Here is a 55,888-nt window from a genome sequence, read left to right as displayed (position 1 = left end):
GACCCGCCGTCCGGACCTGCAGATCCGCTTCCTGCGCGGCAACGTCAATACCCGACTGGCCAAGCTGGATGCCGGCGAGTACGACGCAATCATTCTGGCGGCCGCCGGCTTGATTCGCCTGGGCTTCGAAGATCGCATCAGCTCTTCGATCAGTGTCGACGACAGCCTGCCGGCAGGTGGCCAAGGCGCAGTCGGTATCGAATGCCGCAGCGTCGATACCGAGATTCATGCCTTGCTCGCACCTCTGCACCATCAGGACACCGCCACTCGGGTCACTGCCGAACGTGCGCTGAACAAACACCTGAATGGCGGCTGCCAAGTGCCGATCGCCTGCTATGCCGTGCTTGAAGGCGAGCAGATCTGGTTGCGCGGCCTGGTCGGGGATCCGAACGGTGGCCTGTTGCTGTGCGCCGAGGCCCGAGGCCCGCAAAGCGCGGCAGAGACCCTGGGTGTGCAAGTGGCTGAAGACCTGCTGGCCCAAGGGGCCGATGCGATTCTGCAAGCGGTCTACGGTGAGGCCGGCAAAGAGTGAAAGGCTGGCGCCTGCTGCTGACTCGGCCGACGGAGGAGTCGGCGGCGCTGGCCACGGTCCTGGCTGAGGTCGGCATTTTCAGCAGCAGTCTGCCGTTGCTGGAAATCGAGGCGCTACCGGTTTGCGGAGCTCAGCGCGCGATGATGCTCGAGCTGGATCGCTACTGCGCGGTGATCGTGGTCAGCAAGCCTGCGGCCCGGCTGGGTGTGGATCTGCTCGACCAGTACTGGCCGCAACCACCGATCCAGCGCTGGTTCAGCGTGGGCGCGGCCACCGCACAAATTCTCGACGATTACGGTCTTGATGTGAGCAACCCCCTGGTGGGTGATGACAGCGAGGCCTTGCTTGAGCTGCCGCAGTTGCGCGAGGCTATCGCGCGGCCCGACGCGCGGGTTTTGATCATGCGCGGCGAAGGCGGGCGCGAGCTGCTGGCGGAGCGTTTGCGCGAACAAGGTGCTAGTGTCGATTATCTGGAGCTCTACCGTCGCTACCTGCCGCAGTATGCGTCGGCGCAGCTGCCTGCGCGGATTGCCACGGAACGCTTGAACGGCCTGGTGGTCAGCAGTGGGCAGGGCTTTGAGCACCTGCAGCAATTGGCAGGCACGGCCTGGCCCGAGTTGGCGCGGTTGCCGTTATTTGTTCCAAGTCCTCGGGTCGCCGAGATGGCGCGTGCTGCCGGCGCCCAAACAGTTGTGGATTGTCGTGGCGCCAGTGCCGCGGCTTTGCTGACGGCGTTACGGGAGCAACCCGTGCCCGTTCTCTAACGCAAAGGATGGATACGTGAGCGAAACAACCTTGCCTAAAGATGAACTCCAGCCAGCGTCCGAAGCGCCGGCTGAACCTGCGACCACCACCGCGCAACGCCGGGGCAATGGGTTGGTGATTCTGGCCTTGTTGCTGGGGGCGGCGGGTGTCGCTGCTGGCGGTTGGGGGATTTGGCAGGTTCGCAGCCTGCAAGCCAATAACCAGCAACAGCTGGGGCAGTTACAAGCGCTTGGCGACCTGGCGCAGACCCTCAAACTCAACGAGCAACGTCTGACGGCGCGACTGGAGCAATTGCCGGCCGCCGATGAGCTGGAAGACCGGCGGCGACTGCTGACGCAGTTGCAAGGTGATCAGCAACGCTTGAACCAGCGACTCGAAACCGTGCTGGGAGCCAGCCGCAAGGACTGGCGCCTGGCCGAAGCCGAGCACTTGCTGCGTCTGGCCAGTCTGCGTTTATCGGCGCTGCAGGACATCAGCAGCGCCCATGCCCTGGTGCAAGGCGCCGATGAGATCCTCCGCGAACAGAATGACCCTGCATCCTTCGCCGCCCGCGAGCAGTTGGCAAAAAGCCTGGCGGCGCTGCGCAGTACCGAGCAGCCGGACCGTACCGGGCTGTTCCTGCAACTGGGTGCCTTGCGCGATCAGGTGGTCGAACTCAGCGCACTGGCGCCTGAGTATCAGGACCGCGGCGATTCGCTGCTGGGCCTGACGGCCGATGGCGACGGCGCCAGTCGCTGGGCGCAGTGGTGGGATGAAATCTCGCGCTATATCCGCATCGACTTCAATGCCGACAAAAATGTCCGACCGCTCCTGGCGGGGCAAAGCCTGACCCAGGTCCGGCTGGCGCTCAGCCTGGCGCTCGAACAGGCGCAGTGGGCTGCGCTCAATGGTCAGGCGGCGGTTTATACCCAGGCCCTGGCCGAGGCTCGGGATGTTCTCAAAAGCAACTTCAATCAGGACAACCCGCAAAGTAAATTGATGCTTGAGCGGGTGGGCGAACTGAGCAAGCAACCGGTTACGGTGATCACTCCTGACCTGGCGACGACCTTGAGCGCGGTCCAGGTTTATCTGGAACGTCGCAATCCGAGTGTCGAGGAGTCGGTGAATACCTCCGCCAAACCTGCCGCGAACACTGCGCAGGAGACCAACCCATGAAACGCATCTATGTGATCCTGTTCGTGGTCATTGCTGCTGCAGCCTTGCTGGGGCTGGCCATCGCCGAGCACGCGGGCTATGTCCTGATCGCCTACAAGAGCTTTCGTTATGAGTCGAGCCTGTGGGCGACCCTGGCGCTGCTGGTGCTCATCTGGCTGGTGGTCCTGGGCGTGAAGCTGCTGAGCGAGTTGCTGACGACGTCCGGTGGCGTGGTCAATCCATGGTCGCGACGCAACCGCAGTCGCCGCGTGCAAGTGGCGATCGAGCACGGCCAGATGGACCTCGCCGAAGGTCGCTGGGCCAGCGCTCAGCGGCATTTGCACCGGGCTGCCGAAGCCGAGCGCCAACCGTTGCTGTATTACCTCGGCGCTGCGCGGGCGGCGAACGAGCAGGGACTGTATGAAGAATGCGACAACCTGCTTGAGCGAGCCCTTGAGCGCCAGCCTCAGGCCGAGTTGGCGATCGCCTTGAGTCACGCACAGTTGCAGATCGACCGCGGTGATACCGACGGCGCACTCGTTACGCTGGAAACCATGCATGAGCGTCATCGGCATAGTGTTCAGGTCCTGCGTCAGTTGCAGCGTCTGCATCAGCAGCGGGGCGATTGGTCGGCGCTGATCCGTCTGCTGCCGGAACTGCGCAAGGACAAGGTTCTGCCGCCCGCCGAGCTGATTGAGCTGGAGCGCAGAGCCTGGGGTGAAAACCTCACACTGGCGGCTCGACGGGAGGAGGACGACACGGCGGGTTTGCAGTCGCTCAATCGCGCCTGGCAGCAACTCAGTTCCGCTCAGCGCCAGGAACCGCAATTGGTGCTGGCCTATGCCGAACAACTGCGGCAACTGGGGGCCGAAGTCGAGGCCGAAGAGGTCCTGCGCGGTGCCCTCAAACGCCAATACGACAGTCATTTGGTCCGGCTTTACGGGCTGCTTCGTGGCAGTGATCCCGCGCGGCAATTGCACATCGCCGAGGGCTGGTTGAAAGATCACCCGGCGGATCCCAGCCTGCTGCTGACCCTGGGACGTCTGTGTCTGCAAAGCAGCCTGTGGGGCAAGGCGCGGGATTATCTGGAGAGCAGCTTGCGGCTGCAGCGTAATCCGGAAGCTTGCGCCGAGCTCGCGCGCCTGCTGGCGCAATTGGGCGATACCGAGCGCAGCAATCAGCTGTTTCAGGAAGGCCTGGGGCTGTTGGACGAGCGCTTGCTGGCCTCGCCTCTGCCCGTACCGGCGCGCGTGTAAGGCGCGCTGTGGATGGCTGGTTCTCCCGCCAGGGTGGGCCGGCCATTTCAGAGCTGTCAGACGTTTTCCACGCATTATCTGGCGCCAGGCTGCATCCTACGTCGGACTACATTTGTTCTCCTGTTTTCTGTCGGGATTTCCCTACAATCTGCAGGAAGTGTCCGCTAAGGCCCGCCTTGAAAGGGTTGCGGTCTTTCCTCTACCGTAACTGCCTGTCTCTTTTGTTACGGATTAGCCATGTTTTTGGCCCGCTCTCGTTCCTTGTTCCTCATGGCGTTCACCGCAGGTGCCCTGGCCCTGGGCGCCTCGTTATACCTGGAATATGCGGTCGGGCTCGAACCTTGCTCGCTGTGTACGGTGCAGCGGTTCTTTCTGGTTCTGCTCACGGCGATTTGCCTGATTGCAGCCGTGCATGGGCCAAGCCGCACGGGTTGTTACCTGTATTGGCTATTGAGCTTACTCAGCAGTCTTGGCGGAATGCTCACCGCGTGGCGGCATGTGCTGTTGCAAAATTCCCCTCAGGAGCGCTGGCAGGGGTGTTCGCCCGGCCTCGAGTACCTGCTGGGCAACATGTCCTGGTCCGGTGCGTTGAAACGGGTCTTCCAGGGGACTGCCGAATGCACCCGAATCTCCTGGACGCTGTTTGATATGAGCATCCCCGAGTGGAGCCTGCTGTTCTTCGTCGGGATGATCTGCCTGGGCATTTTTCAGCTGCTGCAGTTCCTGCGTTTCACCCGCTGTAGAGCGGTCAGGGGGTGATTGTGGTCCCGCCCCACCGTTCGAGATTAAACGCTTGTATGAACTTTATCTCCTGCGTACCTTGAAGCCGTTGTCGCGCGGGCATAATCTGGCCCGCACGTGTTATTGGAATTATGTTGCTCAGTGGCGCCCTGCTTGGCCGAATCTTGATCGTTCAAGTCTTGCGGCGGGTGTAGGACGGCACTACCCATAAGGGAAGAGAGACCATGCTCGAAAGTTGTCAGAATGCTCAGGAACGCTGGGGTGGAGTGCATCTGCTGATCGATCGCTGGTTGCAGGAGCGTCACGAACTGGTTCGGGCCTATGATGCTCTCGGCGCCAAGCCAGAAGCGCTGGGCGAGAACCGAAAGCCATTGCAGGAATTCTGCGGAGTCCTGGTCGATTACGTTTCGGCCGGACATTTCGAGATCTATGAACAGCTGACCGGCGAAGCCAAGGCATTTGGCGACACCCGCGGGCTGGAATTAGCCGAGACGATCTACCCGCGCATCGATGTGATTACCGAGAAGCTGCTGGCGTTCAACGATCTCTGTGATGCCGGAAAGTGCGTCGCGGAAAAATTCCAGGAGTTGGGTGGTCTGTTGCACGAACGCTTCGAACTGGAAGATTGCCTGATCGAAGTGCTGCACACGGCTCACAAGGAAGAGGCTCCGGCTCAGGCCTGAGTATTCGCTTCGGCGAAAAAGATCATCAAAAAACGGTGCGCCATGCGCGCCGTTTTTCGTTTGGGCTTTTATTCAGCCTGCGACACCGAGTAACTCAATTTCGAACACCAGTGGAGTGTAGGGTGCAATCAAGTCCCCTGCACCGTCGGCGCCGTACGCCTGGGCCGATGGAATGACCAGGCGCCACTTCGCCCCAGTGGGCATTTGCGGCAATGCGCTGCGCCATCCATTGATCACGCTGTCGAGGCGAAACCACTGCGCCTGATTGTTCTGATCGAACACTGTGCCGTCGGGCAGGCGACCGATATAGCGAACCTGGACATTGCCGTTCGGGCCTGCCTTTGGACCGTTGCCAGGAGTCAGTTCGGTCAGCAGGACTCCCTCCGCTAATTCACGAACCCCTGGTCTGGCTTTTTCTGCTGAAAGAAAACGGCTCTCTGCTTCGAGGGCGATCTCACTTTGCGGCCGGGCGGATTTCTCTGCGGCCCGTTTCTCATGCTCGGAAAGAATCTGTTCGATCCGTTCATCTTTGAGTGCCAGTGGCTTGCCTTGATAGGCCTGTTGCAAACCGTCCAGCAACGCTTGAATTTGCAGATCGGGAATCTCCTCGCGCAAGCGTTCGCCGAGGCTGGCGCCCAGGCTGTAAGCGAGCTCGCGGGAGTCATTTTCCGTGGGTTTTTCAGCGGCTTGAACCAGGGAAAAAAACAGGCATAACGATAAAAAAAGATAACGCGACATGGGCACGCTCCAGCCTGAGATGCGAGGGATTATGCCAGTGCTGACGCGTTGACGGCTTGGCTGCTTTCAACGCCACGAAGAACATTTGCAATTCACTGCAACGTAGCGCTTTCGATACTGTCAACATGCCCTAGCGGCGGTAGCAGCAGAGGTCTAGTATGAGCCGCAATAACGTAAGCTAGGAGGTAAACCATGTCGGCCAATAAGAAGCCTGTAAATACTCCGTTGCATTTACTCCAACAGCTCTCGGGCAGCCTGCTCGAGCATTTGGAAAACGCCTGCTCCCAAGCTTTGGCTGATGCTGAAAAACTGCTGGCCAAACTGGAAAAACAACGCGGAAAAGCGCAAGAAAAACTGCACAAATCACGCACCAAACTGCAAAACGCTGCGTCGGCCGGAAAGGCCAAGGCACAAGCCAAGGCCAAGGGTGCAGTGAAGGAGCTTGAAGAGCTGCTGGATGCGCTCAAGGATCGTCAATCCGAAACCCGCACCTACATTCTTCAACTCAAGCGCGATGCCCAGGAAAGCCTGAAACTGGCGCAAGGTGTTGGTCGAGTGAAAGAGGCTGTCGGCAAGGCGCTGTCCCTGCGCTCCGCCAAGCCAGCCGCTGCCCCAGCGAAGAAACCAGCGGCCAGGATGGTTGCTGCCAAAGCGCCGGCCAAGGCTCCGGCAAAAGCCGCGGCCAAACCAGCTGCGAAGGCTCCGGTTAAAGCGCCAGGCAAGCCCGCTGCGAAACCTGCGGTGAAAAAATCAGTCGCTGCCAGCGCTGCCAAACCCGCCGCTAAATCAACTGCTGCCAAACCTGCCGCGGCAAAACCGGCGGCCAAGCCTGCTGCTAAAACTGCTGCAGCCAAACCTGCGACCAAACCCGCTGCCGCGAAAGCGACCGCAGCCAAGCCCGCAGCTAAACCAGCCGCCAGGACTGCTGCCGCGAAACCCGCGACGGCCAAGCCAGCAGCCAAACCTGCCGCGGCTAAAACCGCTGCTGCAAAACCGGCCGCCAAGGCTGGCGCGGCGAAACCAGTCGCAGCTAAAGCGCCTGCCAAAGCTGCAGCAAAACCGGCAGCAAAACCAGCCGTGAAAAAGCCGGCCGCCGCTAAACCGGTAATGGTTCCTGTTGCGGCCAGGCCTGTGACTCCAGCGCCAGGAGCATCGCCGGCAACGTCTGCGAGCACTCCTGCAGCGTCGCCTGTAGCAACGCCAGCAGCCTCTGCGAGCAGCATCACCCCAACCAGCGCTTCCTAAGCCCCGGTTACCGCGACGCGTAGTTTATTCAGCGCGTCGCGGTTCAGGGTGGCGGCTTGCGCCGCCAGTCCTTCCAGCCAGGCTGGTAAATCTTTCGCGTCCTCTTCTGGCCAATTTCGCGCCGTCGTCTCCAGCCGCAACAACAACTGCCGCTCCGCTTCGAGCTCCAGCGCCTTGACCTGTTCGCGCAGAACAGTCAGTTGCGCATCCTCAAGGGCCGCCCTGCGCCATTGCTTGCGCAGTTGCCGCAGGGGTTGCACGACATCGTCATGCCAGGGGTCAGCCAGCTGATGCAGTTGCTGCAGGCGCTGGGCATTGCAGGCCACGCCACGCTGGCCAAGCCAGACCGCACACAACAGCAGGCAGACATTGGCCCCGGCACTCTGCAGTTCCAGGCAGGCCCTTTCGACGCCGGGTCGAGCGTAGGTCGTCAGGGTAGAGCTCCACAGGTCAGAGGACATATTCCTACTCGCGCCAGTTGCGAGCGAAGCTGGTAGACTCCGCCGCCATTATGATCCGACTTCAAAGCCTAACATTACAGCGTGGCCCGCAACGTCTGCTAGAAGACGCCGAGCTGACCTTGCACGCCGGTCACAAAGCCGGCCTGATCGGTGCCAACGGCGCCGGTAAATCCAGCCTGTTCGCCTTGCTCCAGGGGGAATTGACCCCTGACTCGGGTGACTGCTTCCTGCCGGCGGACTGGCGTATCGCCCATATGCGCCAGGAGGTCGATACCCTTGATCGGGTAGCGGTCGACTATGTGCTCGATGGCGACCTGCGCCTGCGTCAGGTACAGCAAGAGCTGGCCGACGCCGAAGCGGCCCATGACGGTGCCGCTCAGGCGCGCCTGCATGCCGAACTCGATAGCGCCGACGGTTACACCGCCGACGCCCGAGCGCGCAAGCTGCTGGCGGGGCTGGGCTTCACCAACGAGCAAATGGATCGCCAGGTTGGCGATTTCTCCGGTGGCTGGCGGATGCGCCTGAACCTGGCGCAGGCACTGATGTGCCCGTCGGACTTGCTGCTGCTCGATGAGCCGACCAACCACTTGGACCTCGACGCCATTCTGTGGCTCGAAGACTGGCTCAAGAATTACCCCGGCACCTTGCTGCTGATCTCCCACGACCGGGACTTCCTCGACGCCGTGGTCGACCATGTGGCCCACGTCGATCAGCGCAAGATCACTCTCTATCGTGGTGGTTACAGCGCTTTCGAACGTGCTCGCGCCGAACGTCTGGCCCAGCAACAGCAAGCCTACGAGAAGCAGCAGGCGCAGCGGGCGCACATGGAAAGCTACATCGCGCGTTTCAAGGCCCAGGCCACCAAGGCCCGTCAGGCCCAGAGCCGGATCAAGGCCCTGGAGCGCATGGAAGAGTTGTCTGCCGCCCACGTCGACTCGCCCTTCGATTTCGTGTTTCGCGAGTCGGTGAAAATCTCCAGCCCGCTGCTCGATCTCTCCGACGCCCGTTTGGGTTACGGCGAGAAGACCGTGCTGGAAAAGGTCAAGTTGCAACTGGCTCCGGGTGCCCGGATCGGCCTGCTCGGTCCGAACGGCGCAGGCAAGTCGACACTGATCAAGAACCTCTCCGGTGAACTGGAGCCCTTGGCCGGTCGCCTGGTGCGCGGCGAGAACCTGGTGGTCGGCTACTTTGCCCAGCATCAGCTGGACTCCCTCGATTCCAAGGCCAGCCCGTTGCTGCATATGCAGCGTCTGGCGCCGACCGAACGTGAGCAGACCCTGCGCGACTTCCTCGGTGGTTTCGACTTCCGCGGTGCGCGCATCGATGAGCCGGTGCTGAATTTCTCCGGTGGCGAGAAGGCCCGCCTGGCGCTGGCATTGATTGCCTGGGGCAGGCCGAACCTGCTGCTGCTCGACGAACCGACCAACCACCTCGACCTGGAAATGCGTCTGGCGCTGACCATGGCTTTGCAGGAATTCACCGGTGCGGTGCTGGTGGTCTCCCACGATCGGCACTTGCTCAAGAGCACCACCGATGAATTCCTGCTGGTTGCCGACGGCAAGGTTCAGGAGTTCGACGGCGATCTGGAAGACTACGCCCGCTGGCTGGTTGACTATCGACTGCGCAACGCGCCGGTCAACAACACGCCGGTCAATCCCGACAAAACCGACAAGAAGGCCCAGCGCCAGGCCGCCGCTGCATTGCGTCAGCAGCTGGCGCCGCATAAGCGTGAAGCCGACAAGCTCGAAGTCGAACTGGGCAAGCTCCACGAAAAACTCGCGAAGATCGAAACCAGCCTCGGCGACAGTGCGATTTACGAAGCTGCCCGCAAGGATGAACTGCGCGATCTGCTGGCCGAACAGGCCCGGCTGAAAGTTCGTGAAGCCGAGCTGGAAGAAACCTGGATGGAAGCCCTGGAGCAGCTCGAGAGCCTGCAGTCGGAGCTGGAGGCGCTCTCTTGATGGAGGCGCTGAAGCTGCATTGGTCTGCCGTATGGGTTGAGCCGCTGCTGTTTGTCGGGCAAATTCTGCTGATCCTGCTGGCCGGTTATCTGGCCCAGCGTTTCGTGGCCAGAGGCCTGACCCGCCTGGGCCAGCGTTATCCGTTTCCGCCGCAATTGCTGATGCCGCTGCGCGGAGGCTTGCGCTGGCTGATCATGGGCAGCGCGCTGATCTTTGTATTGGAGCGCCTGGGCGTCTCGGCGACCGTGCTTTGGACCGCGTTGTCCGGCTTTGTCGCGGTGGCGGCGGTGGCGTTCTTCGCCATGTGGAGTGTGCTGTCCAACTTGCTCTGCGCGATTCTGATCTTCACCGTCGGGCCGTTCCGCCTGGGCGATGTGGTCGAGTTGGTGGACACCACCGACAAGCCGGGCGTCAAAGGTCGGGTGGTGGCGATCAATCTGCTCTACACCACATTGGTCGAATCCGCTGAGGCCGGCAACGGCAGCGCCATGGTGCAAGTGCCCAACAGTCTGTTCTTCCAGCGCTCGGTCCGCCGCTGGCGCGGCAGTGATGTATTTGCGCTGAGCACCAGCGAAAAACTGCCGGGCAGCTGATAACGCTGGTCGGCAGGGCGCAGGCTCGGCAAAAAAACGGTAGTCATTCGCCAAAAGGCGCATTAGCTTAGACATCTGTAACGAGTCTGAGTGGGGTGTGCGATGGTGCTTGAAACATGGTTGGCGTTTTTTGCCGCCTGCTGGGTGATCAGCCTTTCTCCTGGCGCCGGCGCCATTGCGTCGATGTCCTGCGGTTTGCAGTACGGTTTCTGGCGCGGCTATTGGAACGCCCTGGGCCTGCAACTGGGTCTGGCGATGCAGATTGCGATTGTCGCCGCAGGTGTCGGGGCCATTCTCGCCGCTTCCTCCACAGCCTTCTATGCGATCAAGTGGTTCGGCGTGGCCTACCTGGTCTATCTGGCGGTCAAGCAATGGCGCGCGCTGCCCAGCAACCTGAATGACGACGCGGCCATTCGCCAGATCGGCAAGCCGCTGGCGCTGGTGTTTCGCGGGTTCCTGGTGAATGTCAGCAACCCCAAGGCGCTGGTGTTCATGCTCGCGGTATTGCCACAGTTCATCGACCCGCACGCGCCACTGGTGGCTCAGTATCTGATCCTCGGCGTAACCATGATCATCGTCGATCTGATCGTGATGGCGGGCTACACCGGACTGGCGTCAAAGGTCTTGCGCCTGTTGCGCACACCAAAACAGCAGCGCCGCATGAACCGCACCTTTGCCGGTTTATTCATTGGCGCGGCCGGGTTACTGGCGACCATACGCCGCGCAGCGGTTTAAAGCCCTCAACCTCCCAAGGCGACCTCACTCGGTCGCCTTTTTCGTTCCGCTATTCAGGTTTTGCCGCTGGGTCGGGTGCGAGTCAGATAATTTGTACTTGCCGAATAAATCGCCTCCAAACCTCGGGTGGATGGGCATTGCGCGACTATTTCCGCGTTTCGTTGCCTGGTCTGAATGAATAACAACGCTTGAGCGAAACTCATTCGAAGTGAACAATGTGTTACTTCTTATTTCCAATTGAGATTCGTTCATGACTGCCTCGTCCCGTTTCCTGGCCTGGTTAGTGCTGCCGTTTTTTGTCCTATGCAGTTTCAATCTGCTGGCCGACACCGTGGAAGGCGCACCCCAGGCGCTGCATTTGCTCGACTACATAGGCGCGGATTACCCGGCCACGGTCGAGGCGGGTAAGGTCATTGATTCCTCCGAGTACCGCGAGCAGCTGGAGTTTCTCGGTGTTCTGCAGGGCTTGATCGGCGGTTTGCCGGCCAAGCCTGAACGGACTGAGCTGGAACAGGGTGTCAGCAGCCTGCGCGCCGCCATTACGGCTCGCCAGGACGGTGCGACGGTCGCCCGCCAGGCGCGACAGTTGGGGGCGAAGCTGGCGGTGGCCTATGAGGTCAGCCAGGCGCCGATCATTACTCCGGACCCGATTCGCGGCGCGCCGCTCTACGCTCAGCACTGCTCGGTCTGCCACGGTGACAGCGGCGCTGGCGACGGCCCTGCAGGCGTCGGTCTGGCGCCGCCACCGGCCAACCTGCGCGATGCCACGCGCCTGGACCGCTTGAGCCTCTACGCGCTCTACAACACCCTTGGGCTGGGCGTTGAAGGCACGGACATGCCGTCTTTCGCCGATCAACTGGACGACCGTCAGCGCTGGGACCTGGCGACCTACATTGCCGGTTTCAGCGCCGATCCAGTCGCGACGAAAAGCGAGAAGAGCTTTAACCTCGCCGACCTGGCTCGCCAGACGCCGGGTGAAGTGCTGGCCGCCGAAGGTCCTGAGGCTGCGGCCACCTTCCGGGCTCAACGGGCTCAGCCGCCTCAGGTCAAGCGCGGCCCGGCTCAGTTGCTCGACTACACCGCGTCGACCCTGGACAAGAGCCTGGCGGCCTATCGGGCGGGCGATCACGAACAGGCGTATGACCTGTCGGTAGCGGCATATCTGGAAGGTTTCGAGCTGGTCGAGAGCTCCCTGGATAACGTCGACGCCAATGTACGCAAGGACACCGAAAAATCCCTGATGGCTTACCGTCAGTCATTGCAGGACGGCTTGCCGGTGGCCCAGGTCGAGCAGCGCCTGGACTCAGCGAAAGCCAAGCTGCAGCAATCTGCCGGCTTGTTGGGCAGCGATGGTTTGAGCTGGTCCCTGAGCTATATCTCCGGTCTGCTGATTCTGCTGCGCGAGGGCCTGGAAGCGATTCTGGTATTGGCGGCGATCCTGGCGTTTTTGCGTAACACCGGTCAGCAATCGGCAGTGCGCAGCGTCAACGTCGGCTGGGGTCTGGCGCTGGTGGCCGGTCTGGCGACCTGGGCGCTGGCGGCCTACGTGATCGATGTCAGCGGTGCCCAGCGTGAATTGCTGGAAGGTTGCACGGCGTTGTTCGCCAGTGTCATGGTGCTCTGGCTCGGCGTGTGGATGCACGACCGTCGTCATGCGGCGGCTTGGCAGAATTACATCAAGAGCAGCCTGGTTGGTGGCGGCGGGCGTTTCGGCTTTGCGATCCTGGCGTTCTTCTCGGTTTATCGCGAGTTGTTCGAAGTGATCCTGTTCTACGAAACCCTCTGGCTGCAGTCGGGACCGGCGGGTCATAACGCCGTATTGGCGGGTGGTGCAACGGCGCTGGTACTGTTAATCGGCCTGGCCTGGGTGATTCTGCGTGGCTCGGCGAAATTGCCGCTGGCACTGTTCTTCGGGATCAACGCCGCGCTGTTGTGCGCGCTGTCGGTGGTATTTGCCGGGCATGGGGTCAAAGCCTTGCAGGAAGCCGGGATCTTCGGCACCCGGCCGGTGGCGTTCTTTGACTTCGACTGGCTGGGGATCCACGCTGATGCCTATTCGCTGAGTGCTCAGGCCGTGGCGATACTGGCGATTATCGTGCTTTACAGCCGTAGTCGCATGGCGGAGAAGCGGCGGGTGCGGGCTTCTTGATCGAATAACGATTGGTGTGAAGCCAAAAAGATCGCAGGCTGCGCCAGCTACGGATTTGAGTCCGGTGTACGCGGTCGGCGTAGGAGCTGCCGCAGGCTGCGATCTTTTGATTTTTTGAGGACGACAAAACATGCGTGTCTGGATCGATGCCGATGCCTGCCCCAAGGCGGCGAAGGAGCAGGTGATCAAGTTTGCCTTGAAGCGCCAGTTCGAAGTGCTGTTGGTGGCAGGGCAGAGCCAGGTCAAACCGAGCTACGCCTGTGTAAAGCTGATCGTGGTGCCCAGCGGCCCGGATGCGGCCGATGATTATCTGGTGGAACACGCGCTGCCCGGGGAACTGGTGATTTGCAGTGATGTGCCATTGGCCGATCGTTTGATCAAGAAGGGTGTCGCCGCCCTCGATCCGCGCGGCAAGGAATTCGACCCGCAGAACATGGGTGATCGGTTGGCGGTGCGCAACCTGTTCACCGACCTGCGCGATCAGGGCCAGATGGGCGGCGGCCCACCGCCCCATGGCGAGCGGGAGAAGCAGGCGTTCGCCAATTCGCTGGACCGGATCCTTACCCGGTTGATGCGCAACGCCTGAAAAGATCGCAGCCTGCGGCAGCTCCTACAAAAGCTCCGCGCTCATCCTGAATGAACGCAAATCCTGTAGGAGCTGCCGCAGGCTGCGATCTTTTGATCTTGCTTACACATCATTCTCGTGAGTCAACTCCAGCACCCGATCAACCAGTTTGTTAATCCCCGAAGCCGCTTCGCTGATGGATTGCGCCAGCATGTAAGCCGGGGTGCTGACCAGTTTGCGTGCCTTGTCTTCGATGATGTCGCTCACGGCACACTCTTCATGGGTGGCGCCCATTTTAGTCATGGCTGCGGCGGTCTCGGCATCGTTGCCGATGGTGCAAGTCACGCCAGGGCCATAGATCTTCGCGGCCAAGGCTGGCGAGATGCAGATCAGCCCGACCGGTTTGCCGGCTTCGGCAAAGGCTTCCGTCAGAGCCAGGACTTCTGGCTGGACGCTGCAGCCCGCGCCTTCGATGGCAAAGTTGGAGAGGTTTTTCGCCGAGCCGAAACCGCCGGGCACGATCAGTGCGTCGAAGTCTTCGACATCGGCTTCGCGAATATCCTTTACCTCACCACGGGCAATGCGCGCCGATTCGATCAGCACGTTGCGCGATTCGGGCATTTCTTCCCCGGTCAGGTGATTGATGACATGCAATTGGGCAATATTGGGTGCAAAGCACTGCACCTGCGCACCGCGCTGATCCAGGCGCAGCAGGGTGATCACGCTTTCGTGAATCTCGGCGCCGTCATAGACGCCACAGCCGGAAAGTATCACTGCAACTTTTTTGCTCATGGTTTTTTCTCCAGGTTCATGGCGTTAAATGTCCACTAATTTGTCACTCGTTGCCATAGGGTTATCTCGCGACTACACCTAATCTTCGGTTGACGATTCTGATCCGGTTGCGTCATGAACTTCATTCTTTATGCAGTGCCGTTTTTCTTTGTGCTGATAGCCGTCGAGCTGTTGGCCGACCGCTGGCGTGGGGTGAGTAATTATCGCTTAGCGGACGCGATCAACAGCCTCAGTACTGGTGTGTTGTCGACCACCACCGGACTTTTGACCAAAGGCGTCGGGCTGATCACCTACGCCTTTGCCTTGCAGCATCTGGCGCTGTTCGAACTGTCGGCCAAGAGCGCCTGGGTCTGGGTGTTCGCCTTCGTCTTCTATGACTTCTGCTACTACTGGCTGCATCGCCTGGGCCATGAGCGCAACATCCTCTGGGCGGCGCACTCGGTGCATCACCAGAGTGAGGACTACAACCTGTCCACGGCGTTGCGTCAGACCAGTACCGGCTTCCTGCTGAGCTGGATCTTCTACCTGCCCATGGCGGTGTTCGGCGTACCGTTGCTGGTGTTCGTCAGTGTCGCAGCGCTGAATCTGCTCTATCAATTCTGGGTGCATACCCGGCACATTCCCAAGCTCGGCTGGTTCGAATGGTTCTTCGTCACACCGTCCAATCATCGGGCCCACCATGCGCAGAACGCCCTCTACATGGATCGCAACTACGGCGGGGTGTTCATTATCTGGGATCGATTGTTCGGTTCGTTCCAGGAAGAGGACGACAACGAGCCGGTGATTTTCGGCGTGACCACGCCGCTGGCGAGCTGGAACCCGCTGTGGGCCAACGTGCAGTTCTACGCGCAATTGCTGAGCGATGCGCGGCGCACCGAAAGCACGTGGGACAAGCTGCGGATCTGGTTCATGCCTACCGGCTGGCGACCGGCGGACGTGGCGGCCAGGTACCCGCTGAGCAAGCCGGATCTGAGTCAGTTCCGCAAGTTCGAGGTGGCGCTGGACGGCCGCCAGCAGTGGTACATTGCAGTGCAGTTCACGGTCTATATCGCGCTGGGCAGTTACCTGATGAACCTGGCTGACAGTTTGCCAACGGCCGCCCTGGTGTTGGGCTGGAGCGCGGTGGCGTGTGGTCTGTTTGTGCTGGGCGTGGCCCTGGAGAATCGCCCGTGGGCGTTGAAACTGGAGGTGTTGCGCCTGGCACTGAACGTGCCGCTGGTATGGCTGGCGCCGCTCCTGGGGCTATGGCCGGCCAGCGCGGTGGGCTGGGTCGGCCTGCTCAGTTACAGCCTGCTCAGTGGTATCGGTCTCTACTGCTGCCGAAACCGACTCACTCGATTGGCGTCGTAGGTTTTCTGGATTTGCTGTATTCGGCCTGTTCGGCCTGCTCCGCCTCGTAGATCTTTTTCGCCAGGCGGGCATTCTTCAAGCGCCGGCGCAGCCACAGGCAGAAGCCCACCACCAACAGCGCGCCCAGCACCCATAGCTCGTACTTCTTGACGCTGCCAAGCATCCCTTCGAGTACCGCGCCAAAATGGTAGGCAGCGGCGGCCAGGGCGGTGGCCCAGATGGCGGCGCCAATCCCGTTGAGCAGCAGATAACGCCCCGGTGGATAACCGGACAGGCCGATCGCTACCGGCATTACCGTGCGCAAGCCATACACGAAGCGAAAGCTCAGCACCCAGATATCCGGGTGCCTGCGGATATGCTCCAGCGCCCGATCGCCCATCAGTTGCCAGCGCGGTTTGCGCGCCAGCAATTTGCGGCCGTGTTTACGCCCCAGGAAGTACCACAGCTGATCGCCGGCATAGCTGCCGAAGAACGCCACGACCACCACCAGGTTGATATCCATGTATCCGCGGAACGCGAGGAAGCCTGCGAGCACCAGAATGGTTTCGCCTTCGAAAAACGTGCCGAGAAAAAGGGCGAAGTAGCCGAAATCCTGAAGAAGTTGTTGGAGCATTGTCTGGATGCTGGCGAAATGAACGCGCAGCCTAACCCTTAAGGCACATTCAGGAAAGTATCCAAATGTGTCTCGACGTGAACAAATCCTACAGGGACAATGGCTGCGACTACTGGTCACAGGGGTAAGCACGACTGTCATTCGTTCGTCATAATGACCGCTTATAACTGTCACACTCGCCCGCCAGTGCGGGCTCAGGAGTCTGCCGTGAGCTTTACCCCCGCCAACCGTTTGTTCCCTGCAACCCGCCTGCGTCGCAACCGTCGTGATGATTTCTCGCGTCGTCTGGTTCGTGAAAACGTCCTGACTGTCGACGACCTGATTCTCCCGGTTTTTGTGCTGGACGGTGAAAACCGTCGCGAGGCAGTGGCTTCGATGCCGGGCGTCGAACGTCTGACCATCGACCTGTTGCTCGAAGAAGCGGCGAAGTGGGTCGAGCTGGGGATTCCTGCGCTGGCGCTGTTCCCGGTAACCCCGCCTGAACTCAAATCCCTCGACGCCGCGCAAGCCTGGAACCCGGACGGCATCGCCCAGCGCGCGACCCGTGCGCTGCGCGATCGCTTCCCTGAACTGGGGGTGATCACCGACGTGGCGCTGGATCCGTTCACCACTCACGGCCAGGACGGTATCCTCGACGAAGAAGGCTATGTGCAGAACGACATCACTGTCGATGCGCTGGTCAAGCAAGCGCTGTCCCACGCCGCAGCCGGTGCTCAGGTGGTGGCCCCGTCGGACATGATGGACGGCCGGATCCAGGCGATCCGCGAAGCCCTCGAGCTGGCCGATCACGTCAACGTGCGGATCATGGCCTATTCGGCGAAGTACGCCAGCGCCTATTACGGCCCATTCCGCGACGCCGTTGGTTCTGCGCTCAACCTGGGCAAGGCCAACAAGGCGTCCTATCAAATGGACCCGGCCAACAGCAACGAAGCCCTGCATGAAGTGGCCGCCGACTTGTCAGAAGGCGCGGATATGGTCATGGTCAAGCCTGGCATGCCGTATCTGGATATCCTTTATCGGGTCAAAGCAGAATTTAAAGTGCCGACCTTTGTCTATCAGGTCAGCGGTGAATACGCCATGCACATGGCGGCGATCCAGAATGGCTGGCTGAGCGAAGGGGTTATTCTTGAATCCCTGACCGCTTTCAAACGTGCGGGTGCTGATGGCATCCTGACCTACTTTGCCGTTCGTGCTGCTCAATTGTTACGAGAGCAAAAATAGCCCTCCCAGGAACACGTGATGAATACCGAAGGACTCCTTGAAGTTGCAGTAACAGACGCTCAACCGGTGGTCGAGCAAGTCGTCGAAACCCCGCCGGAGCCGGAAACCCCGCCACCGGCCGTGGCCGTGGTCGAGCCGCAGCCCGCGGCGCCGGCGATTGTGATTCCAAGCCTGGATGACAGTAGCCTGTACATCCATCGCGAGCTGTCGCAACTGCAATTCAACATCCGCGTGCTGGAACAGGCGCTGGATGAGTCCTATCCGTTGCTGGAACGGCTGAAGTTTCTGCTGATTTTCTCCAGCAACCTGGATGAGTTCTTCGAAATTCGCGTCGCCGGTCTGAAGAAACAGATCACCTTCGCCCGTGAACAGGCCGGTGCCGATGGCTTGCAGCCGCATCAGGCGCTGGCGCGCATCAGCGAACTGGTACACGGTCATGTCGACCGCCAGTACGCGATCCTCAACGACATTCTGTTGCCGGAGCTGGAGAAGCATCAGGTCCGCTTCATTCGTCGGCGCCACTGGACCACCAAACTCAAGACCTGGGTGCGCCGTTATTTCCGCGACGAGATCGCGCCGATCATCACGCCGATTGGTCTGGACCCGACGCACCCGTTCCCGCTGCTGGTAAACAAGAGCCTGAACTTCATCGTCGAGCTCGAAGGCATCGACGCCTTCGGTCGCGATTCCGGTCTGGCGATCATTCCAGCGCCGCGTCTGCTGCCACGGGTGATCAAGGTTCCGGAAGAGGTCTGCGGTGCCGGCGACAACTACGTGTTCCTCTCGTCGATGATCCACGCCCACGCCGATGACCTGTTCCAGGGCATGAAGGTCAAGGGTTGCTACCAGTTCCGGCTGACCCGAAATGCCGATCTGTCGGTCGATACCGAAGATGTGGAAGACCTGGCGCGCGCCCTGCGTGGCGAGCTGTTCTCCCGTCGCTACGGTGACGCGGTGCGGCTGGAAGTGGCTGACACCTGCCCGAAACACCTGTCCGACTACCTGCTCAAGCAATTCAACCTGCATGAGACCGAGTTGTATCAGGTCAACGGCCCGGTCAACCTGACGCGCCTGTTCAGCATCACCAGCCTGGACAGCCATCCAGAGCTGCAATACACCCCGTTCACCCCGCAGATTCCCAAGCTGTTGCAGAACAGCGAGAACATTTTCAGTGTGATCAGCAAGCAGGACATCCTGCTGCTCCACCCGTTCGAGTCCTTCACGCCGGTGGTCGACCTGCTGCGTCAGGCGGCCAAGGATCCCCATGTGTTGGCGGTCCGTCAGACCCTGTATCGCAGCGGCGCGAACTCGGAAATCGTCGATGCGCTGGTCGATGCGGCGCGTAACGGCAAAGAGGTCACCGCGGTGATCGAATTGCGTGCGCGTTTCGACGAAGAGTCCAACCTGCAGCTGGCCAGTCGTCTGCAGGCGGCCGGTGCGGTGGTGATCTATGGCGTGGTCGGCTTCAAGACCCACGCCAAGATGATGCTGATTCTGCGTCGCGAAGCCGGGGAGATCGTCCGTTACGCCCACTTGGGTACCGGCAACTACCACGCCGCCAACGCCCGTCTGTACACCGATTACAGCCTGCTGACTTCCGATGACGCGCTGTGTGAAGACGTTGGCAAGTTGTTCAGCCAGTTGATCGGCATGGGCAAGATCTTGCGCATGAAGAAGTTGATGCACGCGCCGTTCACCCTGAAGAAGGGCATGCTCGACATGATTGCCCGGGAAACCCAGTTCGCCCTCGATGGCAAACCGGCGCACATCATCGCCAAGTTCAACTCGCTGACCGATCCGAAGATCATCCGCGCGCTGTACAAGGCCAGTCAGTCCGGGGTGCGTATCGATCTGGTGATACGTGGCATGTGCTGCCTGCGACCGGGAATCGCCGGGGTCTCGCACAATATCCATGTGCGCTCGATCATCGGGCGCTTCCTGGAGCACACGCGGGTGTTCTACTTCCTCAACGGTGGCGAAGAGCAGATGTTCCTGTCCAGCGCCGACTGGATGGAACGCAACCTCGACAAGCGCGTCGAGACTTGCTTCCCGGTCGAGGGCAAGAAGTTGATTATGCGGGTCAAGAAAGAGCTGGAGCTCTATCTCACCGATAACACTCACAGCTGGAGCCTGCAGTCGGACGGTCGCTACATTCGTAACACGCCGACCGGCAACCAGAACCCGCGCAGTGCCCAGGCAACGCTGCTGGAGCGTTTGGGCAGTCCGATTCTGAGCGTTCGCTGAGGCGGGACGCCGTCCCCCGGACAACCCTTCTCAAGGGGTGTTCGGGAAACACATCTTTCAAATGCTGAGGGCTGTCCGGGGAACACATCTTTCAAATACTGACCGGATCCCCTGTAGGAGCTGCCGAGTGAAACGAGGCTGCGATCTTTTGATCTTGGCGTCCATTCAGGCAACGAGTTGTCTGTGGGAAAGATCAAAAGATCGCAGCCTGCGGCAGCTTCTACACGGGGTATTTTGCAGCGTGTTTGTTAGCGAACGTTGAGTACGAAACCGACTCGGGTCAGCCACTCCGCTTCCAGCGCGAAGTCGGCCTGGGTCAGCTGGTTCTCGTCCAGCCAGTTTTTCGGAAACAGCACATCCAGGCTGCCGCCATCGGCGCGCAGTACGACTTGCGGCATCTCCTGGGTGCCGCGGATGTGATGGAACAGAATCGCAAAGCGCAGCAATACGCACAGTCGAATCAGCTTGATGCCTTCATCGCCGAACTCGGCGAACTTGTCCCTGGGAATATTGCGTCGGTGGCCACGCACCAGCAGTGCCAGCATGAGCTGGTCTTCGCGGGAGAAACCGGCCAGGTCGGAGTGCTCGATCAGGTAGGCGCCGTGCTTGTGGTAGTGATAGTGGGCGATGTCCAGCCCGACTTCATGGACCTTGGCTGCCCAGCCCAAAAGCTCGCGCCAGACGCCATCATCCAGATCCCAATCGCTCGCCACCTGATCGAAGGCATGCAGCGCCTTGCGCTCGACCCGCACCGCTTGTTCCAGATCAACGTGGTAACGCTCCATCAGCGAGCTGAGGGTACGCTCACGGACGTCTTCATGGTGATGACGGCCCAACAGGTCATACAGCACGCCTTCGCGCAGAGCGCCTTCACAATGGTCCATGCGTTGCAGTTCGAGGGCGTCGAAGATCGCTTCGAGAATCGCCAGGCCGGCCGGGAAGATGGCCCGGCGGTCGGGCTTGATGCCCTCGAAGTCGATTTTTTCGGCATCGCCGAGCTTGAACAGCTTGCGTTTGAGCCAGGCCAGGCCTTCGGCGTTGACCTCGCCGGCACCATGACCGCCGGCTTTCAACGCCAGGCCTATGGCGCGGATGGTCCCCGAGGAGCCGATGGCTTCATCCCAGGTCAGGCGGTGCAGGGCGTGTTCGATGCTCATGATCTCCAGCCGCGCCGCGGTGTAGGCCTGGGCATAACGGGCCGGGGTGATCTTGCCGTCCTTGAAATAGCGCTGGGTATAGCTGACGCAGCCCATTTGCAGGCTTTCTCGCAGCAGCGGCTCAAAGCGCTGGCCGATGATGAATTCGGTGCTGCCGCCGCCGATGTCGGCCACCAGGCGCTTGCCCGGGGTGTCGGCGAGGGTGTGGGAGACGCCGAGGTAGATCAGGCGCGCTTCTTCGCGGCCGGAGATGACTTCTACCGGGTGGCCGAGGATCTCTTCGGCGCGGCGGATGAATTCGCCACGGTTGCGCGCCTCGCGCAGGGCATTGGTACCGACGATACGGACCGCGCCGGGGGGCATACCGTTGATCAGTTGGGCGAAACGCTTCAGGCAATCGAGCCCGCGCTGCATGGACTCTTCGCTGAGTTGACGCTCTTCGTCGATCCCGGCGGCCAGCTGAACCTTCTCGCCGAGTCGCTCCAGAATACGGATTTCACCGTTCTGGGCCTTGGCCACGACCATGTGGAAGCTGTTGGAGCCCAGGTCGATGGCGGCGATCAGGGACAGATTCTTGGCTTGGAATTGCGGCATGGTTAAGGGGTCTCGGTCGATAACCTTGTCATCCTGCCACGATCAAACGCTGACGCCAACGCGCAGGAGCTGCCGAAGGCTACGATCTTTGATTGATCATTCTCTCCGGTGAGCGTGGAAAGTGATCAAAAGCTCTGGCCGAACTGATTCATGTGGCGAGGGGGCTTGCCCCCGTTGGAGCGCGAAGCGGTCCTGAAACTGAGGGCTGAGGTTCACAGACAGACCTCATCCGCCGGTTTTACGCCTGCTGCGCAGTCGAACGGGGGCAAGCCCCCTCGCCACAAAGGTTCCTAGGCAACCCAGGAATCGCTCAACCTGTCGCTTCAGTCGTCCCGATAAAATTCGCCAGCTCCACCGTCTGCGGCCTGGCGAACAACAGTTTCGGGTCGCCGACCTCATGCACCTTGCCTTGGTGCATAAACACCAGCTTGTCGCCCACCTCGCGGGCAAAGCGCATTTCGTGGGTGACCATGATCAAGGTCATGCCATCTTTGGCCAGTTGCCGGACCACGCTGAGCACTTCGTTGACCAGTTCCGGGTCGAGGGCCGAGGTGATTTCGTCGCAGAGCAAGACTTTCGGTGACATGGCCAGCGCCCGGGCAATGGCCACGCGCTGCTGCTGGCCGCCAGACAAGCGGTCGGGGAAGGCATCGAACTTCTCCCCGAGGCCGACCCGCTCAAGCATCTCTCGCGCCAGCTCGGCAGCCTTGGCCTTTGGCACTTTTTGCACCACCTGTGGCGCGAGCATGACGTTTTCGCCGACGGTCAGGTGCGGGAACAGGTTGAACTGTTGAAACACCATCCCGACCTTCTGCCGCAAGCTGCGCAAATCGGCGCGAGCGGCGTCCAGGTATTCGCCATCGACTTCGATCACCCCGTCGTTGATCGATTCCAGGCCGTTCAAGGTCCGCAGCAGGGTGCTTTTGCCCGAGCCGCTGCGGCCGATGATCGCCACCACCTGGCCTTCCTCGACGCTGAGGTCGATACCTTTGAGCACATGGTGTTCGCCGTAATATTTATGCAGGGCGGAAATTCTAAGCAGGGGCATGCAGTCTCCTTTCCAGATAGCGCGCACTGAGGGACAGGGGGTAACAGAGCAGGAAGTAACCGAGCGCCACCAGGCCGTAGACCATGAAGGGCTCGAAGGTCGCGTTGGCGAGCATGCCGCCGGTCTTGGTCAGTTCGGTGAAGCCGATGATCGAGGTCACCGCAGTGCCTTTCACTACTTGCACCGAGAAACCCACGGTGGGTGCCACGGCAATGCGCAGCGCTTGCGGCAGGATCACGTAGCGCAGTTGTTCCAGGGGATTGAGCGCCAGGCTCGACGAGGCTTCCCACTGGCCATGGGGAATCGATTCGACGCAGCCGCGCCAGATCTCCGCCAGGTAGGCGCTGGTGAACAGCGTCAGGGCAAGCGCCGCCGCTAGCCAGGGCGAAATGTCGATGCCCAGCAGCGCAACGCCGAAGAACACCAGAAACAGCTGCATCAACAGCGGAGTGCCCTGGAACAGTTCGATGTAGGTGCGGGCGAAAGCCCGGGAGAAAGCGTTGTCAGAGATTCGCAGGGTCATGACCAATAAACCGATCAGTGCGCCACCGATGAACGCCACCAGCGACAGCGCCAGGGTCCATTGCAGACCCGTGAGCAAGTTGCGCACGACGTCCAGGAAGGTGAAATCGCTCATTGGCTGTTCCTCGCGCTGCTTCTTGCTATATACCGCCGACCGATCCAGTTCAGCAGCTGGCGGATCATCAGGGCCATGCACAGGTAAACCAACGTGGTCAGGGCGTAGGTTTCGAAGGCGCGAAAGTTGCGCGATTGAATGAAGTTGGCGGCGAAACTCAGTTCCTCGGTGGCGATCTGCGCGCACACCGCCGAGCCGAGCATGACGATGATGATCTGGCTGCTCAACGCCGGCCAGACCTTGCCCAGCGCCGGTAGCAGCACCACATGGCGGAAGGCTTCGAAGCGGCTCATCGCCAAAGCGGCAGCCGCTTCCAGCTGTCCGCGCGCAATCGCCTGGATGCCTGCTCGAATGATTTCCGTGGAATAGGCGCCCAGGTTGATCACCATCGCCAGCACCGCGGCCTGCCACTCGGAAATCTGCACGCCGAGTGACGGCAGACCGAAGAAAATGAAAAACAGCTGCACCAGAAACGGCGTGTTGCGGATCAGCTCGACATACACCCCGAAAATGGCGGCGAATGGCTTGATCTGCCACGCCCGAACCACCGCCCCGATGATTCCCAGGCTGATCCCGAGCACTGCGCCGACGGCTGTCAGCTCAAGGGTGAATAGGGCTCCGCGCAGCAGCAGCCCGGTGTTTTCCAGCACCGGTAAAAAATCGAACTGATAAGCCATGGCTAACCTCCGAGGCCGCGATCAGAGATCAGTCGGCAGCGGCTGCTTGAGCCACCGTTGCGAATTTTTTTCCAGGCTGCCGTCGGTCTTGGCCGTGGCCAGAATCTGATTCACTTTTTCCAGGAGTGCCGGCTCGTTCTTGTTCACGCCGACGTAGACCGGCGAGTCCTTGAGTTTCACCTTCAGCGCGGGAATGCGCTTGGGGTTGCGTTCGCTGATGGTGACCATGACCACGTTGCCGCTGGCGATCAGGTCCACTTGGCCTGCGAGGTAGGCGGCGATGGTCGAGTTGTTGTCTTCGAAGCGCTTGATGGTCACGCCTTGGGGGGCCACGGCGGTCAGCTCGATGTCTTCGATGGCGCCACGGGTGACGCTGATGGTTTTGCCTTTGAGGTCGTCCAGGCTGTTGATGGCCGCATCGGGCGGACCGAACACCGCGAGATAGAAGGGTGCGTAGGCGTGGGAGAAGTCGATGACTTTTTGCCGTTCAGGGTTTTTGCCGAGGCTGGAGATCACCAGATCGACCTTGCCGGTGGTCAGGAACGGAATGCGGTTGGTGCTGTTGACCGGGGTCAGCTCGAGTTTGACCTTGAGTTGCTCGGCCAGCAGTGCCGCGGTGTCGATGTCCAGGCCGCGGGGCTTCATGTCCGGCCCGACCGAGCCAAAGGGTGGGAAGTCCTGTGGCACTGCGACCTTGAGGATCCCGCGCTTGACCACCTCTTCCAGGCCGTCGGCGTGAGCGGGGGCCTGGCTCAGCATCAGGCTGGCCAACAAGGCAGTGAGCAGGGCGCTGCAACGCTTGGTCATGGGAACTCTCCGAATCCAGGGAAGTAATTTCTGAGTTCGGACTTTGCACAGCCCATGCCAGTTGCCTCGAAATGCGCTGGCGAGCAGGGTTTGTCTGGGGTTTGGTGGTCTTACTGGTCTGAACAGTTGAAGGGCTTTTTGCTCCGTTAAAGCGCATCGTCCGACAGGCTTGACCCCGCTTGGGGCGTGACTTGCAGTCAAGCGCCAATAGCTTTACAACTAGCCGGTCACTGGCCTGATTCTCAAAAAAAACCCATGAATTCGATCTCCCGCGCCGTACCCGAAGTGGCTCTGCAAGCCATTCGAAAACTGATCGCCGAACAAGGCTTCGGCCCGGGAGATGTGCTGCCTTCGCAGCGGGACCTGGCGTTGCAACTGGGGGTCAGTCGGGCGTCGTTGCGTGAGGCTTTGTCGTCCTTGAGTGCGCTGGGGGTGATCAGTGTGCAGCCGGGCAAGGGCGTGTTCGTGCAGTCGCCGATCGACCTGTCACGCAGCGAATCGGCTGGGTCCTGGCCTTTCGCGGCCCAGGCCTCACCAGTGGATATCTTCCAGTTGCGTTATGCCCTGGAAGGTTTTGCCGCGGGCCTGGCGGCGGTGACGCTGACGGCGGATGAACTGGATGCGCTGGAGGACAATGTCGAGGCGATGCGTAAAAAACTGCGGGACGAAGATTTCGATGCCGCAGCAAGGCTGGACTTCGAGTTTCACCGCATACTCCTGCTGGCCAGTGGTAATCAAGCGATGCTGAGCATCCTCAGTACCCGCGCCGAGCTGTTTCTGGAGAGTCAGAAACTACCGTTCATCCGGCCCGAGCGGGCCATGGAGACCTGGCAGGAACACCGCAAGATCCTCCGGGCCTTGACGCGTCGGGCGTCCGGCGCTGCGCAGAAGTCCATGCAGGAGCATGTACGTAACGCCGCCCTGCGCACCGGGATTGTCATCGCGACTCCCGCAACGTCCTGAGTTGAGCTATACCCAAATTCATGCGTCGCCATAGCGAGAGTCAATCACCTGCGGCTTCCTGAATGGGGGAAGGGCAGCTATGATGGGCCACGTTTTTTATTGCTTACTACCCCGGAGACATCCATGAGCAGCGATCTTATCAAGCACGTCACCGACGCTACCTTCGAGGCAGAAGTACTTCAGGCCGCTGGCCCTGTGCTCGTTGACTATTGGGCTGAATGGTGCGGCCCTTGCAAAATGATCGCCCCGGTTCTGGACGAAATCGCTGGCACTTACGCCGGCAAACTGACCATTGCCAAGCTGAACATCGACGAAAACCAGGAAACCCCGGCTAAACACGGCGTGCGTGGCATCCCGACGCTGATGCTGTTCAAGAACGGCAACGTCGAAGCCACCAAGGTCGGTGCGCTGTCGAAGTCGCAACTGGCTGCCTTCCTCGACGCCAACATCTAAGCGCGTTGTCGAGAGTCATGAAAAAAGCCCCGCACATTGCGGGGCTTTTTCATGAGAGAGGGCTAGACGCTCTGAAACTCAGGTGGTACATTCGGCCCCGCACTGGTTTCTCCTTTGCCCCCTGCAAGCCGTCGCCGACGCTCTCCTTTTCGATTAGTACGCGATCCTGTCGCCTTCTCTGCGGCGCGGCCTCATTAAGCCAAAAGCTTAATTTCCCCCCCCTCCATAAATGATTACGTCATTCCTATATGAATCTGACTGAACTCAAGCAAAAGCCGATTACCGAACTGCTCGAATTGGCCGAACAGATGGGCATAGAAAATATGGCCCGTTCGCGCAAGCAGGACGTGATTTTCTCCCTGCTCAAAAAGCACGCTAAAAGCGGTGAGGAAATCTCCGGTGATGGCGTGCTGGAGATTCTCCAGGACGGCTTCGGCTTCCTCCGCTCTGCTGACGCTTCCTATCTTGCCGGCCCAGACGATATCTATGTCTCGCCAAGCCAGATCCGTCGCTTCAACTTGCGCACCGGTGACACCATCGTTGGCAAGATCCGCCCTCCGAAGGAAGGCGAGCGCTATTTCGCCCTGCTGAAGGTCGACACGATCAACTACGATCGTCCCGAGAACGCGAAAAACAAGATTCTCTTCGAGAACCTGACCCCGCTGTTCCCGACCGTACGGATGAAGATGGAAGCCGGCAACGGTTCCACTGAAGACCTCACCGGCCGTGTGATCGACCTGTGTGCGCCGATTGGTAAAGGTCAGCGTGGCCTGATCGTCGCTCCGCCGAAAGCCGGTAAAACGATCATGCTGCAAAACATCGCAGCGAACATCGCTCGTAACAATCCTGAAGTTCATTTGATCGTCCTGCTGATCGACGAACGTCCGGAAGAAGTAACCGAAATGCAGCGTACCGTGCGCGGCGAAGTGGTTGCCTCGACGTTCGATGAGCCGCCAACCCGCCACGTGCAGGTTGCCGAAATGGTGATCGAGAAGGCCAAGCGCCTGGTCGAACACAAGAAGGACGTGGTGATCCTGCTCGACTCCATCACTCGTCTGGCTCGTGCCTACAACACCGTGATCCCGAGCTCCGGCAAGGTCCTCACCGGTGGTGTCGATGCCCACGCCCTGGAGAAACCGAAACGTTTCTTCGGTGCTGCCCGGAACATCGAAGAAGGCGGCTCGCTGACCATCATCGCTACCGCGCTGGTTGAAACCGGCTCGAAGATGGACGAAGTAATCTACGAAGAATTCAAAGGCACCGGCAACATGGAACTGCCTCTGGATCGCAAGATCGCTGAAAAACGCGTGTTCCCGGCGATCAACATCAACCGTTCCGGCACCCGCCGCGAAGAGTTGCTGACCGCTGACGACGAGTTGCAGCGCATGTGGATCCTGCGCAAGCTGCTGCACCCGATGGACGAAGTCGCGGCCATCGAGTTCCTGGTCGACAAGCTGAAACAGACCAAGACCAACGATGAGTTCTTCCTGTCGATGAAACGCAAGTAAATCGCAGTAAGTCAGCAAAAGCCGGGGAAACCCGGCTTTTTGCTATCTGATTTTTGATGAACTGGCAGTTCAGTGTTCTGAACAGAAGGGTTCGGCGCTAAACTGCCGGCCCCCGAACGCCACGGCCAAAACGAGGCTCACGCATGCAGTATCGCGACTTGCGCGACTTTATCAGCGGCCTGGAACAGCGCGGCGAACTCAAGCGCATCCAGGTTCCGGTGTCCCCAGTGCTGGAAATGACCGAGGTCTGCGATCGCACCTTGCGCGCCAAAGGCCCGGCCCTGCTCTTTGAAAAACCCACGGGCTATGACATTCCGGTGCTCGGCAACCTGTTCGGTACACCTCACAGAGTTGCCTTGGGCATGGGCGCCGAAGCGGTCAGCGAGCTACGGGAAATCGGCAAACTGCTGGCCTTCCTGAAAGAGCCGGAGCCGCCGAAAGGCTTGAAGGATGCCTGGTCGAAGCTGCCGATCTTCCGCAAGATCATCGCCATGGCGCCGAAGGTCGTTAAAGATGCGATCTGCCAGGAAGTGGTCATCGAAGGTGACGACGTCGATCTGGCCATGTTGCCGGTGCAGACTTGCTGGCCTGGCGATGTCGGCCCGCTGATCACCTGGGGCCTGACGGTCACCAAAGGTCCGAACAAGGACCGGCAGAACCTCGGCATCTATCGCCAGCAGGTCATCGGTCGCAACAAAGTCATCATGCGCTGGTTGAGTCATCGTGGCGGCGCGCTGGACTACCGTGAGTGGTGCGAGAAGCACCCGGGCCAGCCGTTCCCGGTTTCCGTGGCGCTGGGTGCGGATCCGGCGACCATCCTCGGAGCGGTTACGCCGGTGCCGGACAGCCTCTCCGAGTACGCCTTCGCCGGCTTGCTGCGCGGCAACCGCACCGAGCTGGTGAAATGCCGTGGCAACGACTTGCAAGTCCCGGCGACCGCCGAGATCATCCTTGAAGGCGTGATCCATCCGGGCGAGATGGCCGACGAAGGTCCCTATGGTGACCACACCGGCTACTACAACGAAGTCGACAGCTTTCCGGTGTTCACCGTCGAGCGCATCACCCATCGAATCAAGCCGATCTACCACAGCACCTACACCGGTCGTCCACCGGATGAACCGGCGATTCTCGGCGTGGCGTTGAACGAAGTGTTCGTGCCGATCCTGCAGAAGCAGTTCCCCGAGATCACCGACTTCTACCTGCCGCCGGAAGGGTGCTCGTACCGCATGGCCATTGTCACCATGAAGAAGCAGTATCCCGGTCATGCGAAGCGGGTAATGCTCGGTGTCTGGTCGTTTTTGCGACAGTTCATGTACACCAAGTTCGTTATCGTCACTGATGACGATATCAACGCCCGCGACTGGAACGACGTGATCTGGGCCATCACCACGCGCATGGACCCCAAGCGCGACACAGTGATGATCGATAATACGCCGATCGACTACCTCGACTTCGCCTCGCCGGTTTCCGGCCTGGGCTCGAAGATGGGGCTCGATGCCACGCATAAATGGCCTGGTGAAACCACCCGCGAGTGGGGCCGGGTTATCGTCAAGGATGAAGCGGTCACCCGCCGGGTCGATGCCATCTGGAATCAGTTAGGAATAGATTGATGCGTGTAACCTTGCAGCCGTCCGGAGCAGTGCTTGAGATATTGCCCGGTGAGCGGATCCTTGATGCGGCACGACGCCTGGGCTATGAATGTCCGCAGAGCTGCCGCAATGGCAATTGCCATGTGTGTGGCGCGCTGCTGGTTGAAGGGCGGGTGGAGCAGGCCGGTGATGTTCGTGATCACGGCGAGTTCTACACTTGCATAGCAGAGCCGCTGGAAGACTGCATCGTGCTGTGGGATGGCGTGCTTGCGCTGGGAGAATTGCCGGTGCGCAGTTTCTCGTGTCAGGTCACTCAATGCATTGAAGTCGGCGGCGATACCTGGCGGGTACGCCTACGGGCGCCAGCCGGCAAGCCGCCGCGCTATCACGCTGGTCAGTACTTGATGATCGAGCGTGAGAATGGCGAGAAATCCGCATTCTCCCTGGCCTCCGCGCCGCATTCGGGGCGTGAACTGGAAATCCATGTGTTGGCGCGCGAAAGCAGTGCGTTGAGCCTGATCGAGCAACTGCAGCGCAATACCATGGTGCGGATCGAGATGCCGTTCGGTGATACGCACCTGGCTGAACTGCCGGACGGCCCATTGGTGCTGATCGGCGCAGGCACCGGTATGGGCCAGATCCACAGCCTGATCGAACATTGCCGGTCCAAGGGCTTCAAACACCCGGTGCATCTGTACTGGGGCGTGCGGCGGCCGGAAGATTTCTATGAAATCGAGCACTGGGATGAGTGGCTGAAGTTGCCCAATCTGTTCCTGCACAAAGTTGTCAGCGATCTGTGCGGCTGGGAAGGGCGTTGCGGCATGTTGCATGAGGCGGTCTGTGAAGACATCGCCGACCTGAAGTCGGTGCATGTGTATGCCAGCGGTTCGCCGGCGATGGTCTACGGCACCCTGGACGCCTTGGTCAACGCTGGAATGGATGCTCATCAGATGCGGGCTGATGTATTTGCTTACGCGCCGCGATCTTGATCCGCGATTTTGATTCGAGATTCTGATCTCGTTCAGTCGTCAGTTTCCATATAACCCCCTATATAGCCTTTCGATATTTATCCAATCGGATAAATATCGTTAAGGTATATGCAGGAGTGCGCAAAATTTATTGGCACCTAACTTGCTCTGAAACTTATGTGTCTCGGGATTACAGCGGCGCGTTCTATTAAGTAACTCTTTTAATACGCGAGGAGCTGAACGCTATTCGCCATGACAGCCATCGAACCTGCTTTTTTGCATCCTCCATACCCGCCGCGGCTCGACCTGGGACCGCAGCTCACTCACGAGCAGTTAATGAGTTCGATGCAGGCCACTATGGGCCGGCACAAGGGAGGTCCGGTCTGGTTATTTGCCTACGGCTCATTGATCTGGCGTCCTGAATGCTCGGCGGTCGAACGGGTACGCGGGCGAGTGCATGGTTATCATCGTGGCTTATACCTGTGGTCTCACGAACACCGCGGCACCCCGGAAATGCCAGGACTGGTATTCGGTCTGGATCGTGGCGGTTCTTGCAGCGGCTTCGCCTATCGCTTGCCGGAAGATCAGCTGGAAGCGTCGCTCTACGCCCTTTGGCAGCGCGAGATGCCGTTCCCGTCCTATCGCCCACACTGGCTCAACTGCCGTCTCGAAGATGGAAGCCGGGTTCAGGCCCTGGGCTTTGTTCTGGAGCGGCACCTGCCCAGCTATGCCGGCAATTTGCCGGATCATGTGCTGAGCCAGGTGTTCGAAAGCGCTTGCGGACGTTACGGCACCACTCGCGATTATGTCGAGCAGACCGCCAGCGCCCTGCGTAGCCACGCTATGCCCGACCGGAATCTGGAGGCGCGGCTCAAGCGCTGCCAATCAAGCTTGGATCAGGCGATCGCTTCGCGACTCTGACTGGCGACTTGCTTGTGCCCCAGGGTCGGCGCCAGGAAGACCATGGCCAACAGGCAGGCACTCACCAGCAACACGAAGCCGCCATCCCAGCCGAAATGGTCCACGGTGTAGCCCATCGCTGCACTGGCGGCGACCGACCCACCCAGGTAACCGAACAGACCCGTGAAGCCGGCAGCGGTGCCAGCGGCTTTCTTCGGTGCCAGTTCCAGCGCCTGCAGACCGATCAGCATTACCGGGCCGTAGATCAGGAAGCCGATGGAGAGCAGTGCGATCATGTCAACCATTGGATTGCCCGCCGGGTTGAGCCAGTAAACCAGGGTCGCCACGGTCACCAGCGCCATGAACACCATGCCGGTCAGGCCGCGGTTGCCACGGAAGATCTTGTCCGACATCCAGCCGCACAGCAGCGTGCCGGGGATCCCTGCCCACTCGTAGAAGAAATAGGCCCAGGAAGTTTTATCCACGGTGAAGCCTTTGGCTTCCTTGAGGTAGGTCGGTGCCCAGTCCAGCACGCCGTAGCGCAGCAGGTAGACAAAGACGTTGGCCATGGCGATGTACCAGAGCATTTTGTTGCGCAGCACGTACTTGACGAAGATTTCCTTGGCGCTGAATTCATCTTCGTGGCTCGCATCGTAGCCTTCCGGGTAATCGTTCTTGTACTTCTCGATCGGCGGCAGGCCGACCGATTGCGGGGTGTCGCGCATCGCAACAAAAGCGAACACCGCCACCAGCAAGGCCACGGCTGCCGGCACATAAAACGCCGCATGCCAGTCGTTGAACAAGCCCATACCAAGCAGGAACAGCGGGCCGATCAGGCCACCGCCGACGTTGTGCGCAACGTTCCATACCGATACCACGCCGCCGCGTTCCTTCTGCGACCACCAGTGCACCATAGTTCGGCCGCTCGGTGGCCAGCCCATGCCCTGAGCCCAGCCATTGATGAACAACAGAATGAACATCATGGTCACGCTGGACGTCGCCCAAGGCGCGAAGCCGAAAACAAACATCACCCCGGCCGATACCAGCAAACCGAATGGCAGAAAGTAGCGCGGGTTGGAACGGTCGGACACCAGGCCCATGAGGAACTTGGACAAACCGTAGGCGATGGCAATCGCCGACATCGCCAGCCCCAGCTGACCACGGCTGTAGCCTTCGTCGATCAGGTACGGCATGGCCAGGGAGAAGTTCTTGCGCAGCAGGTAGTAACCCGCATAGCCGATGAAAATCCCGGCGAAGATCTGCCAGCGCAAGCGGCGGTAGGTGCTGTCTATTTTTTCTTCAGGCAATGGAGCCTGATGTGCGGCAGGACGAAAGAAAGCAAACATTCAAAGGCTCCAGATTTCTTGTTTTGACTGCGGATGCGAATGTTACAGTTTCGTTACCGAAAATAGCATCGCTTTACATGGGCGAAACAGCGGAAATCAGAGGGATTGCATGTTCTTTTACGAACATGTCGCTTAGATATAAGTGGAGGGCGTTGTGGGAAGAGTTACCACTCATTCGTTATGTGGGTGGGTAAACGCAACGTGGGGCTTGGCAGTGGGAAATCTCCTTCAAGCAAATGAGAAGCCATGGCATTTGCTGGGTCCCCGCACTGTTTTAACCTTTAGCACTCTTGCCAGGCTTGGCATCGGAGTCGAGAAGGGTGGTGTTATGCAGTGGTGGCTTGGGTTTGTTTTAGGATTTTTCATTCTTGTTGATAGCGCGGCAGCGCAGGTCACTCTGATTCCAGAGCACACTCCCAAGCCGGATTATCCCAGTGAGTTGTTCAGGAAAGGCGTCACGGGTGACGTCCGGATTGCGTTCACCGCCCATGCCGATGGCTCCGTCAGTGAGGTGAGGGCGCTGGAGAACTCTCATCCGCAACTGGCCGGGGCCGCCCTGGCCGCCGTGAGCCAGTGGCGCTTCAGACCGTGGACGGTCGATAGCGACAACCCCGCCGTAGTGGAGGTTGTCGCACCGATGGTTTTTCGACTCGACCTGGATTTACCCATTCACTTCAATAAATCGGTCAATAAGTGGAGATGCCGAGACTTTAATGAGGAGGCGCTTCGTTACCCGGAGTCATCGTGGGTCGATATGCCTGTGTTCAATTACACCCGAGGTTATCTGTCGAACGTGTTTCACACGACGCAATTGCCGGAAGCCGAGCGTCTGGCATTGATCGCCCGGCTCAATCGAAGTGTGCCGTACATTGTCAGGCAGTGCAGCACCAGTCCTACTTCCAGATATGTGCGTTTCCTGCCGGAGGAAATCCGCAAATTACTGTAGGGGTGGTCGATGAAAAGCGTCACTGAGGTCTGAACGACATCATCGGACGTTCAGACCGCTTGCGCGAACTCAGCGGCGAATTCAGCGAACCTGCACCACCACTTTCCCGACCGCCTTGCGCTGGCCGAGATCATTGATGGCTTGAGCCGCTTCGGCCAGCGGATAAACCTGCGACACCAACGGCTTCAACTTGCCCTCAGCGAACCAGCCAAACAACTGCTGGAAGTTCGCTGCGTTGTCCTGTGGCTGACGCTGGGCGAACGAGCCCCAGAACACGCCGACTACCGCTGCGCCTTTGAGCAGCGCAAGGTTGACTGGCAATTCGGGAATGCGCCCGCTGGCGAAGCCGACCACCAGCAGGCGGCCGTTCCAGGCGATGGCGCGGATGGCCTGGTCGAACAGGTCGCCGCCGACCGGGTCGTAGATCACGTCGGCGCCCTGGCCGTCGGTGAGGCGTTTGATTTCCTCCTTGAGGTTGGTTTCGCTGTAGTTGATCAGCTCATCGGCACCGGCGGCCTTGGCGACGGCGAGTTTCTCGGCGCTGCTGGCGGCGGCGATGACCCGGGCGCCCATGGCTTTGCCGATTTCCACGGCGGCGAGGCCGACTCCACCGGATGCGCCGAGCACCACCAGGGTTTCGCCGGGTTGCAGGTTGGCGCGTTGTTTCAGCGCGTGCATTGAGGTGCCGTAGGTCATGCTGAACGCGGCGGCGGTGTTGAAGTCCATGGCCGCGGGAATTGGCAGCACGTTATAGCCGGGCACCGCGACCTGTTCGGCGAAGCTGCCCCAGCCGGTGAGTGCCATGACCCGGTCGCCGACCTTGAGGTGGCTGACCTTTTCGCCCACCGCGCTGACCACGCCGGCCGCTTCGCCACCGGGGGAAAACGGGAAGGGCGGCTTGAACTGGTACTTGCCCTCAATGATCAGCGTGTCCGGGAAATTCACCCCGGCGGCGTGCACGTCCAGCAGGATCTCGTTCTTCTTCGCTTGAGGACTGGCGACTTCTTCCAGCACCAGCGTTTCGGCAGGGCCGAAGGCTTTGCACAGCACGGCTTTCATCAGGGCTATTCCTTTGGGAGTGATGGCCGATAAGTGTAGGTGTGTGAATCAAGTGGTCAACGAGCATGCCCGACCCTGATAGTCAGCCATAAGCTTGGTGCTTGGGCTCGCTTGGGCGGGTCGTTATTCTGGTGGCCAGTATTGGCTAGCCAAACAGGCCACTAGGCCGCAAACCGGATAAGGAGCGAACTGTGAAAGTGTGGATCATGTTGATGCTGGCCCTGTCTCTGCCAATGGCAGCGATAGCCGAAGAAGCCAAAGAGGGGACCGCACCGAAAGTCAGCTACATCAGCCTGAGCCCGCCCTTCGTTGGCAACTATGGTCTGGATGGCAGCCCGAAACTCAAGGTGTTCAAGGCCGATGTGGCCTTGCGGGTGACAGGTGATGAAGCGGCGCAGGCGGTGAAGGCCAATCAGCCCTTGATCCGCAATCAGTTGGTGGCGTTGTTTTCCCAGCAGACCACCGAGACCATGAGTAACGTCGAAACCAAGGAAAAGCTCCGCCAGGAAGCCTTGAAACAGACCCGGCAAGTGATGAGCGACGAAACCGGTAAGCCGATGGTGGATGATCTGTTGTTCAATAACCTGATTATTCAATAGCTGTTTTTCTACGGGAAACCCCACTATTCGGTACGCGCTCACCCGGTCTCTGCGGGTGTACTCGGTTGGCGTAGGAGCTGGCGCAGCCTGCGATCTTTTGGCGGTGCCGGAGTTGCCGAAGAGCAAGATCAAAAGATCGCAGCCTCCGGCAGCTCCTACGGGGGAATTTGTGTTTGCCCGCGCTCAGCGCAACGCCAAAACCGCCGCCCATTGCTCGGTGGTTACCGGCATCACCGACAGCCGACTGCCTTTCTGTACAAGAGGCAACTGCGCCAGCGCGGTCTGCTGTTTCAGATAGCCCAGGCTCAGGACTTTAGAAAAGGTCTCGGCATGGGCGACGGTGATCGCGCTCCAGGGATTTTTCTCGGAGCTGGCTTTAGGATCGAAATACACGCTTTCCGGATCCAGCGCGGTCGGATCCGGATAGGCCGCTTGGGCAATGCGCCCGATCCCGGCAATGCCTGGCTCAGGGCAACTGGAGTGATAGAAGAAAAACTCATCACCCTGCGCCATGGCCCGCAGAAAGTTGCGAGCCTGATAGTTGCGTACCCCGTCCCAGCGCGCTTCGCCGAGGGTCTCCAGGCCCTTGATCGAGAGTTCTTCCGGCTCGGATTTCATCAGCCAATAGGCCATCGTTTTTGCTCCTGGAGGGGAAGTGGACAGGTTGTCAGGCAATTTTATGACAAACCGACAGTCGGTTGACGCCAGCATTTGCGTGTCGGTTCACGTTACCGCAGAATGCCGGCCTTCTAAGCTTGACGCTGCTGCACGGCCTATAAAAAACCGCTGCTGTCATCGTGTGTGATTTGCCTGAAGGGGGGCAATCGATGAAACGCAAACCGGATTTACTATGGATTTTGGTTATTTTGTTCGGTTTGGGCGTCGTGACCACGGGTTATGCGCAGAGTCTGTGGACGATCCAGACCGAGGCCCCGATTTCAGTCGCAACGCAGCAGCAACCCCTCAAACCCTGACAGTGTTTAACGGACGCCGCTGACTCCAGTGGCGTCTACCCGGCGAAATACCACTTCTTGTCCGTGACCGTTCCTTGCAGCGGTACATCCCAGCTCGCCTGATCCAGTCGATCGACTTTCTGACATTCATGGGCCAGTCCCAGCAGCGTCGGCTTGCGCCAGGTTTTGCGCCGCGCCAGATACGCCAGGCTGCGGTCGTAGAAACCGCCGCCCATACCCAAACGACCGCCGAACTCATCAAAACCCACCAGCGGTAACAACACCAAATCCAGGGCCCAGACCTTGCGTTGTCGGGCCGTGCTGAATCGTGGCTCGGGAATGCCGAAACGATTGGGACGAAACTTTTCCCCAGGGCGAATGTGCTGGAACACCATCTTGGTCCGCGGCCAGGCACTGAGCACCGGCAGGTAGATGATCTTGCCCCGACGCTGCGCGGCACGCAGCAGCAGACGCGGATCAATTTCACCGTCGGCGGGTAGATACAGCGAGATGTGTCTGGCCCGGCGAAACAGAGGGTGCTGCGCCAGTTGTCGATAAAGCCCGCGGGCCGCTTCGCGTTGTTCACTGGGTGTGAGTTCGCGGCGGGCTTTGCGCAGCATGCGTCGAAGTTGCGGGCGGGAAAGCGGCGCAGGTTCGGTCATGGATTCTGGCTGATCAGGAGCGAGCGCGGCAGGATGGCGTACTCGTTAAAAGCCACTGCCAGTTTGCAGAACTGGCAGTGGGCAGGAATTCAGGCTCCCCGGATGAACCGCTGTCGACTTAGCCCTTGAACCCGAAAGTTCAAGGTGGAAGATGCAGTAGGCCTTAAGGCTTTCCGTCTAGCGGACATGCACACCGGCCCAACGTGCAACCTCCAGGGTAGTGCGAATCGGCTCAGGGACATCGCCAACTGGCAAGCACCCCAGGGAGTGGCGCGAGTATACCGCAACCACTCTCAGGAATCAGCCCTTGGTGACATCCGAATCGGTGGCGAGTACCAGATCGACACGTTCCAGCAGGTCGCGGACCTGCTCGCGGGTCGAGCCGCCGCTGGCCTGCACCTCGGAGCGCTCCTGGTTATGCAGCAGGTCATGGGTGATGTTCAGCGCGGCCATCACCGCAATGCGATCGGCACCGATGACTTTGCCGCTGCTGCGGATTTCGCGCATCTTGCCGTCCAGATAGCGGGCGGCGCTCACCAGGTTGCTGCGCTCTTCCTGGGGGCAGATGATTGAATATTCTTTGTCGAGAATCTGCACGGTAACGCTATTGTTTGAACTCATGAGTCTTGCTCCAGGGCCTTGAGGCGCGAAATCATGGATTCGACCTTACGCCGAGCGATTTCGTTCTTTTCAATGAGGTGAGCGCGTTCCTCGCGCCAGGTCTTTTCTTGAGCTAATAAGAGTCCGTTCTGGGTCTTTAGTTGCTCGACCCTGTTAATTAGCAGTTCGAGTCTGGCCATCAGCGCTTGCAGGTCGGTGTCTTCCATTGGGTTCCACTGGATTTGTCTGATGAATGGCACTGGCTAGGGTCAGTTTACGTCGTGTGACGAAAAAGACCCTAGGCAAACGAGTTGGCGCCCTCGATAGTCTTGGCGCGTCTGCCGATGCTAGGATACAAGGCCTTCATTCTAGACATTGCGCCGCTTGGCGCCTAGCAGCCCATGCCCATTCAGAATTCCCCGTATCACGCGTTCGCCACTCTGCTCAAAACCAGCGGCCATCCTGTCTCGCCTGCCGAACTGCATGGCTTGTTGCTGGGACGCAGCTGCGCCGGCGCCGGCTTTGAAGCCGACAGCTGGTTGGCGGATGCCGCCGAGCTCCTCGAAGGCGAACCACAAGACAACGTCCGCAACGCCTTGATCGGCCTGCAGGAGATGGTCAAAGGCGAACTGACCAGCGACGACATGACCGTTGTGCTGCTGTTGCCGTCCGATGACGCGCCGCTGACCGAGCGTGCCGAGGCCCTGGGCCAGTGGTGCCAGGGTTTCCTCGCCGGCTTCGGTCTGACCTACCGTGACAACGCCTTGAGCGCCGAAGCCACGGAAGTCTTGCAGGATCTCGCGGCCATTGCCCAGGTGCAAGACGCCCTGGAAGAATCCGACGACGGCGAAAGTGACTACATGGAGGTCATGGAGTACCTGCGGGTTGCGCCATTACTGCTGTTCACCGAGACCACCAAACCGGCTACAGCGCCTGCCAAGCCTTCGCTGCACTAATCGTTTGCCAGGGAAATCCATCTGCCCATGATTCATATCCCGAAATCGGAATACAGCCGGCGCCGCAAGGCGCTGATGGCGCAGATGGAACCCAACAGCATCGCGATTCTCCCGGCCGCCGCCGTGGCGATCCGCAACCGTGACGTCGAGCACGTCTACCGTCAGGACAGCGATTTCCAATACCTCAGCGGTTTCCCCGAACCTCAGGCAGTGCTGGTCCTGATGCCCGGGCGTTTACATGGTGAATACCTGCTGTTCTGCCGTGAACGCAACGCCGAACGCGAGTTGTGGGACGGTTTGCGCGCAGGACAGGAAGGCGCGATTCGCGACTTCGGTGCCGATGATGCCTTTCCGATCACCGACATCGACGACATCCTGCCAGGGCTGATCGAAGGCCGCGACCGGGTCTATTCGGCCATGGGCAGCAATCCCGAATTCGACCGTCATCTGATGGACTGGATCAACGTGATCCGCTCCAAGGCGCACCTCGGCGCCCAGCCGCCGAACGAATACGTTGCTCTGGATCATCTGCTGCACGACATGCGCCTGTATAAATCGTCGGCAGAGGTGAAGGTGATGCGCGAAGCTGCGCGGATTTCCGCTCAGGCGCACATTCGGGCGATGCAGGCCAGCCGTGCCGGTTTGCATGAGTTCAGCCTGGAGGCGGAACTGGATTACGAGTTCCGTAAGGGCGGGGCGAAAATGCCAGCCTATGGTTCGATCGTCGCCTCGGGGCGTAACAGTTGCATCCTGCATTACCAGCAGAACGATGCGCTGCTCAAGGACGGTGACCTGGTGTTGATCGATGCCGGTTGCGAGATCGACTGCTACGCCAGCGACATCACCCGGACCTGGCCGGTCAGCGGCAAGTTTTCTCCTGAGCAGAAGGCAATCTACGAGTTGGTGCTGGCTGCCCAGGACGCGGCATTTGCCGAAATCGCCCCGAACAAGCACTGGAACCAGGCCCATGAAGCCACAGTTCGGGTCATTACCGCGGGCTTGGTGGACCTTGGTTTGTTGCAGGGTAACGTCGACGAGCTGATTGCCAGCGAAGCCTACAAGGCGTTCTACATGCATCGCGCCGGCCACTGGCTGGGGATGGATGTGCATGACGTCGGCGAGTACAAGGTCGGTGGCGAATGGCGGGTGCTGGAAGTCGGCATGGCGCTGACGGTCGAACCGGGCATCTACATTGCACCGGACAATCAGAACGTAGCGAAGAAATGGCGCGGTATTGGCGTGCGCATCGAGGATGACGTGGTGGTGACCAGACAAGGCTGTGAAATTCTGAGCAAAGGCGTGCCCAAAACGGTCGCCGAGATCGAAGCACTGATGGCGGCTGCCCGGGCTCAGGCGGCATGAGTCGAGTCAATCTGGCAATCATTGGTGGGGGTCTGGTCGGTGCCAGTCTGGCGTTGGCCTTGCAGGCCGGAGCCAAGGCCCGCGGCTGGAAGATCGTGCTGATCGAACCCTTTGCGCCCGGCGACTCCTTTCAACCGAGTTATGACGCCCGCTCCTCGGCGCTGTCCTACGGCGCCCGGCAAATTTATCAGCGGCTGGGCCTGTGGCAGGAAATTTCCCGGCGTGCCGAGCCGATCAAACAGATCCATGTCTCCGATCGCGGGCGTTTTTCCACCGCACGGTTGTCGGCCATGGAGGAGGGCGTTCCGGCACTCGGTTATGTGGTGGAGAACGCCTGGCTCGGGCAATGCCTCTGGCAAGGCCTGGACAAGGACGTGATCAGTTGGCACTGCCCGGCTGAAGTCACGGGCATGGAGCCACTTGAAGATGGCTACCGCCTGACCCTCAACGATGAAACCACCCTCGACTGCGATCTGGCCGTTTTAGCCGATGGCGGCCGTTCGGGACTGCGCGAGCAATTGGGGATCGGCATCAAACAGCGCCCGTACAACCAGAGCGCGCTGATCGCCAACATTACCCCGAGCGAGTCCCATAACGGCGTGGCCTTCGAACGCTTTACCGATGATGGTCCAATGGCCTTGTTGCCGCTGCCGGATAACCGTTGCGCGCTGGTCTGGACCCGTATCGGCATGGACGCCAAGCGTCTGGCGAGCCTTGATGAGCGCAGCTTTCTCAGCGAGTTGCAGGGGGTCTTCGGCTATCGTCTGGGCACCCTCAAACAGGTCGGCGCGCGGCATCTTTATCCGTTGACGCTGGTGGAGGCCGAAGAACAGGTTCGTCCACACCTGACGATTCTGGGCAACGCCGCCCATAGCCTGCATCCGATTGCCGGTCAGGGTTTCAACCTGTCGCTGCGCGATGCCCAGGCATTGGCCGATGCCTTGCTGGCCAGCGAGAGCCCGCCGGGTGACTTCGCGACCTTACAGGCCTATCGGGAGCGGCAACGACTGGATCAGCTACTGACTATCGGTTTCTCCGATCAGGTCACCCGTTTGTTTGGCAGCGCGCAACCGTTGGTCGCTCTTGGGCGCAATATCGGCTTGCTCGGCCTCGATCTGCTGCCCCCGGCCAAACGCTGGTTCGCCCGACAAGCCATGGGCCTGGGCACCCCTCCCGATGTTTGAGTGGCTGATCCAGGGATTGCAGATTAATGACGACGGCGGCACGCGGGTGGCGCGGCTCGATAAACCCTTTTACGTGCGGCTCAAGCCGCAAACGAGACAGGCTTAAAGCATGGAATTGCGCGCAGATCTGCTGATTGTCGGGGCCGGAATGGTCGGGAGCGCCTTGGCGCTGGCGCTGCAGAACAGCGGGCTTGAGGTGCTGCTGCTCGATGGCAGCCCGTTGAGCGTCAAACCCTTTGATGCGCAGGCACCGTTTGAACCGCGGGTGAGCGCCTTGTCGGCAGCCAGCCAGCGGATCCTCGAGCGTCTGGGGGTCTGGGACGGCATCGCTGAACGGCGCACCAGTCCTTATACCGAAATGCAGGTATGGGACGGCAGCGGCACCGGGCAGATCCATTTCTCGGCGGCCAGCGTGCACGCCAAAGTACTCGGGCATATCGTCGAGAACCGTGTGGTCCAGGATGCCCTGCTCGAGCGTTTGCACGACTGTGATTTGGGCTTGCTGGCCAATGCGCGACTGGAGCAGATGCGCCGCTCCGGCGACGACTGGCTGCTGACCCTGGCCGATGGCCGAATGTTGCGTGCACCTTTGGTGATCGCGGCAGACGGTGCCAACTCGGCGGTGCGCCGTCTGACCGGTTGCGCGACCCGTGAGTGGGATTACCTGCATCACGCCATCGTCACCAGCGTGCGCAGTGCTCAGCCCCACCAGATGACCGCCTGGCAACGGTTTACCGACTATGGGCCGCTGGCCTTCTTGCCGCTGGAGCGCGACGGCCAGCACGATTGGTGCTCGATCGTCTGGTCGACCACCCCGACTGAAGCCGAACGCCTGATGGCGCTGGACGATGAAACCTTTTGCCGCGAGCTGGAACGGGCCTTCGAAGGCCGGCTGGGCACGGTGGTGAGCGCCGACCCGCGACTTTGTGTGCCGCTGCGCCAGCGTCACGCCAAGCGCTATGTGGCCGAAGGCCTGGCGTTGATCGGCGATGCTGCCCATACCATTCACCCGTTGGCCGGGCAGGGGGTCAACCTCGGCTTCCTCGACGCCGCGGTACTGGCCGAAGTGCTCCTGCAAGCGGCCAGCCGCGGCGAGCGCCTGGCGGATGTAAAAGTGCTCAGCCGTTACGAGCGTCGACGCATGCCTCACAATCTGGCGTTGATGGCGGCGATGGAAGGGCTGGAGCGGTTGTTCCAGGCGGATCCTTTGCCACTGCGCTGGTTGCGTAACACCGGCTTGAAGATGGTCGACCAGATGCCTGAGGCCAAGGCGTTGTTCGTGCGCCAGGCGCTGGGGCTGAGCGGAGATTTGCCGGAGCTGGCCAAGGCGTAGGAGCTGCCGCAGGCTGCGATCTTTTGCTCTTCGGCAATCAGTGGTGCGCCGGAAAAGATCGCAGCCTTCGGCAGCTCCTGCAGCAACATCTGGTAACTCCTCGGCGAACTGTTCGGTTGAGAAGCTAAATCCGAGTCACTATCATTTCATTTTCCTTTATTGCGAGAGACCGCCCTCATGCTGGCACCGAAGCGTCTACTGACTGCCCTGGCACTCACACTCATCGGTAGCACGGCCCAGGCGGCCGATGAAGTGGTGGTCTACTCCTCGCGGATCGATGAGCTGATCAAGCCGGTGTTCGATGCCTACACCCAGAAAACCGGCGTCCAGGTGAAATTCATCACCGACAAGGAAGCGCCGTTGATGCAGCGGATCAAGGCCGAGGGCGAAAACGCCAGCGCTGACCTGCTGCTCACCGTCGATGCCGGTAACCTCTGGCAAGCCGAGCAAATGGGCATCCTGCAACCCTTCACCTCCAAGGTGATCGACGCCAATATCCCGCTTCAATACCGTTCGTCCGCCCATCAGTGGACCGGTTTGAGCCTGCGGGCGCGGACTATTGCCTATTCCACTGCCCGGGTAAAACCGGCGGACCTGAGTACTTACGAGGCGTTGGCCGATAAGCAGTGGGAAGGCCGCTTGTGCTTGCGCACGGCGAAAAAGGTCTACAACCAGTCGCTGACCGCCACGATGATCGAAACCCATGGTGCGCAAAAGACCGAAAAAATCCTCAAAGGCTGGGTCAACAACCTGTCTACCGATGTGTTCTCCGATGACGTCGCGGTGCTCGAAGCAATCAACGCCGGGCAATGTGACGTTGGCATCGTCAACACCTACTACTACGGCCGTCTGCACAAGCAGAAGCCTGATCTGGCGGTAAAACTGTTCTGGCCGAACCAGGCCGACCGTGGCGTACACGTCAACCTGTCCGGCATAGGCCTGACCAGGCACGCACCGCACCCGGAAGCGGCCAAGGCGCTGGTGGAGTGGATGACCACACCAGAAGCACAGCGGATCTTCGCCGACATCAATCAGGAGTTCCCGGCCAACCCAAGTGTGCAGCCGTCGGCTGAAGTAGCGGGTTGGGGCAAGTTCGTGGCCGATACCTTGCCAGTGGAAGTGGCTGGCAAGCGTCAGGCCGAGGCCATTCGCTTGATGGACCGTGCTGGCTGGAACTGAGTCCGAGACCTTAAAGATCGCAGCCTGCGGCAGCTCCTACACCGAACGCGTACATTCACAAATGATGGGTGAAGCGAGGTTCCTGTAGGAGCTGCCGCAGGCTGCGATCTTTTGCGGCTTGCATACACTTTTGCTGATTCCCCCAGAGAGCTTTTCGTGGCCCATCCCGCCCAACGTCGTTGGTATCCGCTGGTCTTTGCCGTTGCCGCGCTGGTTCTGTTGCCGCTGAGCGTGCTGCTGCTGGCGTGGCAGTCGATTGACCAGCAGATCTGGTCGCACCTGTGGCAAACCCAGATGCCGCGCTTGCTCGCCAATACGCTGACGCTGGTGCTGGGTGTCGGGGTCGGCGTGACGCTGTTGGGTGTCAGCCTGGCCTGGTTGACCAGCCTCTGCGACTTTCCCGGACGGCGCTGGCTGGATTGGGCGCTGATGCTACCGTTTGCCATTCCGGCCTATGTGCTGGCGTTTGTCTTCGTCGGTCTGCTGGATTTTTCCGGCCCGCTGCAAAGCCAGTTGCGCGAATGGTTCGGCACGGGTTTGCGCCTGCCGCCGGTACGCTCCACCGGCGGGGTGATCCTGGTGCTGGTGCTGGTGTTCTACCCCTACGTCTATTTGCTCGCGCGCACCGCATTTATCGCCCAAGGCAAAGGTCTGATGGAGGCGGCGCGGGTGCTCGGTCAATCACCCTGGCAGGCGTTCTGGCGCGTGGCGCTGCCCATGGCGCGGCCGGCCATCGGTGCGGGCGTAGCCCTGGCGCTGATGGAGACCCTGGCGGATTTCGGCGCGGTGGCAGTGTTCAATTTCGACACCTTCACCACGGCCATCTACAAGACCTGGTACGGCTTCTTCAGTCTCTCCAGCGCGGCGCAACTGGCCAGTCTGTTGCTGCTGGCGGTCATGCTGGTGTTGTACGGCGAACGTCGGGCGCGCGGCGCCAGCCGGGGGAGTAATGAGCGCCCCCGGGGCAAGGCGCTGTATCACCTGCGCGGGTTCAAGGCGTTGGCCGCCAGCAGCTGGTGCGGCCTGGTGTTTGCCTGTGCCTTCGTGATTCCGCTGCTGCAGCTGGTGGTCTGGTTCTGGCAGCGCGGACGTTTCGATCTCGATGAGCGATATGCCGGGCTGATCGTGCACACGCTGTACCTCGGCGGCATAGCGGCCTTGATCACGGTGAGCGTGGCCTTGTTGCTGGCATTTGCCCGACGACTGGCCCCGACCCGGGCCATTCGCTCTGGTATCAGTGTGGCCAATCTGGGTTATGCCTTGCCGGGCTCGGTGCTCGCCGTCTCGATCATGCTCGCCTTCAGCTATCTGGACCGCGAACTGGTGATCCCGCTGTCGGCCTGGCTGGGGGGCGCGGGAAAACCCTTGCTGCTGGGCAGCTTGTCGGCGTTGTTGCTGGCGTATCTGGTGCGATTCATTGCGGTAGCCTACGGGCCGCTGGAAAACAGCCTGGGGCGGATCCGACCTTCATTACCCGAAGCAGCCCGCAGTTTGGGGGTCAGTGGGCCACGACTGTTTTGCAAAGTGTATCTGCCATTGCTGCTGCCAGGCACCTTGAGCGCCGCGTTGCTGGTGTTTGTCGATGTGCTCAAGGAAATGCCCGCCACCCTGCTGATGCGCCCGTTCGGCTGGGATACGCTGGCCGTACGAATCTTCGAAATGACCAGTGAAGGCGAGTGGTCGCGGGCATCGCTGCCAGCCTTGACACTGGTCCTGGTCGGGCTGTTACCGGTCATCGGATTGATCCGGCGTTCCGCTCATCGAACAGGCTAGGTGCCAGTCCTACACCTTGCGGCTACAATGCGCGGCATTCGGTGCGGTCCGTCTATCAGACCGGGTGACTGAAATAGGCTGAAAGCCATATATTTAGAGGCTTTCACTCTGTACAGCACCTGTCCGCACCTTCGCCACGCCCGGAAGGAGAAACCCATGGGACAGCGTACGCCTCTGTATGACCTTCATCTCGCTCTCGGCGCGAAGATGGTCGATTTTGGCGGTTGGGATATGCCTTTGCATTATGGCTCGCAAGTCGAAGAGCACCATCAGGTGCGCCGCGATTGCGGGGTTTTCGATGTATCCCATATGACCGTCATCGATGTCGACGGCCCCCAGGCCAAGACCTGGCTCCAGTATTTACTGGCCAATGATGTCGAACGTCTGCACAGCATTGGCTGTGCCCTGTATAGCGCCATGCTCAATGAGCGCGGCGGGGTAGTCGATGACATGATCGTCTATCGTACCGAGGCTGGTTACCGTCTGGTGGTGAATGCTGCCACCCGTGATCAGGACATGGCCTGGATGCAGGCTCAGCTTGGCGATTACCGGGTGCAGTTGCAGGAGCGCCCGGAGTTGGCGATGCTGGCGATACAAGGCCCGCAGGCCCGGAACAAGATTGCCGAGCTGGTCAGCCAGGCTCGTGGGACGTTGATCCAGCAGCTGAAGCCTTTTGAAGCTCGGGCCGCCGGCGACTGGTTCATCGCCCGAACCGGTTATACCGGTGAAGATGGTCTGGAAATCATCCTGCCGGCTGATCAGGCACCGGCGTTCTTCAACGATCTGGTCGGTGCGGGCATTTCCCCTATCGGCCTCGGTGCCCGCGATACCCTGCGACTTGAAGCCGGGATGAATCTGTATGGCCAGGATATTCACCAGGACGTCTCACCGCTGGCCGCCAATATGGCCTGCAGCATTGCCTGGGAACCTGCCGCTCGTCAGTTTATCGGTCGCACCGCGCTGGAAGCCGAACGAGCTGGGGGAGTGCAGCAGAAACTGGTCGGGCTGGTGCTGGAGGAGCGTGGTGTATTGCGTGCTCACCAGGTAGTTCGCATCGCCGATGTTGGCGAAGGGGAGATCACCAGTGGTAGTTTCTCTCCTACGCTTAGCAAGTCGATCGCACTGGCGCGGGTGCCTATGGCTACCGCCGACCGTGCAGAAGTGGAAATCCGTGGCAAGTGGTACCCGGTTCGGGTGGTAAAACCGACCTTTGTGCGTCATGGCAAAGCCTTGATCTAACTTTTTCTGGCGGCAATCAACCGCTGACATTTTTCTTGAGGACACAGAATATGAGCGAGATCCCAGTCGATCTGCGTTTTGCCGAAAGTCACGAATGGGCCCGTCTGGACGAGGATGGCGGCGTGAAAGTGGGTATTTCCGACCATGCTCAGGAAGCCTTGGGTGACGTCGTATTCGTCGAATTGCCGGAAATCGGCAAAGTCTTCGCTGCCGGTGACACTGCGGGTGTAGTCGAGTCGGTCAAGGCCGCATCCGATATCTACTCGCCGGTCTCCGGTACAGTCACCGCCGTTAACGAAGACTTGGCCAACAACCCGGAACTGGTCAACAGCGCGCCCTACGACAGCTGGTTCTTCAAACTTGAACCAACTGATACCACTGAGCTGGACAAGTTGCTCGACGCAGAAAAGTACAAGAGCGCCATCGGCGAGTAATGCTCGCCCCGTAGGAGCTGCCGAAGGCTGCGATCTTTTGATCTTGGTGTCAGCCGCGACACTCCACCGACCGCCGAAAAGATCGCAGGCTCCGCCAGCTCCTACACGGGATTTGTTAAACCCTTCCACCGTAGGAGCTGCCGAAGGCTGCGATCTTTTGATCTTTGTTCGGAAAACGCGTGTCCGTTAGAAAGATCAAAAGATCGCAGCCTGCGGCAGCTCCTACAGATGCAGGCAGCGATTACGGCTGCAGCACAGCCTTGACCGCCGCCACCGAACGCTCGACATCACTCTTGCTCATGGCCGAGAACATCGGCAGCGAGACGACCCACACGTTCCGCGACCGGGAACATGCCCTCCGTGAAACCGTGCGCACGGCCGTTCAGCTCGAGCCCAAGGCTTGTGCGGCGTCTTCCAGCACCCGCAGCGCGCTCTCAGACGCTGAGCATAATGGTACCGCTTGGCCAAAGACCCCATGCCGTCGACCCTCGGATCGACTGCTATGCTGCTTTGACCGTATTGCATCGACGCCGAGCGCCATTCAAGAAGAGAGCCCGTCATGTCCCAGCTGCCGTCCTTGAGCCAGTTACGCGACCCCAACGCCTTCCTGCGGCGCCATTTGGGACCCGATTGCGCCGAGCAACAGGCCATGCTCGACAGCCTCGGGCTCGCCAGTCGGGTCGAGTTGATCGAGCAGACAGTGCCGCCCTGCATTCGATTCAACCGCGAACTGGATCTGCTACCCGCTCTGGATGAAGAAGCCGCACTGGCCAAACTCAGAGGTTATGCCGAGCAGAACCAGGTCTGGACCAGTCTGATCGGCATGGGTTATCACGGCACCCTGACGCCGACGGTGATCCTGCGTAACGTGCTGGAAAATCCCGGTTGGTACACCGCCTACACACCCTATCAGCCGGAAATTGCCCAGGGGCGGCTCGAAGCGTTACTGAATTTCCAGCAACTGACCATCGACCTCACCGGCCTGGAGCTGGCCAACGCATCGCTGTTGGATGAAGCCACGGCGGCAGCGGAGGCCATGGCGCTGGCCAAGCGCGTGGCCAAGTCCAGAAGCAATCTGTTTTTCGTCGACGAAAATTGCCATCCACAGACTATTTCCGTGGTCCAGACCCGGGCCGAAGGGTTCGGCTTCGAGCTGGTGATCGATGCTGTGGATAATCTTGCCAACCACCAGGTGTTCGGTGCGCTGTTGCAGTACCCGGACACCCACGGTGAAATCCGCAACTTGCGGCCGCTGATCGATCAGTTGCATGCGCAGCAGGCGCTGGCCTGTGTCTCGGCTGATCTGCTTAGCTTGTTGCTGTTGACCCCACCAGGCGAGCTAGGGGCCGATGTAGTGTTTGGTTCGTCCCAGCGATTTGGTGTGCCCATGGGGTACGGCGGCCCTCATGCAGCGTTTTTTGCCAGTCGTGATGAGTTCAAACGGGCGATTCCCGGGCGGATCATCGGCGTTTCCAAGGATGCACGGGGCAATGTTGCGCTACGTATGGCGCTGCAGACCCGCGAGCAGCATATCCGCCGGGAGAAGGCCAACTCGAACATCTGTACCGCGCAGGTGCTGCTGGCCAACATCGCCAGCTTCTATGCGGTCTATCACGGTCCGGAGGGACTCAAACGCATTGCCCAACGGGTTCACCGACTGACCTGCATTCTGGCGGCCGGTCTTGAGCGCAACGGTATTACACGGCTTAACACGCAGTTCTTCGACACCTTGACTCTGGAAGTCGGCGGCAGCCAGACAGCGATTATCGAAAGCGCCAAGGCTGCGCAGATCAATCTGCGGATTCTCGGCCGTGGCCAGTTGGGCCTGAGCCTCGATGAAACCTGTGATGAAACCATGGTGGCGCGGTTGTTCGATATCTTCCTCGGCGCCGACCACGGGCTTGATGTCGCTGAGCTGGATGCCGAGCCATTGGTCTCGGGCATCCCGGCTGAACTGCTGCGCAGCTCGCCTTATCTGAGCCATCCGGTATTCAGTGCCCATCACAGCGAAACCGAGATGCTGCGCTACCTCAAGCAGCTGGAAAACAAGGACCTGTCACTCAACCAGTCGATGATCCCGCTGGGCTCCTGCACCATGAAGCTCAATGCCAGCAGCGAGATGATCCCGATCACCTGGCCGGGCTTTGCCAATCTGCACCCGTTCGCGCCGACCGAACAGGCGGTGGGCTATTCACTGATGATCAGGGAGCTGGAGCGCTGGCTATGCGCGATCACCGGCTTCGATGCCATCTGCATGCAGCCCAACTCCGGCGCCCAGGGCGAGTACGCCGGGTTGCTGGCGATCCGCAAATACCATGAGAGCCGCCAGCAGGGCGCGCGCAACATTTGCCTGATCCCGGCGTCTGCCCACGGTACCAACCCGGCTTCGGCGCAGATGGCGGGCATGCAGGTGGTCATCGTCGAGTGCGACGATGCCGGCAACGTTGATCTGGACGACCTGAAAGCCAAGGCCCTGGGCGCCGGCGAAAAGCTCTCCTGTCTGATGGTGACCTACCCGTCGACCCATGGCGTGTATGAAGAAGGCATCAGCGAGATCTGCGAAGTTGTCCACAGCCACGGCGGCCAGGTGTACATGGACGGCGCCAACCTTAACGCCCAGGTCGGGCTGGCCCGGCCAGCGGATATCGGCGCTGACGTATCCCACATGAATTTGCACAAGACCTTCTGCATCCCCCATGGCGGCGGCGGTCCCGGCATGGGGCCGATTGGCGTGCGGGCGCATCTGGCACCGTTCGTCGCCAATCACCCAGTGGTGCCGATCGAAGGCCCGCTGCCGGAGAACGGCGCAGTCAGTGCGGCGCCCTGGGGCAGCGCGAGCATTCTGCCGATCAGCTGGATGTACATCGCCATGATGGGACCGCAATTGGCGGACGCCAGCGAGGTGGCGATTCTCGCTGCAAATTATTTGGCCGAGCATCTGAGCGGAGCCTTCCCGGTGCTCTATACCGGGCGTAATGGCCGGGTGGCCCACGAATGCATTCTCGATCTGCGACCGCTCAAGGCTCAAACCGGGATCAGTGAAGAGGACGTGGCCAAGCGTTTGATGGACTATGGCTTTCACGCGCCGACCATGTCGTTCCCGGTGCCAGGTACGTTGATGGTCGAGCCGACCGAGAGCGAGTCCAAGGCTGAACTGGATCGGTTCATTGAAGCGATGTTGAGTATTCGTGCGGAAATATCCCAGGTGCAGAACGGTACCTGGCCGGGTGAAGACAACCCGTTGAAACGTTCGCCCCACACCCTGGCGGATATTACCGGCGTCTGGGAACGGCCCTACACCATCGAACAGGCAGTCACCCCCAGCGTTCACACCAAGGCCCATAAATACTGGCCGACGGTGAATCGCGTCGACAATGTCTATGGCGACCGCAATCTGTTTTGTGCTTGTGTGCCGGTGGATGCGTATCGTTGAGTCAAAGGTGGGGGCTTGCCCTGATACCGGTCGTTGGTGCCGAATGGAGAACCTGTGGCGAGGGAGCTTGCTCCCGCTCGACTGCGAAGCAGTCGTAAAACCTGTGCATGCGTTCTATCTGAAAAACCGCAGTTGCAGATTTCAGGGCCGCTGCGCGCCCCAGCGGGAGCAAGCTCCCTCGCCACAATTGATCACCATGATTGCCTAGCATCAAAGGGGCAAAAAAATGCCGCTCCAGGGAGCGGCATTTTTTATTCGGCAGAGCAGCAGATCACTGCTGGGCTACGGCATTCTTCGCCAGAATCGCGTTGGCCAGTTCCATGTCGGTAGCCTGCAAGCCCGGGTTGTCGGCGCGAACTTTCTGCATCGCAGCTTCCAGATACGGGCCACGAATACCACCATCGCTGGCGACGAAGCTGCCGGCATCGTCCTGGGCGGCGACCATCAGCTTGTGATCCTTGAAGGTCAGGTAGGTAGAACCTGTGGTCGCACCTGAGGAAATAACGTTACGCCAGAAGCTGTCGGCCATTGCCGAACCAACAGGAAGGGAAAGCAAGGCCAGGGTAGCGACAGCAAGTTTAAGACGCATTATGGGTGACTCCAACGTGGGTTATCTGAAGTCTTGGATGCTCGGTAGCCCAATTGAGTTCCATTACCCTCAATCGACGGGTTCTACCTGAATGATTACCCCCTTCTGTCCGATAATTCGCACACGGGAGCCGACAGGTGCGCCCAGCCCTTTGGCTATCCAGACTCCGTCTGCGGCCGGGGGCTTTGGCTTCCAGGAAGGCGGCCTGACGACCATCCTCGGCCACGTCGTTATTTCAGCTCACTCTGGGGAGTTACGCGCAGCACTTCCTCGATGGTGGTCAAGCCAGCCGCGACTTTCTGCGCGCCGGATAACCGCAGGCTGCGCATGCCTTCCTTGAATGCCTGGTGACGCACAGCCAGCAGGTCGGTGTCCCGGTGGATCAGCGCTTTGACGCTGTCGCTCATCAGCATGATTTCGTAGACCCCGGCACGCCCGCGGTAACCTGTGTCGCGGCATTCCAGGCAACCGATTGCCCGCTGGGCATTGGTCGGCAGCGGTGCTTGCCAGGGCCGGGTCAGGGTCTGCCAGTCTTCGTCGCCCAGGCTCACTGGCGCTTTGCAGTGTGGGCAAAGGGTACGCACCAGCCGCTGGGCCATGACCCCGAGTACGGTGGCCTTGATCAGGTAATGCGGCACACCGAGCTCCAACAGACGGCTGATGGCGCTCGGCGCGTCGTTGGTGTGCAGCGTCGACAGCACCAGGTGCCCGGTGAGTGCGGCCTGGATCGCCATTTCCGCGGTTTCCAGGTCGCGGATTTCACCGATCATGATGATGTCCGGGTCCTGACGCATCAGCGCCCGTATACCGCTGGCAAAGGTCAGGTCGATGTTGTGCTGGACCTGCATCTGGTTGAACGCCGGCTCGACCATTTCGATCGGGTCTTCGATGGTGCAGAGATTGACTTCGGGCGTTGCCAGTTTCTTCAGGGTGGTATAGAGCGTGGTGGTCTTGCCCGAGCCGGTCGGGCCGGTGACCAGGATGATGCCGTTGGGCTGGCGGGTCATGTCTTGCCAGCGGCGCAGGTCTTCGCCCGAGAAGCCCAGCTGGTCGAAGTCCTTGAGCAGCACTTCCGGATCGAAAATCCGCATGACCATTTTTTCGCCAAAGGCCGTTGGCAGGGTCGACAGGCGCAGCTCGACTTCGCCGCCGTCCGGGGTTTTGGTCTTGACCCGGCCGTCCTGGGGTTTGCGCTTTTCCGCGACGTTCATCCGGCCCAGGCTTTTCAGGCGGCTGACGATGGCCATGGTCACTTGTGGGGGAAATTGATAGACATTGTGCAGCACGCCGTCGATACGAAAGCGCACGGTGCCTTGCTCTCGGCGGGGTTCGATATGGATATCGCTGGCGCGTTGCTGGAAGGCGTACTGGAACAGCCAGTCGACGATATTGACGATGTGCGCGTCATTGGCGTCCGGCTCCTGGTCGCTGGCACCGAGGTTGAGCAACTGTTCGAAGTTGCCCAGGGTGTTCATTTTCTGATCAGAGTTGGCGCCGCTGACCGACTTGGCCAGGCGGAAAAACTCCACGGTAAAGCGCTGGATGTCTGCCGGGTTGGCCACCACGCGTTTGATCGGCAGCTTCAGGACGTGGGTCAGATCGGCTTCCCAAGCGGTGACGTAGGGCTGCGCGCTGGCCACGGTCACCGCGTCGCGATCGATCGAAACGGCGAGGATCTTGTGACGCTGGGCAAAGGCATAGGACATCAGCGGGGTGATGCCTGCGACATTGATCTTCAGCGGGTCGATGCGCAAGTAAGGCTGACCGGCCTGCTGCGCGAGCCACAGGGTCAGGCTTTCCAGATCGAGCTGCTTGCCGGGTCGACTGAGGTCTTCGAACTGCTGGTTGGCGAGGAATTCCAGCGGGTGGAGCTTGCTGTTGACGGCGTTGCGTCGGGTGGTCAATGCGTGTTCGGCACAATCCTGGCTGATAAAGCCCTGGGCGACCAGTTCACGCAGCAGATCATTGAGATCGAGCCAGCGATCCTGAGTGAGGAGGGGGACGGACATGCGGGTTCCTTTTGAACGATCCTGCAACTAGCGGTTGAGACGTGTGCGTCTCTGACCACCGATTGCCAAGAATAGTCCCCGGATGAACCGACCGTTCGGCCGTTACCGAACCAAGCCGTTGCGAGTTTTTGCCGACAGGCTTCAGCCGGCCGCCTGTGCGGGCTGAGCCCATGCAGATTCAGCAGGTTGCAAATCCACCGAGCAGACGCTGATCAAATTACGGAGTTTTTCAGCAATCACCTGGGCGCGGTGCCAGCTCAGCCCGTCGAGCACCACGTCGATCGACAGTAAATCGTCCTGTTGCAGCACGTTGACCTGCTGCGGAATCAGAAATTGCAGGGCGAAATGGTTAAGCACCCGGCACAGCAGATCCGGTTCGGCTTCCGCCAGAAGTTGATAGTGCACTCGGCAATGAGCGTTGCTGACGTTCCATACATCGGCGCGGGTCGGGGTGGTGCTGACAGCTTCGAGAGGGGGCATGCTGGTTCTCCAAATCACTGGAGAAATTTTTACATGCTGTCGCGGGTATTTCTTATCTATGATGAGGCTAATTCGTCATAAATCGAATTGAACAATTCGTAATTATCTATTTTCAGGGTTTTTATATGCATAGCGAGCTGGATGCTTACGATCGGCGGATTCTGGCGCTGCTCCAGGAGGACGCCTCGCTTTCCAGTGCGCAGATCGCCGAACAGGTCGGGTTATCGCAGTCGCCGTGCTGGCGACGGATTCAACGGCTCAAGGAAGAGGGGGTGATTCGCGGGCAAGTGACGTTGCTCGATCGCAAGAAAATCGGTCTTAACACGCAGATTTTCGCCGAGATCAAACTCAACGCCCACGGCCGTTCCAATTTCACTGAATTCACCGAAGCGATTCGCGGCTTTCCGGAAGTTCTGGAGTGTTATGTGCTGATGGGGTCTGTGGACTTCTTGCTGCGCATCGTTACCGCGGATATCGAGGCATACGAGCGGTTTTTCTTCGAGAAGCTGTCGATGGTCCCGGGGATACAGGAGGTCAACTCGATCGTGGCTTTGTCCGAAATCAAATCCACGACGAGCTTGCCGGTGTAGCGCTGAAACAAAGATCGCAGCCTGCGGCAGCTCCTACAAGGATTGCATACACCGTAGGAGCTGCCGAAGGCTGCGATCTTTTTTGCGATGTTACATACGCAGCAGTGTCTTCCAGGCACGATTCTGGAACACCACAATCGCCTGCTGCTTGCGGGCATCGAGCGCTTCATCGGTGATCGGCTCGTTGGCCAGTTGCTGCAGCTGTTTCAGTTCGCCGTACAAGCGATCGAGTTCCGGGATTTCCAGCACGTTACGCGCATGGTGCAGCCAGGCCTGGATGCGTTCGATGCGCGGCAATTGTTCGGCCAGGTCTTCCGGCTGTTGCTGGTAGCGCGACAGTTGCAGGGCGACGGCTTCGTCGGCCAGCAGACGCGGCAACCAGTTGCCCAATTGCGCGGCGCCCTGGCGATTGCCCCGAGTGTTGCGGTCGGCTGCCCAGGTGCGGGCCAGCAACCAGCGCGAAGTGTTCAGCGAGAACAGACCCCAGCGCACGTCTTCGAGCTCTTCGGCGAACTGTTCCGGCGCGGCTTTGCGCACGTCTTCGTCGTCCTGGCCGGCCTGCACCAGGGGGCGCCAGTCTTCCAGCAAGGCATCCAGCGCTACCCGCAGGTCGTGGGTCGATTGACGTGGCGCGGCCTGGCCGAGGCTGCCCAGCAACGCGCGCAATTCAGCGAGGTTATCGACCCAGTCCTGCAGCAGACGCCAGTGGCCATTGAAGCGGTATTGCTCGGCCAGGCGCTGGCTGCTGCTCAGCAAGTGCCAGCCCAACGCGGCGAAAGCCTCGTCCAGCGGCAGTTCAGTGGTCAGCTTTGGCGCGGGCAGGCTCAGCGAATAGCTGTTGGCATCAAACAGGCGATAGCCCCGCTCGGCCTTGCTGATATCGCACGGCATCAGCGCCAGGGTGGCGGCCAGTTCGGCGGCCAGTTCCAGCAATGCCGCCGGTTCGCCTTCGCGCAGTTCCAGTTCCAGTTCGCAGATTTCTTCTTTCTGCTTGCCGACGATCACGTGGCCCAGGTCCAGCGCCGCTTCGATGACCACCTTGGCCTTGCCACGACCCCAGGCGATTTCCGCGCGTTCGCGGACGAAGTCAGTGGTGAAGATCGGCTTGAGGGTCTTCTTGTCCAGTTCAGCCAATTGCTCGGGCCAGCATTCGCCGTCGAGTTTTTTCACGTCGAGCTTGGCTTTGGGCAGCTTCCAGTCGTACTCATTACGCTCGGACAGACCGGCGATGCTTTGACCGCGGGTCTTGAGGGTCTGGATCACTTCTTCGCCATCGCGGCGCAGGCGCAGGGCAACCTTGGCCTGGGCCAGATCGCGCTCTGGCGTGTCGAAGTACTGGTTCATCAGTTCACGGCGTTCCCAGCCACTTTTGTTGCGTTTTTTCAGTAGCGGATGCTCGCGTAGTGCGGCGAGGGTTTCGCGGCTGACGCGGAGTTTGATTTCGGTTTCTTTCTGCATGGCCGGAAAATCCAGGATCGGGAGCGCAGCCGGGGGGAATGTGTGGCTGCCAAGGCCGTGCAGTGTACAGGACAAGCCGGCTCGACGCGCCGCGACGGTTTATTCCGCCTGCCGGATGGCTCTATGATGGAGCTCACAACAGCGAACTGGGAGACCGCGCATGCCTTTGCCATCCATGAAAGATCAGTTCGCTGCGCTGATCGCTGCACCGTCGGTCAGCTGTACTCAGCCGAACCTGAATCAATCCAATCGTGCGGTGATCGACCTGCTGGCGACCTGGCTCGGCGATCTGGGATTTGCCTGCGAGATCCAGCAGGTCAATCCGGGCAAATTCAACCTGCTCGCCAGCTTTGGCACAGGCCCCGGCGGCCTGGTGTTGGCCGGGCACAGTGATACGGTGCCGTTCGACGGCGCGCTGTGGCAGACCGATCCGCTGAAACTCACCGAAGTCGACGGTCGCTGGATAGGCCTGGGCAGTTGCGACATGAAGGGCTTTTTTGCTCTGGCCATCGAAGCCGTCCTGCCGTTACTGGACAAACCCTTCAAGCAACCCTTGATGATCCTTGCCACCTGCGATGAAGAAAGCTCCATGGCCGGTGCCCGGGCACTGGCCGCCGCCGGCCGG

54 protein-coding genes, 1 other RNA gene and 1 pseudogene (1 of these 56 cut by a window edge) are annotated in these 55,888 nt (G+C 60.1%); 35 read left to right on the top strand and 21 right to left on the bottom strand.

From position 1 onward, the window contains the following. The 6 genes from hemC to rsd all read left to right on the top strand — a co-directional run. Window positions 1-532, top strand: partial view of a hydroxymethylbilane synthase gene (gene hemC, locus F8N21_RS03020; RefSeq protein WP_150640709.1) — the 3' portion only. Its footprint begins 410 nt before the window's first position; only the last 532 of its 942 coding nucleotides appear in the window; its start codon lies off the left edge, out of view; the stop codon is at window positions 530-532. After that, window positions 529-1,296 carry a uroporphyrinogen-III synthase gene (locus F8N21_RS03015; protein WP_150640708.1) on the top strand — a complete coding sequence of 256 codons (768 nt, stop codon included), beginning with the start codon at window positions 529-531 and terminating at the stop codon, window positions 1,294-1,296. The genes hemC and F8N21_RS03015 overlap by 4 nt, the downstream gene beginning before the upstream one ends. Before the next feature lie 16 nt (window positions 1,297-1,312). Continuing rightward, a complete protein-coding gene (locus F8N21_RS03010) occupies window positions 1,313-2,452 on the top strand; it encodes a uroporphyrinogen-III C-methyltransferase (RefSeq protein ID WP_150640707.1) in 1,140 nt (379 codons plus the stop codon). Further along, complete coding sequence (locus F8N21_RS03005; protein WP_150640706.1) at window positions 2,449-3,687, top strand: heme biosynthesis protein HemY; 1,239 nt, start codon at window positions 2,449-2,451, stop codon at window positions 3,685-3,687. Before F8N21_RS03010 ends, F8N21_RS03005 begins: the two co-directional genes overlap by 4 nt. 237 nt (window positions 3,688-3,924) lie before the next feature. After that, window positions 3,925-4,446: a disulfide bond formation protein B gene (locus F8N21_RS03000; RefSeq protein WP_150640705.1), complete on the top strand. Its 522-nt coding sequence runs from the start codon at window positions 3,925-3,927 to the stop codon at window positions 4,444-4,446. A 206-nt stretch (window positions 4,447-4,652) separates the two neighbouring features. Continuing rightward, window positions 4,653-5,111, top strand: a complete 459-nt coding sequence (gene rsd, locus F8N21_RS02995; protein ID WP_150640704.1) for a sigma D regulator — start codon at window positions 4,653-4,655, stop codon at window positions 5,109-5,111. Window positions 5,112-5,183: 72 nt separating this feature from the next. Here rsd and F8N21_RS02990 read toward each other — a convergent pair whose 3' ends face one another. Then, complete coding sequence (locus tag F8N21_RS02990) at window positions 5,184-5,849, bottom strand: FKBP-type peptidyl-prolyl cis-trans isomerase (RefSeq protein WP_150640703.1); 666 nt, start codon at window positions 5,847-5,849, stop codon at window positions 5,184-5,186. Between the two features lie 192 nt (window positions 5,850-6,041). Between F8N21_RS02990 and F8N21_RS02985 the strand changes: the two genes are divergently transcribed. Beyond that, window positions 6,042-7,094, top strand: a complete 1,053-nt coding sequence (locus tag F8N21_RS02985) for an AlgP family protein (protein WP_150640702.1) — start codon at window positions 6,042-6,044, stop codon at window positions 7,092-7,094. Here F8N21_RS02985 and F8N21_RS02980 read toward each other — a convergent pair. Next, the gene (locus F8N21_RS02980; protein WP_150640701.1) at window positions 7,091-7,555 is read right to left on the bottom strand and encodes a TIGR02444 family protein; all 465 of its coding nucleotides are present in this window, start codon (window positions 7,553-7,555) and stop codon (window positions 7,091-7,093) included. The two genes, F8N21_RS02985 and F8N21_RS02980, sit on opposite strands and share 4 nt — an antisense overlap. 50 nt (window positions 7,556-7,605) lie before the next feature. On the opposite strand from F8N21_RS02980, the gene F8N21_RS02975 reads away from it, so the two are divergent. The 5 genes from F8N21_RS02975 to F8N21_RS02955 all read left to right on the top strand — a co-directional run bounded on the left by F8N21_RS02975 (window position 7,606) and on the right by F8N21_RS02955 (window position 13,579). Further along, on the top strand, window positions 7,606-9,516 hold the full coding sequence (locus tag F8N21_RS02975; RefSeq protein WP_150640700.1) for an ATP-binding cassette domain-containing protein: 1,911 nt from the start codon (window positions 7,606-7,608) through the stop codon (window positions 9,514-9,516). Next, a complete protein-coding gene (locus tag F8N21_RS02970; protein WP_150640699.1) occupies window positions 9,516-10,109 on the top strand; it encodes a mechanosensitive ion channel family protein in 594 nt (197 codons plus the stop codon). The genes F8N21_RS02975 and F8N21_RS02970 overlap by 1 nt, the downstream gene beginning before the upstream one ends. 102 nt (window positions 10,110-10,211) lie before the next feature. Beyond that, window positions 10,212-10,844 carry a LysE family transporter gene (locus tag F8N21_RS02965; protein WP_150640698.1) on the top strand — a complete coding sequence of 211 codons (633 nt, stop codon included), beginning with the start codon at window positions 10,212-10,214 and terminating at the stop codon, window positions 10,842-10,844. Window positions 10,845-11,094: 250 nt separating this feature from the next. Further along, entirely contained in the window at window positions 11,095-12,993 is a 1,899-nt protein-coding gene (locus F8N21_RS02960) for a cytochrome c/FTR1 family iron permease (RefSeq protein ID WP_150640697.1), read from the top strand. Between the two features lie 130 nt (window positions 12,994-13,123). Continuing rightward, window positions 13,124-13,579, top strand: coding sequence for a YaiI/YqxD family protein (locus F8N21_RS02955; RefSeq protein ID WP_150640696.1), 456 nt, complete (start codon window positions 13,124-13,126; stop codon window positions 13,577-13,579). A 102-nt stretch (window positions 13,580-13,681) separates the two neighbouring features. Here the strand turns inward: F8N21_RS02955 and elbB are convergent, their stop codons facing one another. Next, window positions 13,682-14,350, bottom strand: a complete 669-nt coding sequence (gene elbB, locus F8N21_RS02950) for an isoprenoid biosynthesis glyoxalase ElbB (RefSeq protein WP_150640695.1) — start codon at window positions 14,348-14,350, stop codon at window positions 13,682-13,684. Between the two features lie 114 nt (window positions 14,351-14,464). Between elbB and F8N21_RS02945 the strand changes: the two genes are divergently transcribed. Next, window positions 14,465-15,700: a sterol desaturase family protein gene (locus F8N21_RS02945; RefSeq protein WP_150640694.1), complete on the top strand. Its 1,236-nt coding sequence runs from the start codon at window positions 14,465-14,467 to the stop codon at window positions 15,698-15,700. Here F8N21_RS02945 and F8N21_RS02940 read toward each other — a convergent pair. After that, window positions 15,681-16,313 carry a DedA family protein gene (locus tag F8N21_RS02940; protein WP_150640693.1) on the bottom strand — a complete coding sequence of 211 codons (633 nt, stop codon included), beginning with the start codon at window positions 16,311-16,313 and terminating at the stop codon, window positions 15,681-15,683. The genes F8N21_RS02945 and F8N21_RS02940 overlap by 20 nt on opposite strands. 207 nt (window positions 16,314-16,520) lie before the next feature. On the opposite strand from F8N21_RS02940, the gene hemB reads away from it, so the two are divergent. Both hemB and ppk1 read left to right on the top strand, forming a co-directional pair. Continuing rightward, complete coding sequence (hemB, locus tag F8N21_RS02935; protein WP_150640692.1) at window positions 16,521-17,534, top strand: porphobilinogen synthase; 1,014 nt, start codon at window positions 16,521-16,523, stop codon at window positions 17,532-17,534. Between the two features lie 18 nt (window positions 17,535-17,552). Beyond that, the gene (gene ppk1, locus F8N21_RS02930) at window positions 17,553-19,778 is read left to right on the top strand and encodes a polyphosphate kinase 1 (protein ID WP_150640691.1); all 2,226 of its coding nucleotides are present in this window, start codon (window positions 17,553-17,555) and stop codon (window positions 19,776-19,778) included. Between the two features lie 248 nt (window positions 19,779-20,026). Here the strand turns inward: ppk1 and ppx are convergent, their stop codons facing one another. The 5 genes from ppx to F8N21_RS02905 all read right to left on the bottom strand — a co-directional run bounded on the left by ppx (window position 20,027) and on the right by F8N21_RS02905 (window position 24,698). Beyond that, window positions 20,027-21,529 (bottom strand): exopolyphosphatase, encoded by a 1,503-nt coding sequence (gene ppx / locus F8N21_RS02925; protein ID WP_150640690.1) that lies wholly within the window; start codon window positions 21,527-21,529, stop codon window positions 20,027-20,029. A gap of 310 nt (window positions 21,530-21,839) precedes the next feature. Continuing rightward, complete coding sequence (locus F8N21_RS02920; RefSeq protein WP_150640689.1) at window positions 21,840-22,577, bottom strand: amino acid ABC transporter ATP-binding protein; 738 nt, start codon at window positions 22,575-22,577, stop codon at window positions 21,840-21,842. Beyond that, window positions 22,564-23,214, bottom strand: coding sequence for an amino acid ABC transporter permease (locus tag F8N21_RS02915; protein WP_150640688.1), 651 nt, complete (start codon window positions 23,212-23,214; stop codon window positions 22,564-22,566). The genes F8N21_RS02920 and F8N21_RS02915 overlap by 14 nt, the downstream gene beginning before the upstream one ends. Further along, window positions 23,211-23,891 (bottom strand): amino acid ABC transporter permease, encoded by a 681-nt coding sequence (locus tag F8N21_RS02910; RefSeq protein WP_150640687.1) that lies wholly within the window; start codon window positions 23,889-23,891, stop codon window positions 23,211-23,213. The genes F8N21_RS02915 and F8N21_RS02910 overlap by 4 nt, the downstream gene beginning before the upstream one ends. 21 nt (window positions 23,892-23,912) lie before the next feature. Continuing rightward, window positions 23,913-24,698: a transporter substrate-binding domain-containing protein gene (locus tag F8N21_RS02905; protein ID WP_150640686.1), complete on the bottom strand. Its 786-nt coding sequence runs from the start codon at window positions 24,696-24,698 to the stop codon at window positions 23,913-23,915. A gap of 255 nt (window positions 24,699-24,953) precedes the next feature. Between F8N21_RS02905 and F8N21_RS02900 the strand changes: the two genes are divergently transcribed. The 6 genes from F8N21_RS02900 to F8N21_RS02875 all read left to right on the top strand — a co-directional run bounded on the left by F8N21_RS02900 (window position 24,954) and on the right by F8N21_RS02875 (window position 31,100). Continuing rightward, complete coding sequence (locus F8N21_RS02900; protein ID WP_150640685.1) at window positions 24,954-25,661, top strand: FadR/GntR family transcriptional regulator; 708 nt, start codon at window positions 24,954-24,956, stop codon at window positions 25,659-25,661. 123 nt (window positions 25,662-25,784) lie between these two features. Further along, window positions 25,785-26,114: a thioredoxin TrxA gene (trxA, locus tag F8N21_RS02895; protein ID WP_150640684.1), complete on the top strand. Its 330-nt coding sequence runs from the start codon at window positions 25,785-25,787 to the stop codon at window positions 26,112-26,114. Between the two features lie 248 nt (window positions 26,115-26,362). Further along, a complete protein-coding gene (gene rho / locus F8N21_RS02890) occupies window positions 26,363-27,622 on the top strand; it encodes a transcription termination factor Rho (RefSeq protein ID WP_019694195.1) in 1,260 nt (419 codons plus the stop codon). Between the two features lie 143 nt (window positions 27,623-27,765). After that, complete coding sequence (gene ubiD, locus F8N21_RS02885; RefSeq protein ID WP_150640683.1) at window positions 27,766-29,232, top strand: 4-hydroxy-3-polyprenylbenzoate decarboxylase; 1,467 nt, start codon at window positions 27,766-27,768, stop codon at window positions 29,230-29,232. Further along, window positions 29,232-30,200, top strand: coding sequence for a CDP-6-deoxy-delta-3,4-glucoseen reductase (locus F8N21_RS02880; RefSeq protein WP_150640682.1), 969 nt, complete (start codon window positions 29,232-29,234; stop codon window positions 30,198-30,200). The genes ubiD and F8N21_RS02880 overlap by 1 nt, the downstream gene beginning before the upstream one ends. A 231-nt stretch (window positions 30,201-30,431) precedes the next feature. Continuing rightward, on the top strand, window positions 30,432-31,100 hold the full coding sequence (locus F8N21_RS02875; protein WP_150640681.1) for a gamma-glutamylcyclotransferase: 669 nt from the start codon (window positions 30,432-30,434) through the stop codon (window positions 31,098-31,100). Here the strand turns inward: F8N21_RS02875 and glpT are convergent. Then, complete coding sequence (gene glpT, locus F8N21_RS02870) at window positions 31,076-32,425, bottom strand: glycerol-3-phosphate transporter (protein ID WP_150640680.1); 1,350 nt, start codon at window positions 32,423-32,425, stop codon at window positions 31,076-31,078. The genes F8N21_RS02875 and glpT overlap by 25 nt on opposite strands. Before the next feature lie 328 nt (window positions 32,426-32,753). Here glpT and F8N21_RS02865 point away from each other — a divergent pair, with 328 nt between their 5' ends. Then, complete coding sequence (locus tag F8N21_RS02865) at window positions 32,754-33,371, top strand: energy transducer TonB (protein WP_150640679.1); 618 nt, start codon at window positions 32,754-32,756, stop codon at window positions 33,369-33,371. 81 nt (window positions 33,372-33,452) lie between these two features. Here the strand turns inward: F8N21_RS02865 and F8N21_RS02860 are convergent, their stop codons facing one another. Beyond that, complete coding sequence (locus tag F8N21_RS02860; RefSeq protein ID WP_150640678.1) at window positions 33,453-34,430, bottom strand: NADPH:quinone oxidoreductase family protein; 978 nt, start codon at window positions 34,428-34,430, stop codon at window positions 33,453-33,455. A gap of 191 nt (window positions 34,431-34,621) precedes the next feature. On the opposite strand from F8N21_RS02860, the gene F8N21_RS02855 reads away from it, so the two are divergent. Further along, window positions 34,622-35,029 carry a flagellar basal body-associated protein FliL gene (locus F8N21_RS02855; protein ID WP_150640677.1) on the top strand — a complete coding sequence of 136 codons (408 nt, stop codon included), beginning with the start codon at window positions 34,622-34,624 and terminating at the stop codon, window positions 35,027-35,029. 183 nt (window positions 35,030-35,212) lie between these two features. Here F8N21_RS02855 and F8N21_RS02850 read toward each other — a convergent pair whose 3' ends face one another. Beyond that, entirely contained in the window at window positions 35,213-35,662 is a 450-nt protein-coding gene (locus F8N21_RS02850; RefSeq protein WP_150640676.1) for an EVE domain-containing protein, read from the bottom strand. Between the two features lie 194 nt (window positions 35,663-35,856). On the opposite strand from F8N21_RS02850, the gene F8N21_RS30380 reads away from it, so the two are divergent. Further along, entirely contained in the window at window positions 35,857-36,003 is a 147-nt protein-coding gene (locus F8N21_RS30380) for a hypothetical protein (RefSeq protein WP_191624171.1), read from the top strand. A 35-nt stretch (window positions 36,004-36,038) separates the two neighbouring features. Here the strand turns inward: F8N21_RS30380 and F8N21_RS02845 are convergent, their stop codons facing one another. The 4 genes from F8N21_RS02845 to F8N21_RS02830 form a co-directional block, all read right to left on the bottom strand. After that, window positions 36,039-36,644: a 5-formyltetrahydrofolate cyclo-ligase gene (locus F8N21_RS02845; protein ID WP_150640675.1), complete on the bottom strand. Its 606-nt coding sequence runs from the start codon at window positions 36,642-36,644 to the stop codon at window positions 36,039-36,041. Between the two features lie 91 nt (window positions 36,645-36,735). Continuing rightward, window positions 36,736-36,914, bottom strand: a non-coding RNA gene (ssrS, locus tag F8N21_RS02840) — 6S RNA. A 30-nt stretch (window positions 36,915-36,944) separates the two neighbouring features. After that, the gene (locus F8N21_RS02835) at window positions 36,945-37,265 is read right to left on the bottom strand and encodes a cell division protein ZapA (RefSeq protein ID WP_150640674.1); all 321 of its coding nucleotides are present in this window, start codon (window positions 37,263-37,265) and stop codon (window positions 36,945-36,947) included. Beyond that, window positions 37,262-37,471 carry a TIGR02449 family protein gene (locus F8N21_RS02830; RefSeq protein ID WP_150640673.1) on the bottom strand — a complete coding sequence of 70 codons (210 nt, stop codon included), beginning with the start codon at window positions 37,469-37,471 and terminating at the stop codon, window positions 37,262-37,264. The genes F8N21_RS02835 and F8N21_RS02830 overlap by 4 nt, the downstream gene beginning before the upstream one ends. A 174-nt stretch (window positions 37,472-37,645) precedes the next feature. On the opposite strand from F8N21_RS02830, the gene F8N21_RS02825 reads away from it, so the two are divergent. The 8 genes from F8N21_RS02825 to gcvH all read left to right on the top strand — a co-directional run bounded on the left by F8N21_RS02825 (window position 37,646) and on the right by gcvH (window position 46,704). Beyond that, a complete protein-coding gene (locus tag F8N21_RS02825; protein WP_150640672.1) occupies window positions 37,646-38,200 on the top strand; it encodes a YecA family protein in 555 nt (184 codons plus the stop codon). Between the two features lie 27 nt (window positions 38,201-38,227). Then, window positions 38,228-39,562, top strand: a complete 1,335-nt coding sequence (gene pepP / locus F8N21_RS02820; protein ID WP_150640671.1) for a Xaa-Pro aminopeptidase — start codon at window positions 38,228-38,230, stop codon at window positions 39,560-39,562. Then, on the top strand, window positions 39,559-40,746 hold the full coding sequence (gene ubiH / locus F8N21_RS02815) for a 2-octaprenyl-6-methoxyphenyl hydroxylase (RefSeq protein ID WP_150640670.1): 1,188 nt from the start codon (window positions 39,559-39,561) through the stop codon (window positions 40,744-40,746). Before pepP ends, ubiH begins: the two co-directional genes overlap by 4 nt. A 115-nt stretch (window positions 40,747-40,861) precedes the next feature. Beyond that, window positions 40,862-42,079, top strand: a complete 1,218-nt coding sequence (locus F8N21_RS02810; RefSeq protein WP_191624175.1) for a 2-octaprenyl-3-methyl-6-methoxy-1,4-benzoquinol hydroxylase — start codon at window positions 40,862-40,864, stop codon at window positions 42,077-42,079. Window positions 42,080-42,256: 177 nt separating this feature from the next. After that, window positions 42,257-43,258, top strand: coding sequence for an extracellular solute-binding protein (locus tag F8N21_RS02805; protein ID WP_150640668.1), 1,002 nt, complete (start codon window positions 42,257-42,259; stop codon window positions 43,256-43,258). Window positions 43,259-43,414: 156 nt separating this feature from the next. Beyond that, window positions 43,415-45,031, top strand: coding sequence for an ABC transporter permease (locus F8N21_RS02800; RefSeq protein WP_150640667.1), 1,617 nt, complete (start codon window positions 43,415-43,417; stop codon window positions 45,029-45,031). Window positions 45,032-45,187: 156 nt separating this feature from the next. Beyond that, window positions 45,188-46,270: a glycine cleavage system aminomethyltransferase GcvT gene (gcvT, locus tag F8N21_RS02795; protein WP_150640666.1), complete on the top strand. Its 1,083-nt coding sequence runs from the start codon at window positions 45,188-45,190 to the stop codon at window positions 46,268-46,270. A gap of 50 nt (window positions 46,271-46,320) precedes the next feature. Then, a complete protein-coding gene (gene gcvH / locus F8N21_RS02790) occupies window positions 46,321-46,704 on the top strand; it encodes a glycine cleavage system protein GcvH (RefSeq protein WP_150640665.1) in 384 nt (127 codons plus the stop codon). 241 nt (window positions 46,705-46,945) lie between these two features. Here the strand turns inward: gcvH and F8N21_RS02785 are convergent. Further along, window positions 46,946-47,081: pseudogene (locus tag F8N21_RS02785) on the bottom strand (DegT/DnrJ/EryC1/StrS aminotransferase family protein); the annotation flags it as partial. 182 nt (window positions 47,082-47,263) lie between these two features. Here F8N21_RS02785 and gcvP point away from each other — a divergent pair. After that, entirely contained in the window at window positions 47,264-50,137 is a 2,874-nt protein-coding gene (gene gcvP, locus F8N21_RS02780) for an aminomethyl-transferring glycine dehydrogenase (RefSeq protein WP_150640664.1), read from the top strand. A gap of 271 nt (window positions 50,138-50,408) precedes the next feature. On the opposite strand, the gene F8N21_RS02775 is transcribed toward gcvP, so the two are convergent. The 3 genes from F8N21_RS02775 to F8N21_RS02765 all read right to left on the bottom strand — a co-directional run bounded on the left by F8N21_RS02775 (window position 50,409) and on the right by F8N21_RS02765 (window position 53,215). Continuing rightward, a complete protein-coding gene (locus F8N21_RS02775) occupies window positions 50,409-50,726 on the bottom strand; it encodes a DUF2388 domain-containing protein (protein WP_150640663.1) in 318 nt (105 codons plus the stop codon). Between the two features lie 230 nt (window positions 50,727-50,956). Further along, window positions 50,957-52,735 (bottom strand): GspE/PulE family protein, encoded by a 1,779-nt coding sequence (locus F8N21_RS02770; protein WP_150640662.1) that lies wholly within the window; start codon window positions 52,733-52,735, stop codon window positions 50,957-50,959. Window positions 52,736-52,876: 141 nt separating this feature from the next. Next, window positions 52,877-53,215, bottom strand: coding sequence for a hypothetical protein (locus F8N21_RS02765; protein WP_150640661.1), 339 nt, complete (start codon window positions 53,213-53,215; stop codon window positions 52,877-52,879). A 125-nt stretch (window positions 53,216-53,340) separates the two neighbouring features. On the opposite strand from F8N21_RS02765, the gene F8N21_RS02760 reads away from it, so the two are divergent. Next, a complete protein-coding gene (locus F8N21_RS02760; protein WP_150640660.1) occupies window positions 53,341-53,805 on the top strand; it encodes an Lrp/AsnC family transcriptional regulator in 465 nt (154 codons plus the stop codon). 90 nt (window positions 53,806-53,895) lie between these two features. Here F8N21_RS02760 and F8N21_RS02755 read toward each other — a convergent pair whose 3' ends face one another. Continuing rightward, a complete protein-coding gene (locus F8N21_RS02755) occupies window positions 53,896-55,263 on the bottom strand; it encodes an inorganic triphosphatase (protein ID WP_150640659.1) in 1,368 nt (455 codons plus the stop codon). Window positions 55,264-55,423: 160 nt separating this feature from the next. On the opposite strand from F8N21_RS02755, the gene F8N21_RS02750 reads away from it, so the two are divergent. Further along, window positions 55,424-55,888, top strand: a 465-nt coding sequence (locus tag F8N21_RS02750) for a M20/M25/M40 family metallo-hydrolase (RefSeq protein WP_150640658.1), incomplete at its 3' end; no start/stop codon positions are given.

It is taken from the genome of Pseudomonas fluorescens (assembly GCF_902497895.1).
GTDB lineage: Bacteria > Pseudomonadota > Gammaproteobacteria > Pseudomonadales > Pseudomonadaceae > Aquipseudomonas > Aquipseudomonas fluorescens_BP.
This window is presented reverse-complemented; position numbering and strand designations above follow the sequence as displayed.

Bases quoted from the DNA above. Each gene is read 5' to 3' on its own strand.
- rho (WP_019694195.1), top strand. From the start codon at position 26,363: ATGAATCTGACTGAACTCAAGCAAAAGCCGATTACCGAACTGCTCGAA.
- ubiH (WP_150640670.1), top strand. From the start codon at position 39,559: ATGAGTCGAGTCAATCTGGCAATCATTGGTGGGGGTCTGGTCGGTGCC.
- ppk1 (WP_150640691.1), top strand. From the start codon at position 17,553: ATGAATACCGAAGGACTCCTTGAAGTTGCAGTAACAGACGCTCAACCG.
- rsd (WP_150640704.1), top strand. From the start codon at position 4,653: ATGCTCGAAAGTTGTCAGAATGCTCAGGAACGCTGGGGTGGAGTGCAT.
- F8N21_RS02850 (WP_150640676.1), bottom strand. From the start codon at position 35,662: ATGGCCTATTGGCTGATGAAATCCGAGCCGGAAGAACTCTCGATCAAG.
- F8N21_RS02975 (WP_150640700.1), top strand. From the start codon at position 7,606: ATGATCCGACTTCAAAGCCTAACATTACAGCGTGGCCCGCAACGTCTG.
- F8N21_RS03000 (WP_150640705.1), top strand. From the start codon at position 3,925: ATGTTTTTGGCCCGCTCTCGTTCCTTGTTCCTCATGGCGTTCACCGCA.
- F8N21_RS02910 (WP_150640687.1), bottom strand. From the start codon at position 23,891: ATGGCTTATCAGTTCGATTTTTTACCGGTGCTGGAAAACACCGGGCTG.
- F8N21_RS02865 (WP_150640679.1), top strand. From the start codon at position 32,754: ATGCAGTGGTGGCTTGGGTTTGTTTTAGGATTTTTCATTCTTGTTGAT.
- F8N21_RS02915 (WP_150640688.1), bottom strand. From the start codon at position 23,214: ATGAGCGATTTCACCTTCCTGGACGTCGTGCGCAACTTGCTCACGGGT.
- F8N21_RS02825 (WP_150640672.1), top strand. From the start codon at position 37,646: ATGCCCATTCAGAATTCCCCGTATCACGCGTTCGCCACTCTGCTCAAA.
- F8N21_RS02940 (WP_150640693.1), bottom strand. From the start codon at position 16,313: ATGCTCCAACAACTTCTTCAGGATTTCGGCTACTTCGCCCTTTTTCTC.
- F8N21_RS02880 (WP_150640682.1), top strand. From the start codon at position 29,232: ATGCGTGTAACCTTGCAGCCGTCCGGAGCAGTGCTTGAGATATTGCCC.
- F8N21_RS02830 (WP_150640673.1), bottom strand. From the start codon at position 37,471: ATGGAAGACACCGACCTGCAAGCGCTGATGGCCAGACTCGAACTGCTA.
- F8N21_RS02960 (WP_150640697.1), top strand. From the start codon at position 11,095: ATGACTGCCTCGTCCCGTTTCCTGGCCTGGTTAGTGCTGCCGTTTTTT.
- gcvH (WP_150640665.1), top strand. From the start codon at position 46,321: ATGAGCGAGATCCCAGTCGATCTGCGTTTTGCCGAAAGTCACGAATGG.
- F8N21_RS02765 (WP_150640661.1), bottom strand. From the start codon at position 53,215: ATGCCCCCTCTCGAAGCTGTCAGCACCACCCCGACCCGCGCCGATGTA.
- F8N21_RS02755 (WP_150640659.1), bottom strand. From the start codon at position 55,263: ATGCAGAAAGAAACCGAAATCAAACTCCGCGTCAGCCGCGAAACCCTC.
- F8N21_RS02965 (WP_150640698.1), top strand. From the start codon at position 10,212: ATGGTGCTTGAAACATGGTTGGCGTTTTTTGCCGCCTGCTGGGTGATC.
- F8N21_RS02955 (WP_150640696.1), top strand. From the start codon at position 13,124: ATGCGTGTCTGGATCGATGCCGATGCCTGCCCCAAGGCGGCGAAGGAG.
- F8N21_RS02990 (WP_150640703.1), bottom strand. From the start codon at position 5,849: ATGTCGCGTTATCTTTTTTTATCGTTATGCCTGTTTTTTTCCCTGGTT.
- trxA (WP_150640684.1), top strand. From the start codon at position 25,785: ATGAGCAGCGATCTTATCAAGCACGTCACCGACGCTACCTTCGAGGCA.
- F8N21_RS03005 (WP_150640706.1), top strand. From the start codon at position 2,449: ATGAAACGCATCTATGTGATCCTGTTCGTGGTCATTGCTGCTGCAGCC.
- ubiD (WP_150640683.1), top strand. From the start codon at position 27,766: ATGCAGTATCGCGACTTGCGCGACTTTATCAGCGGCCTGGAACAGCGC.
- gcvP (WP_150640664.1), top strand. From the start codon at position 47,264: ATGTCCCAGCTGCCGTCCTTGAGCCAGTTACGCGACCCCAACGCCTTC.
- F8N21_RS02835 (WP_150640674.1), bottom strand. From the start codon at position 37,265: ATGAGTTCAAACAATAGCGTTACCGTGCAGATTCTCGACAAAGAATAT.
- ppx (WP_150640690.1), bottom strand. From the start codon at position 21,529: ATGCCGCAATTCCAAGCCAAGAATCTGTCCCTGATCGCCGCCATCGAC.
- elbB (WP_150640695.1), bottom strand. From the start codon at position 14,350: ATGAGCAAAAAAGTTGCAGTGATACTTTCCGGCTGTGGCGTCTATGAC.
- F8N21_RS02805 (WP_150640668.1), top strand. From the start codon at position 42,257: ATGCTGGCACCGAAGCGTCTACTGACTGCCCTGGCACTCACACTCATC.
- F8N21_RS02970 (WP_150640699.1), top strand. From the start codon at position 9,516: ATGGAGGCGCTGAAGCTGCATTGGTCTGCCGTATGGGTTGAGCCGCTG.
- F8N21_RS02775 (WP_150640663.1), bottom strand. From the start codon at position 50,726: ATGCGTCTTAAACTTGCTGTCGCTACCCTGGCCTTGCTTTCCCTTCCT.
- F8N21_RS02980 (WP_150640701.1), bottom strand. From the start codon at position 7,555: ATGTCCTCTGACCTGTGGAGCTCTACCCTGACGACCTACGCTCGACCC.
- F8N21_RS02945 (WP_150640694.1), top strand. From the start codon at position 14,465: ATGAACTTCATTCTTTATGCAGTGCCGTTTTTCTTTGTGCTGATAGCC.
- F8N21_RS02860 (WP_150640678.1), bottom strand. From the start codon at position 34,430: ATGAAAGCCGTGCTGTGCAAAGCCTTCGGCCCTGCCGAAACGCTGGTG.
- F8N21_RS02920 (WP_150640689.1), bottom strand. From the start codon at position 22,577: ATGCCCCTGCTTAGAATTTCCGCCCTGCATAAATATTACGGCGAACAC.
- pepP (WP_150640671.1), top strand. From the start codon at position 38,228: ATGATTCATATCCCGAAATCGGAATACAGCCGGCGCCGCAAGGCGCTG.
- F8N21_RS30380 (WP_191624171.1), top strand. From the start codon at position 35,857: ATGAAACGCAAACCGGATTTACTATGGATTTTGGTTATTTTGTTCGGT.
- F8N21_RS02900 (WP_150640685.1), top strand. From the start codon at position 24,954: ATGAATTCGATCTCCCGCGCCGTACCCGAAGTGGCTCTGCAAGCCATT.
- gcvT (WP_150640666.1), top strand. From the start codon at position 45,188: ATGGGACAGCGTACGCCTCTGTATGACCTTCATCTCGCTCTCGGCGCG.
- F8N21_RS02905 (WP_150640686.1), bottom strand. From the start codon at position 24,698: ATGACCAAGCGTTGCAGCGCCCTGCTCACTGCCTTGTTGGCCAGCCTG.
- glpT (WP_150640680.1), bottom strand. From the start codon at position 32,425: ATGTTTGCTTTCTTTCGTCCTGCCGCACATCAGGCTCCATTGCCTGAA.
- F8N21_RS02760 (WP_150640660.1), top strand. From the start codon at position 53,341: ATGCATAGCGAGCTGGATGCTTACGATCGGCGGATTCTGGCGCTGCTC.
- F8N21_RS02875 (WP_150640681.1), top strand. From the start codon at position 30,432: ATGACAGCCATCGAACCTGCTTTTTTGCATCCTCCATACCCGCCGCGG.
- F8N21_RS02770 (WP_150640662.1), bottom strand. From the start codon at position 52,735: ATGTCCGTCCCCCTCCTCACTCAGGATCGCTGGCTCGATCTCAATGAT.
- F8N21_RS02845 (WP_150640675.1), bottom strand. From the start codon at position 36,644: ATGACCGAACCTGCGCCGCTTTCCCGCCCGCAACTTCGACGCATGCTG.
- F8N21_RS02985 (WP_150640702.1), top strand. From the start codon at position 6,042: ATGTCGGCCAATAAGAAGCCTGTAAATACTCCGTTGCATTTACTCCAA.